Below are 41,760 nucleotides of genomic sequence, written 5' to 3'. Positions count from 1 at the left end.
GGTGCCGCTGCGCAAGCGACGAAGGAGCAAGCAGCGGTACCCGAACGACGAGCCTCAGGCGCCGCAAACCCGCGGCGGCGAAGCCGCCGCCAAAATATACAGCCCGGTGCCCGACGATCAGTCTCTGCAAGTCGTTGTCGCACAACTGGATCGCATCGAATCGGAGATCGGATGACCACGGTGGACACCAACCACACCCCGACCGCCGAGGACGCCCATCGGGCATTCGGCGCGTTACGCGCCGAGATCGGCAAGGCCGTCGTCGGTAACGACCAGGCCATCATGTTTCTGGTACTGGCGCTGCTGTGCCGCGGGCATGTGCTGCTGGAAGGTGTTCCGGGCGTGGCGAAGACGCTGCTGGTGCGCGCGCTGGCGATGGCGCTGGACCTCGAGCACGCTCGCGTCCAGTTCACCCCGGATCTCATGCCCGGCGATGTGACCGGTTCGCAGATCTACGATCCGCATTCGGGGGAGTTCACCTTCCGCCGCGGACCGGTGTTCACGAATCTGCTGCTGGCCGACGAGATCAACCGCACTCCCCCGAAAACCCAATCCGCGCTGCTGGAATCGATGGAGGAGCGGCAGGTGTCGGTCGACGGCAAACCGCGGCCGCTGCCCGAACCGTTCGTGGTCGTGGCCACCCAGAATCCGATCGAACAGGAGGGCACCTATCCGCTGCCGGAGGCGCAGCTGGACCGGTTCCTGTTCAAGGTCGACATCCGGCTGCCCGGCCGCGATGACGAATTCCGCGTCCTGCAGCGGCATGCCGCCGGATTCGATCCGCGCGATCTGACCGCGGCGGGCCTGCGCCCGGTGGCCGGACCCGCGCATATCGCGGCCGCCCGCACCGCGGTCGCGGAGGTGACGATCGCCCCCGAGGTGCTCGCCTACATCGTCGATCTGTGCCGGGCCACCCGCAGCTCCCCGGCCGTGCAGCACGGCGCGTCCACCCGCGGCGCCACCGCGCTGATGGCGGCCGCGCGGGCGCTGGCCTGGCTGGGCGGGCGCGGATTCGTCTCCCCCGACGACGTGAAACACGTTGCGGTGGCGGTACTTCGGCATCGGCTGCAGCTGCGTCCCGAGGCGGAGCTGGACGGGGCGACGGCAGAGGGCGTGATGTCCTCGCTGCTGCTGTCGGTTCCGGTTCCGGTGTAGCCATGGTGGTCACCGGGCGGCTGGCGGCCATCGCCGCGGGGGCGGGTCTGGTCGTGATGTTCGCGCTGCCGTCGTGGCTGGGCGTCGTCGCGGCGACCGGTCTGCTGGCGGTGCTCATCGCGATCGATACGACGTTGGCGGGCAAGGGAATCGGGCTCGAGCTGTCGCGAGCGGCGCTGACCACGGTGCGATCGGGGCGCACGACCGAGGTGGAGCTGACGGTGCTCAACGCCGGTACCCGCACGATCCGCGGCATGCTGTGGGACGACTGGCCCGACAGCGCGCGGGCCGATCACGACAGCCACCACCTGCTACTCGCGCCGAATACCAAGACCCACCTGCGCACCACGCTGCGACCGGACTATCGCGGCGACCGCGTGGCCGGACCGGTGACCGTGCGCCTGCTGGGGCCGCTCGGGCTGGCCGGTCGGCAGATTCGCCGCGACGTGCCCGCCCGCCTGCGGGCGCTGCCGCCGTTTCGCAGCGAGAAGGTGCTGGCCGCGAAGGTGCGGCAGCTGCAGCATCTGGAGGGCCGCACGGTGACGAACACCCGCGGCCAGGGTTCGGAATTCGATTCGTTCCGTGAGTACGTGGCCGGTGACGATGTCCGCGCGATCGATTGGCGCGCGACCGCCCGCGCGACCGATGTCCTGGTGCGCACCTGGCGCCCCGAACGCAACCGCCACGTACTGATGCTGCTGGACACCGGCCGCACGGCCGCGGCCAGGATCGGCGAGGGCACTCGCCTCGATGTCGCCATCGAGGCCGCGCTGCTGCTCGGCGGCCTGGCCGCCGCGGCGGGCGATACCGCCGATCTGCTCGCCTACGACCGCACGATCCGCGCCGAGGTCCGCGGCATCGGCGGAAAGTCCCTGCAGCCCAAGCTGATGCACGCCTTATCCGCGGTGGTGCCCGCCCTGGTCGACACCGACACCCCCGGTCTGGTCCGCGCCGCACTGCGACACGCCCGCCGCCGCAGCCTGATCGTCTGGTTCACCAGCCTCGACGGCGCACTGGTCGAGGAGAACCTCACCCCCGTCCTCCCGGTCCTCGCCCACCGCCACCGCGTCCTGCTGGTCTCGGTCACCGACCCCGACGTCGCCGCCGCCGCCACCCACCGCACCACGATCCCCGACATCTACGCCGCCGCCACCGCCGAATCCCTCCTCGCCGAACGCGCCCTCGTCCAGGAATCCCTGCGCCGCAAGGGCATCGGCGTCGTAGCCACCTCCCCCACCCGCCTCCCCGAGGCCCTGGCCGACGAATACCTGGAACTGAAACGCTCCGGAGCCATGTGACCACCCGCCGCCCGTACACGGCGACTCAACTCCTCCTCCGCCGCTCCATTCAGCGCCAGGTCATATCGAAAGGCATTGGTGCCGGGCGGGATTGGGTGAGGGTGCGGCGTTGGCGTTCGGAGATGAGGGCGCCGAGGATGTGCAGGGGTGGGTAGTTGGGGGGTGGGGGGACGCCGAGGCGGGTGCAGGCAGTGGTGACGAGGGTGTGGCCGAGGGCGGCCTGGATTTCGGGGGTGAGAGTGCGGTAGCGGGTGAGGTATCGGCGGATGGGGAGGGCCAGGTCTTCGGTGAGGGCGGACAGGTCCAGGTGTTGGGACCAGGACTGGAGCCAGGGCGGGGCGGCGGCCAAGGCGGGCAACGGGATTCGGGTGCGGTCGTGGACCACCACCGTGCCGGCGAGGATGTCGCCGATCCGGCGGGCGCGCGGGGAGCACAGTGAGGTCACCACCGCGACGGCGCCGAATCCGCCGAGGGCCCAGAAGTCGACGATGGCGCCGGCGAGGCCGCGGGTCAGGGCGTGGCGGAAGTCGATCGGTCCGCCGTCGGCCCGGACCACGCGCAGCCCCAGCATCAGCTTGCCGACCGTGCGCCCGCGCAACAGCGTCTCGCAGGTGACCGGATATCCGGCCAATACGGTCACGAAGATCACCAGCACCGCGGTGTCGAGCCAGGCGATATCCGGATCGAACCGCACCAGCAGCATCACCACGGCCGCGAACAGCAGCCACGCCAGCACGAACTGCAGCACCACATCGATGAGGAAGGCCGCGGCCCGCGTGGGTATCCGCGCGATCGGCAGTTCGAGGGCGACGGCCTCGCCGGTGGTGAAGACGGCCATGATTCCTCCAGCCTAGGGCCTGGCCGACCGACTAGCCTCGGTCACGAACAACGAGCAGGGGAGGCCACCGATGGACGTGGACGCCTACGCCTATACGCACCGGCCGTCCTGGGACCGGCTCGATCGCCTGAGCCGGCAGCGCCGCCTGTCCGGCGCGGAGGCCGACGAACTGGTGGCGCTGTATCGCCGCACCTCCCAACAGCTCGCGCGGCTGCAATCGCACTCTCCCGATCCAGAACTGATCGCCGGGCTCAGCGCCCTGCTGATCCGGGCCCGCGCCCGGGTGCTGGGCACCCGCGGCGAGGTATTGCGAGAAGTAGGCCGGTTCTTCACCCATCGGTTCCCCGCCGCGGTGTATCGGGCCGCGCCGTGGTGGGCCGGGGTGGCCGCGGCTTTCCTCGCCGTCTCGGCGGGGCTGGCCGTGTGGGTGTCCGGATCGGGCACGGCCCGAAAGCGGTTGGGGCTGCCCGCCGATACCGGCGATCTCACCGGCCCCGGCGGCAGATTCGAGACCTACTACTCCGACCACCCGCATGACGCCTTCGCCGCGCAGGTGTGGACCAATAACGCCTGGGTCGCGGCGGTCGCGCTGTTCACCGGAATCGTGATTCTGCCCGCGGTCTACGTGCTGTACATGAACGCGCTCAATCTGGGCGTCTCGGCGGGCCTGATGGCCGGCGCGGGGCGGCTGGACGCCTTCTTCGGTTTCCTCCTGCCGCACGGAATGCTGGAGCTCACAGCGGTTTTCGTGGCCGGGGGCGCGGGTTTGAAGCTGGGCTGGACGCTGATCGATCCGGGTCGCCTCAGCCGGGCCCGGGCGCTGGCCCGGCAGGGCCGGGCGACCGCGACCGTCGCGCTGGGGCTGGTGGCGGTGCTGCTGATTTCGGGTCTGATCGAGGGCTTCGTGACGCCGAGCGGATGGCCCGCCCCCGTGCGCGTCGGCATCGGCCTACTGGCCGAACTGGGCTTCCTCGCCTACGTCTTCGTGATCGGGCGGCGTGCCGCGGCAGAGCCGGTAGCTACCGACCCGCTCATCTCCGGCTAACCGAGCGCACGCCGCTGCGAAGACTGCTGAGGCTGAGGGATTTCGAACCGGGTCGGACATCCCGGATTTGAGGACCACTGGCCGCAGCGAGTCCAGCTCAGCTGCGGCCAGCGTTGCTTACAACTCTACACAATCGTTATTCCGATGCAACCTCCCACACTGCGCTCGGGCGTATACGTGACCTGGCCGAAACCGACGCTCGGACAGGGTTGTTGGCAGTGGCGCGCAAATTCGTAGCGTCCCTTGTGCGGGGTGTCGATGCGCCCCCGCGCAACATCCCGTCCGGTCGCTCCCGTTCATCCGATTTCGAACCCGAAGAACGATCGAGAGATCGTCATTTCGCATTTGCCGATTCCGACCGAAGATACGATCAACCCCGCAGTCCACCCATTCCCAACTGGCCGTTTACCAAGCGAATAGGAAATGACCACAGGGTTGCCAGGCAGAAAACAGACCCAGAGTTTGTTATCTGCCGTCAATACGGGACGCATACCGGGCTATACAGATCCCGCCGCTGATGTCCACTCTATTTATCTGCGCTTAATAACGATCGCCATGCGCATAACCCTCGCCCGCAACCCTTCCGAGGCAGGCGCCCCGCCGACCAAGGTGCGACGAAGATCACACCCCACCGTCAGCCGATCCGCAGTATTCCGGTGATCGTCCCCTGCAGTAGGTGGCCGTCCCGCGTGATCAGCGGGGCGGTCTGCAGCGGATCCTCCAGCAGGGTGCCCGGCAGCGGACTGCGCGCCGCGACCGCACCGGTCCCGGGATCGATGGCCGTGAACTCGAACCCGTCCAGCGGCGTGGTGTGTTCCGGCCCGACCCGGGCCACGGTGTAGACCAGGCCGTCGGCGGCCGACAGGATCGGCACCGCGGAACTGCGCACGGCGTTGTCCCAGACGGTGTGACAGCCCGTGCCGTCCACATCCACCCGGGTCATGCCGCCGACGAACGGAGCCGTCGACGGCGAGGCGGGTCCCGCACCCTCCGGCACGGCCGGATAGGGATAGCCGTAGGTGCTCGCGACCATCACCGTGCTGCCCAGCCCGATCGGCGCGTTCTCACTGCCCGGCCCGCCGTGGGTGAGCACCGGCTGCGTGCAGACGAGTTCGCCCGTGCCGGACCGGAATACCAGCAGCCGCACCGGCCCCGCCGCATTGTCGACGATCGTGACGTACTCCGCTCCGGTCGCGGGCCCGAAGTACACCGGCGTGGACCCGGTGCCCCAGCTCAGCTGGCCCGGCTTACGCGCCGGGCCGCGATCGTAGGGCGCGCGCCAGCGGATATGCGGCCTGCCCGCCTCGGTATCGAATTCGTAGAGCGCGAATGTCGTTGCGACCGCGACCCTTCCGTTCGGCGTGGACGAAATGCTGTTGGCCACCTGCTCACCCGCGGGCAGCGCCACGCTCGTCACCGCCCCCGACGGATCGGCCCGTCCGACCACCGCACGCGCGGTCGCGAACCACACCGCCCCGCCCGAATCCGGAACCAACCCCACCACACTGTCGCCGTCGGGCACCACACCGGACAGATCGATCGACTCATCGATCCGCAACCGCCATGCCCCGCCGCCGTCGCGATCGTGCCCGATGCGCAGCAGCTGCCGCCGGCCGTCCACGACCACCAGCCGATCGTGCTGATCCAGATAGGCGTACACACCGCCGAGCAGCCCGCCCTTGGTCAATGGCAGTGTGGCCAACGGCGCCTCGACCCTCGCGGGATCGATCAGCGCAACGGTCGGGACCTGCCCGGCGATCGCGGTGCACAGCGCCACCACCAATCCGTCCGAACCCTGCAGCAGCGTCGGACAGGCCGAGGCCAGCGGAGCGATCGTCGCCGAGACCGGCCGGGCCCCGGGCCCGGCCAGCGGCGTGGCATCGGAACTGCCCGCATCGCCGTGCATGGTGGCCGAACCCGGCGGCCCCAGAAAGGGATTGGGCGCGGCGAACGGCCCCCGGGGCTGCACCGCACCGACCCCCGGAATCGACCAGAATGCGCAGGTCACGGCGATCGAGCCCGCGACGAACGCCCGGCGGAGATGGAATTGGACAGCTGATCGAGAACGCATCTCGCGATCCTGCCCGGTCCAATACGAATGCGCATCAGTGCTATTCGGTATTCCGAAACCCGCACAGCCCGGCGGGCGAAAGGCGAAGATAGCCGCGTGCGGACGAAGTTCTCCTCCGAACTCGCGGCCCTGACCCGGGAACTGGGCCGCTTGGCGGGCCTGGCGCACGAGGCCGCCGAACGCGTGGCGCTCGCGGTGACCGAGACCGATCTCACCGCCGCCTACGAGGTCTTCGCCCTCGACGAGAAACTGCAGGAGAAGTACGGCGCCTGCGAGAACCGCGCCGTAATCCTGCTCGCCCTCGAGGCCCCCGTCGCCCGCGATCTACGACATGTGGTGAGCGCCATCCAGATTGCCGATGATCTCTCCCAGCTGGGCTGGCTCACCAGCAGCATCGCCGACAGCGTGGTGCGCCGCTATCCCCATCCGGTCGCGCCGCCGGAGATCATCACCCCGCTCGCCGAGATCGGACGGCTCACCACCATCCTCGCCGCCCGGGTCGTCGACGTCATCGTCGCCACCGGCCATCCGATCCCGGATGCCGAACTGGTGGTGCCCGATCCGGCGCTGGCCCACACCTGCCAGCGCGTGCTGCAGCTGCTGGCATCGCCGGAGTGGCCGCACCACAGCGCGATGGCCGTCGATCTGGCCCTGCTGGTCCACCATTACGAGCGCTGCGCCGAACACTGTGTCCGCATCGGCCGCCTGATCCGCTTCTTCCACACCGGAATTCCGCTGTCCGCGCAGGCGAGCGCCGAATCACCCCCGGCCTAACCGCGCATTGGTCACCCGCAGTTGCCGGGCCGTCCCGGCGGCCAGATCCCGGACCTGCGCGGGACTGAGCAGACCGCATAACCGATCCCAGTGCAGCGCGACCGCCCGGCCGGGGTACAGATCGGGCGGCGCGGCATCGTCGTGGATGCGGCGCAGGCCCGGCGCGGACAGACCGAGCCGATAACCGTCCCAGCGCAACCGACGGCACCACACCGTGATCTCGCCGTCGTGGCGGGCGAGCACCGTCGCCCAGGTGATCCGGCAGCTGTCGAGGATGCGCACCGGTTCGGGCCCCTTGCCGAGCAGTCGCGTCCACGGGTACACGCCGAAGACGTGGAAGTGGTGATTGGCCGCGGCCTCATTCGCCAGCTCCGGGGTCAGATGCGTCCAGTAGTGCCCGGCGAGCGGACCGATCCGGGCCAGCAGCGCGCCGGTGAATTCGACCGGATCCAGCACGGCCCCGACTCCCCCACCGAGCCAATAGGATTCGACCAGCCGCCCATCCAGCGGATCCGCGATACCGGTCAGCGCCGACATCGCGCACAGATACGGCCAGGCGCCGGAGAATCGGCGCGCGACCGCCCGCACCTCGTCGGCCGTCCCGCCGCGCAGCGCCTCGGCGTCGGGCGGGCCGCAGTAACCCAGGGCATTGGGCGCGTAGGCGTAGCGGGCGAACATCTCCACGCCCGCCACCTCGGTTGCCGTGATATCGCCACCTCCTCGAAAGCCGCGGCCACTCAACAGATTCGGGGCAGCTGCTCCCCAGCGGGCAGGTCCACCACCCGGGTGCCGCCGAGGGCCGTGCGGGCCACCACCATGCCCGGATGTTCGGGCACGCAGACCCCGATCGCCTCGGCGTGTGCGCCCAGCGGATGGTCGCGCATGGCCGCGAGCACTCGATCGGCGTCCGCGGCGGCCACGAACGCGACCAGCTTGCCCTCGTTGGCGACATACATCGGATCGAGTCCGAGCAGCCCGCACGCGTCGCGCACCGCCTGCGGGATCGGGATCGCGCGTTCGTCCAGTGCCACACCGACCTTCGCGGCCCGCGCGATCTCGTTCAATGCCGAGGCCATTCCGCCCCGCGTCGGATCGCGCAGCACATGGACGTCGGCGCCCGTGGCCAGCATGGCCGCGACCAGACCGTGCAGCGGCGCGGTATCGCTGCACACCGAGGTCGCGAATTCCAGCCCCGCGCGGCAGCTGAGCACCGCCACCCCGTGCATTCCGATCTCACCGCTGACGATCACCACATCCCCGGCCCGGGCCCGCTGCGGGCGAATGTCGACACCCGCCCCGATCAGGCCGATACCCGAGGTGTTCACGTAGATCCCGTCGCCGTGTCCGGCATCGACCACCTTGGTATCGCCGGTGACCAGCTTGACGCCCGCGCCGAGCGCGGCGGTCCCCATGGCCTCGGCGATCCGCGCGATCTCGGCCAGCGGCGTGCCCTCCTCCAGGATGAAGGCGGTGGCCAGCGCGATGGGATGGGCACCGGACATGGCCAGATCGTTGACCGTGCCGTTGATCGCGAGCTCACCGATCGACCCGCCCGGGAATCGCAGCGGCTTGACCACGAACGAATCGGTGGTGAACGCCAGCCGCGCGCCGCCGATGGTCACGACCGCCGAATCGCCCATCCCGGCCTCGGCCGCGGAACCGAAGGCGGGCAGGAACAGATGCTCGATCAGCTCACCCGACATGGCGCCGCCGCCACCGTGGCCCATCACGATATTCGGGGCATCGCGCAGCGGCAGCGGGCAGACCCAGCTCTCCATATCGATGGCCGCGGGGGCATCCTCAGGCATGAGCGGCCTCCGCCGGGAGATCCAGGCGCCGGTACAGGTAGTAGGCCGCGCAGGCGCCCTCGGAGGAGACCATGGTGGCGCCCAACGGATTTCGCGGCGTGCACTGCTTACCGAAGGCGGCGCATTCATGCGGTTTGATCAGGCCCTGCAGCACCTCGCCCGATCGGCAGATCGAGGATTCGGCCGTATGCAGATCGCCCACCGAGAACCGTTGCTCGGCATCGAATTCGCGGTAACGCTCCGACAGTCGCCAGCCGCTGCGCGGAATCACACCGATACCACGCCAGGCCCGGTCGGTGATGTCGAAGACGTCTTCCAGCATGGCCTTGGCCGCCGGATTCCCGCCCTCGGCCACCGCGCGCCGATAGGCGTTCTCGACCTCGTGCCGCCCGGACTCGAGCTGAATCACGGTGCGGCGGATACCCTCCAGAATATCGAGCGGTTCGAAGCCGGTGACCACGATCGGGATCCGGTACTTGTCGGTGAGCGGCGGATACTCGCCGATCCCCATGACCGTGCACACATGTCCGGCGGCCAGGAACGCCTGCACCCGGCAGCTCGGCGATTCCATGATCGCCGAAATGGCCGGCGGCACCAGCACATGCGAGACCAGCAGCGAGAAGTTGCGCACACCAAGCCTTTTCGCCTGATATACCGTCATGGCGTTGGCGGGTGCGGTCGTTTCGAAGCCGATCCCGAAGAACACCACCTCGCGATCGGGATTGGCACGGGCCAGCTCGAGCGCGTCCAGCGGCGAATAGACCACGCGCACATCGCCGCCCTCGCTCTTGATGCGGAACAGGTCGCGGCTGCTGCCGGGCACGCGCAGCATGTCACCGAACGAGCAGAAGATCACATCGGGCCGCGACGCGATCTCGAGCGCCTTATCGATGATCTCGAGCGGGGTCACGCAGACCGGGCAGCCGGGTCCGTGGATCATCTCGATGGTGTCGGGCAGCAGCTGATCGATGCCGTGGCGGATGATCGAATGCGTCTGCCCGCCACACACTTCCATGATCGACCAGCGCCGGGTGGTAAGGGCGCGGATGCGATCGAGCAGGCGCCCGGCCAGCTCCGGATCGCTGAATTCGTCGAGATACTTCACGACGTCACCTCCGGGTTCTCTCGCGATGGGGCGGCCTCGGGGTTGTCGAGACCGGCCTGGGCGGCGGCGATGGCGAAGCCGTCACCGAACTCCTCGTTCAGCACGCCCAGGCGCGCGAATTCGTCGAGGGTGGCCAGCGCGGAGGCCTCGTCCAGGCGCTGGAGGGCGAATCCGACGTGCACGATGACGTAGTCGCCGATCGTGGCATCGGGGATGTACTGCAGACAGACGTCCTTGTGCACGCCGCCGAAGTCGACGATCGACATCAGCGTGCCGTCGCGCTCGTGCAGGCTCAGGACCTTTCCGGGCACCGCCAGACACATCGGCGCACTCCTTCCGCTCAACTCGCCCCGACGGCGAGTAGTTGTCCGAATGCGAGGCCGCCGTCGTTGGGCGGTAGCCGATGATGGGTGAGCACGTGGAATCCGTTGTCTCGCAGCAGTGTCCGAGCCGACGACAACAGCAGGGCATTCTGGAAGACACCGCCGGACAGGGCGATCGGGTTCGATCGGCCGAAGCGCAGGGCCAGCCGCAGCACCAACCGCGCGACGGCGGCATGGAATCGCGCACCGATCACCGGAATCGGCGTACCCGCCCGCACATCAGCGACCACCGCGGCGATCGCCGGCGCCGCATCGATCGATATCGGTTCGGCCGCGCCGTCACCCTCGGCGAGCCCGAACCGATACACCGCATCGACCTCGACGCCGCGGGACAGTCCCTCCAGCTCGATGGCGGCCTGCGCCTCGTAGTCGACGACCTGCCGCACTCCCGCCAGCGCGGCCACCGCATCGAACAACCGGCCCATGCTCGAGGTCGGCACGCAGCCGAAACCGGTATCCAATTGGTGGGCAAGGACGCTGCGCTCCTCCGGTGGACAGGCCCGCACCGCCGGAATGTCGTCATCCCAGGCGATACCCGCCGTGCGCAGATGCGCGAGCGCCATCCGATAGGGCCGCCGCACACTCACATCGCCGCCCGCCAGCGGCACATAGCGCAGATGTGCGAGCCGCCGGAAGCCCTTGTATCCCGCCAGGAGCACCTCGCCACCCCAGATCGCGCCGTCGGGTCCGAATCCCGTGCCGTCGAAGGCGATTCCGAGCACCGTCTCGGCCGGATCGAGGCCGTGCTCGCCCATGACCGCCGCGATATGGGCGTGATGATGCTGCACCGATCGCACCGGCCGCTCGCCCGCATGCTGATGCGCCCAGGCCGTGGACCGGTAGCGCGGATGCGCGTCGGCGGCGAGTTGTTCCGGACGCACCCCGGTCAGTTCCTCCAGATGCCGTTCGGCGTCGGTGAACGCGGTGAGGGTGGCCAGATCGTCCATATCGCCGATGTGCTGGCTCAACCAGGCGTATCGGTCCTCGCCGACCGCGCACGTGTTCTTGAGATCCGCACCCACGGCCAGGGTCGGCGGGATCGGCATCGGCAGCGCCAGCGGCAGCGGCGCATGGCCGCGCGACCGCCGCACCGGCAGTTCCAGCCCGTCCACGAGCCGCACCACGGAGTCGTCACACGGCACCAGGATGCGGCGATCATGCGATAACCAGGCATCGGCCAGCCCGGCGAGCCTGATCCGCGCATCGGCGTCGTCGTAGCAGATCGGTTCTCCGCCAAGGTTTCCCGAGGTCATCACCAGGGCCTGCGGGCCCGGCGGATCCTCGGGCAATCCGAACAGCAGCAGATGCAGCGGCGTATACGCGATCAGTACACCGAGATCCGGATTGCCCGGCGCTACCTCCGCCACGGCGAGTTCCGCATGCCCGTGCGCGAATCCGGCTGCGCCCGCGTTCATCCCGTCACCGGCGGCATCGTGTGCGAGTCCGGTCGTGGCCGACTGGGTCCCGGTGTGCACGCCCCGAGACCGGCGGCGCGGGAGTAGCACGATGGGGCGCGCCGGGCTTGTCAACAGGGCGGCCGCTGCCTCGTCGACCTCGACGAGAATGCGAGCGGTCGCCAGGTCGGGGACCATCACGGCGAAGGGTTTGTCGCCGCGGCGTTTACGGCGGCGCAGCTCGGTGACCGCGGCGGGATCGGCCGCATCGCAGGCGAGATGGTAGCCACCGATGCCCTTGACGGCGAGGATTCCGCCCGCACGCAACAACTCCCGGGCCGCGGCGAGGGGGTCGCCCGGGTTCGAGCGGCCCTGCGGCGGACGGTGAATGGGGTCGGCTGGGCTCGAATAGCTCAGCGTGGGACCGCATTCGGGGCAGGCGATGGGCTGGGCGTGGAAGCGGCGGTCGGCGGGGTCGGCGTATTCGCGGGCGCAGGCATCGCACAGGGGGAATTCGGCCATCGAGGTGCGCTCGCGGTCGTAGGGCAGTGCGGCGATGATGGTGAACCGGGGCCCGCAATTGGTGCAGTTGACGAAGGGGTGCCGGTAGCGCCGATCGGCCGGATCGCGCAGTTCGGCGGCGCAGTCGGCGCAGATCGCGACGTCGGGCGAGGCCAGTGTGCGGCCGCCGGTGGCGCGGGTGGTGTCGGCGATGTGGAAGCCGGTGCCGCCGCGCACCTCGAGCTCGCACTGTTCGACGGATTCGACGACCGCCAAGGGCGGCGGCCGGTCCCTGATCCGGCGGATGAATTCATCGAGATCGGCCGGGGCGCCCTCGATGTCGATGAGTACGCCCGAGCTGTCGTTGGATACCCGTCCGGACAGCGACAGTTCCGCGGCGGTGGCGTAGACGAACGGCCGGAAGCCCACGCCCTGCACCACCCCCCGCACGACGATCCCGCGCCGCGCCCGCCCGCCGGTCACGGCTGTTCACCGCTGCCGAGCAATCGCAGGCCGTCCAGCGCCGCGGCCGCGCCCGCCGCATCGGTGCGCTCCACCGCGAGACCCATATGGATGATGACCCAATCGCCGGCGCGCGGCGGATCCTCCTCCAGCAGACCGATATTCACCTTCCGGTGCTCGCCGGAGACATCGACGAGCGCGATCTGACCGTGATAGCCGTCGACGATCTCGACGACCCGGCCGGGTATGCCCAGGCACATCGTTCACACCTCCTGCCGTGTGCGCAGATTCGCGAGCACCGCCTCGACCGCGGCCGCGGCGGCGGGCACCGCCGCGGCGACCGGTTCGGACAGCCCGATGCCCTCCTCGACCGATGCCACCTGAGCGCCGACCACCACCGTGGGCGGCACCCGCCCGCCGAGCGCCCGGACCGCCGCGAACACGGCCTCCGGATTCATGGCGTGCGCATCGAGTCGCGCTGTGGCCGTGGACTGTTCGGCGCGCAGCACCTCGATCCGGCCGGGCTCGCCGCGATCGGGCAGGGCATCGACGAGGATCAGCGCATCCCAGCCGTCGAGCAGGTCGTAGGCCAGATGCATGCCGCGGATGCCGTAATCGGCGACGCGCACACCGGTTTCGCGGTCACCGCTCAAACGCCGCAGGACCGCGGGCCCGAATCCGTCGTCGCCGAGGAAGATGTTGCCGATCCCGGCGACCAGCACGGTCGTCACCACCTCGCTCGCTACATATGCCGGATGCGCAGATAGCGCCGAAGATCGGGGACGGATCGCACCCCGAGCCAGGCCAGCGACACCACGATCAGCGCGACGATGACGGTCGCGATCACTCCTACCGTTTCCATGGCCGTTTCGGTCCTTTCATATCGAATCCGGTTCGGGCACTTGATCGATCGGTTCCAGTTCATCGGGCGCGAAGTAGAGGTAGCGGCCGTACCATTCGTGCAGATCCGCCGCCGGATCGTCCTCCACGACGACCGCGACATGCACCCGATCCTCGACATCGGAATGCACCGCGACCACACGCGCCAGCCGCCCGTCGTAGAACAGGTCGTGGGCATCGGCCCGCCGCGAGGGATGCAGCCGGACCCGGCTGCCCTTACGCACCAGCGTTCCCGCCACGACGATCGCATCCGATTCCGGTCGCACCGCACCGTCCACCGACGGATCCCACCAGTCGATGCCCTCGCCGAGCGCGGGCAGGATCTGCGGCTCGCCGCGCCCGGACGGATCGCGCAGCGCGCCGTGCAGTTGCCGCCAGGCGTCCGGCGTCATGGTCTCGCAGCGGTCGATGATCTCCGCCGCGCGCGGATCGGTGGCCCGGGCCTGCCGTTTCTCCTCGTCGGTCAGGGTCATGATGCGCAGCATCAGGATCTCGTCGATCTCGGTCGAATCGAACAGGGGCAGTGCGCTTTCGGGGGCGATCTCCGGATGGTCGTAGAGGATGATCGGCGAGATCAGCAGCAGGGAGTGATCGCCGGGCGGTCCGGCCAGCACGGGGAAGCAGCGCTGCTGGGTGCACCGGGCGACGGCCGCGACGGCCCGTTCGGGCGGTTCGAGCAACGAGACGAAGCCGCCGCGGGCGACCCCGGCGATGAGATGCGCGCCGATCAGCGATCGGGCCAGGGCGTCGGTGCGTTCGGTCGCGGGCGCGCCGATATTGCGCACCACGATCGAGAGGCGGTGGAAGTCGCCGTCACGCGTCGCGGTCACGGCGAGTTCGGCCTCGATCGGCCTGCGGCCACGGACCAGGCTTCCGGCGGGCGTATCGCCTTCGCGGATCTGCTCGACCTCGGTGGCCGGATCCACCCGCACGCGGAACACGCTGTCCGCCAGAGATATCGGCCCGAATATCGATTCCTTCTCGACGGCCTCGTCCCAGGCGATCCAGGACCGCTGGCCCGCCCGGAGTTCCGTGACCCGATGATCGTCGGCGTCGTACACATCGCGGCGCTGCGACTGCAGGAACCGCAGCGTCAGTGTCACGGTGACGTCCGCATCGCCCTCGATCAGGCATTGCGCCGACATCCGATCCGATTCGCCGAGTCCGGCCTCGGCCGCACCGGGCGGACCCAGCACCCCGAACTGCCAGCGGGACTGGTTCTTTCGCGCGGTCGCGCGATAGGGATAGAGCAGATATCCCTCGTAGAGCACCGCATCGGCCACGGCGCGGGCCCGGGCCGCGGTCACGATCGCTCTTTCAGTAGCTCGCCGACCGCGTCGTCGTATCCGAGCAGTCCGCGCCGAGACTTGTAGGCCGATAAGGCATCCAGCGTCTCCCGCGACAGCCGCACCCAGCCCGAATTCGGGAAATGCGCGGCCATGAGATCGCGCCATACCGAGACGGGCATCGCGAATCGGTCGTCGCGGTCCCAGGGCACCTGATGGATGGCGAAACCGCTGTCGCCCTTGACGAATACCGTGCCGTTGAACAGGAACAGCAGCGGCACCGTACCGCCGCGCAGGGCCTGCAGATACTTCGATCCGGCGACCTCGAGGTCGTAGGTGCACTGCAGCGGCAGATCCGCCTCACAGCCGCCGCTGAAGCCGGGGATCATGGTGGCGCAGTGCATCCACAGGAATGAGCGCTGGGTGTCCTGCCACCGCGACCGCGGACCGAACAGATCCTCGAGGCCCGCACCCTCCTCCTCGGAATAGCCCCGGCGCTGCGGTTCGATGCGGATCTGCGCCCGTAATGCGATGGCGTGCCCCGGCTCACCGATCGGCGCGGTCACGGCGATCCGCGCCGAGAGGATGGGCGCGGCGGCATAGGGCTCGGGCTCGATGCCCAGCACCGTGAAGCCGATCTCCTCGCCCGAACTCATCGCACACCGCCCCGGGCCCGCGCCGCCATGGCCGCGAAGAAGTCATCGATATAGCGCCGGGCCTCCTGACCGCCGTCGAATCCCTTCCACAGCATCCGCATTCGGCCGACGAACTCGTAACACACATCGATCGGCACCAGCATGACCTCACCCGTTCCCCCGCGCGGTGGCATGCGCACCAGCAGCGCCTCCACATCGTCGGCGAGCACATCGAGCTCGGGGTGGCGCTCCGCGATCGCCTGCCACTGTGCCAGCGGCAGTTCGGATTCGGTCGCCCCGGCGGGTCCGGGATAGAAGGCCACGGTCCGCCCGAGCGCGGAGTTGCGGAACAGGAAGGCCAGCCCCACCGGAATCTCCAGCGCATCCCATTCGGCCTGCCCTATCTCGGCCTGCGGAAAGTACAGATAGCGATCGGGCACCGAACGATATCGCCTGCTGTCCTTATACGCCCGGCCATCCCCTGTCCCCGGCACGCGGCCATCCCCTGTCCCCGGCATGCTCTTCGCCGGGGTGAACAGCAGGTAACAGCCGCGGCAGACGCACATCAGTTGGCGCGCTTCGACATTCACGACATGCGGATGCGTCTCCTCGATGGCATCCGCGCACATCTCGCAGCGCTCCCCGGCAGGTGTGGGCGCGGGCCGCGCGGTGGCCAGCCGACGCAGCACCCCGAACGACGGATTCACCCGGCCACCTCCGCCGGGACCGCCACCGACAGCTCACCGGACCGGATGAGCACCGGCAGCGGATCCAGATGTCCGTCCCCGTCGAGCCGGGTCCCGGCGTGCACCGGATCGTAATGCGCGCGACAGGTCGGGCAGCGCAGCACGACCGAACCCGGCGGCGCGCCCATGAGCCGATGCAGCGCGGCGCCGGCCATCGATCGATCGCAGGCCGGACAGTGATCGCGATATACGTAGAGCTCGTCGTCGATCCGGCAGGCCAGCACCGCCTGCCCGGCGACGGCGAATCCGCCCACCTCACCGGGCCGCAATTCGCCGAGCTCGGGCGCCACGGTCCAGCCACCGGGCCGATGACCGTCGGTACGCACCCGGGCGAACAGCGATTCGGCCGGAATCACCGTCCCGGAATCGGCCTGGGCGGCAACGACTTCGATGCCCTCGATCTCGGGCGCCGCGGCGCGCACGGCATCCTCCACGGCCAGTTCGAGCGTGACCGAGGAGGACGGACAGCTCTTACAGCTCCCGTCGAGTTCGAGCCGCACCACCGGACCGTCCACATCGACCAACCGCACATCCCCGCCGTGTGAACCCAGATACGGGCGCACGCTGTCCAGCGCGGTCCGCACCCGGGTGGGCACATCGTGCGGATGCAGGCCGTGCACCAGCAGCAGGCTCGCGATCAACTCGTCGCGGGCCAGCCGCTCGATCGCCGCGGCGTCGAGCAGATCCAGCATCCGGTGCAGTCCGGCCCCGTACAGGTCGACGACCTCGGCCACCAGCAGTTCGGCACGGTCGCGGGCCGCGGCCCCGCCCGTGCCGCTGGCCGCGAGGAGGGTGTCGATTCGTTCGCCCGCCCCGCGCCAGCGATCGGTCGCCATGGCGCTACTCGCCGGTGAGCGTCTGGGTGGGAGAGTGCAGCTTCTCCAACGTCTTTCCGTTGCCCAGGTACATATGCACACCGCAGGGCAGACAGGGATCGAAGCTGCGGACCGTGCGCATGATGTCGATGCCCTTGAAATGCTCCCGATCGTTCTCCTCGAAGATCGGCTGTCCCTGCACCGCATCCTCGTACGGCCCCGGCGTGCCATAGGTATCGCGTGGATTGGCATTCCACGGTGTCGGCGGATACGGATGGTAGTTGGCGATCTTGCCGTCGCGGATCACCATGTGATGCGACAGCACACCGCGCACGGCCTCGGTGAAGCCGCAGCCGATGCCCTCATCGGGCACCTCGAACTTCTCCCAGGTCTTGGTATGCCCGGCCCGGATCTCCGCCAGCGCCTGCTCCGCGAAGTGCAGCGCGCAGGCCGCGGCATAGGCCTGGAAGTAGGTGCGAGCCCGGTTGCGCTCGATCGTATTGCTGCCGTAGGCCGGGATCTTCCACTCGAACTCCACCGGACCCTTCAGCGCGGTCTTGGGCAGATTGATCTGCACGCTGCGCCCGGTCGATTTCACGTATCCGATATCGACCAGCCCGGCCAGCGCCGTCGACCACAGCCGCGCGAGCGGTCCGCCGCCGGTGTCCAGGGCGAGATGATCCTTACCGTCGAACCAGCGCGGCGACATCACCCAGCTGTACTTGTCCTCCAGATCGCGCTTCTGCGGTTTGGGGTTGGTGTGCTGATTCCAGGGATGGCGGCGGTCCACCGGATTGCCCAGCGGATCGGTCTTCACGAACATCTCCTGATCGGTCCAGTCGTCGTAATACGAACTGCCCAACAGGATTCGGATGCCGAGGTTGATATCGACCAGCGACGTGGTGACCAGCTTGCCGTCCACCACCACACCCGGGGTCACGAACATCTTGCGGCCCCACTGCGCCATATCCTTGTAGGCGAAGTTGCACACCTCGGGATCCTGGAACGAGCCCCAGCAGCCGAGCAGCGTGCGCCGCAGCCCGACCTGTTCGTATCCGGGCAGCGCCTCGTAGAAGAAGTCGAACAGATCGTCGTGCATCGGCACGACCTTCTTCATGAACTCCACATACCGCATCAGCCGCGACATGTAGTCGGTCATCAGCTGAATCGTGGCCACCGTGCCCACGCCGCCGGGGTACAGCGTCGAGGGGTGCACATGGCGGCCCTCCATGAGGCAGAACATCTCTCGCGTATAGCGGCTGGTCTGCAGCGCCTCACGATAGAACTCGCCCGTGAACGGATTCAGCGCCTCCATGATGTCGGCGATGGTCCGATAGCCGTGCGCCGATGCGTGCGGCGCGTCGGTCTTGCGCGCGAGCGCGAGCACGCTCGGATTGGTCTCGGCGACCATCTTCTCGCAGAAGTCCACGCCGACCAGATTCTCCTGGAAGATGTTGTGGTCGAACATGTATTCGGCGGCCTCACCGAGGTTGACGATCCACTCGCCCAGATTCGGCGGCTTGACCCCGTAGGCCATGTTCTGGCAGTAGCAGGAGCAGGTGGCGTGGTTATCGCCGCAGATGCCGCAGATGCGGCTGGTGATGAAGTGCGCGTCGCGCGGATCCTTACCGCGCATGAAGATCGAATAGCCGCGGAAGATCGAGGAGGTGCTCTTGCACTCCACCACCTCACGATTGGCGAAATCGATCTTGGTGTAGATACCGAGGCTGCCGACGATTCGAGTGATCGGATCCCACGCCATCTCGACGAGGGCATCGGGTTCGATCTTGCGGTGCGACGGCTCGGGGATGATCTTGGTCATCGTTCCGGTTCTCCTACCAGGTGCGCGTCGCGCCCGTTGTCAGCTTCTCGCCCTTGTGCCGCCAGCGCGGCTCCTTGTCCAGCGTGCGGCCGGTGATGCCGCGCAGGCTGCGAATCACCGAGCCGTACAGTCCCGAGGCCGTCGAGGACAGCTTTCCGCCGGGCGGTTCGTCCATGAACGGCATGAACTTGTCCGGGAATCCGGGCATTGTGCAACCGATACATATGCCGCCCACATTCGGGCAGCCGCCGATGCCGTTTATCCAACCGCGCTTGGGCACATTGCATTTCACGACCGGACCCCAGCAGCCCAGTTTCACGATGCATTTCGGCGAACCATATTCGGTGGCGAAATCACCCTGTTCGTAATAGCCGGCGCGATCGCAGCCCTCGTGCACGGTGTTGCCGAACAACCACTTCGGCCGCAGCGCATCGTCGAGCGGGATCATGGGCGCCTGACCGGTTGCCATATAGAGCAGATAGGTCAGCGTCTCGGACAGGTTGTCCGGATGGATCGGGCAACCCGGAACGCAGACGATCGGAATGCCCGCCTTACTCTTCCAGTCCCAGCCCAGATAGTCCGGAACACCCATGGCGCCCGTGGGATTTCCGGCCATCGCGTGGATACCGCCGTAGGTGGCACAGGTGCCGACGGCGACCACGGCCGTCGCCTTCGGGGCGAGCCGGTCCAGCCATTCGCTGGTGGTCATGGGCTGGCCGGTGGCGGGATCGTTGCCGAATCCGCACCAGTAGCCCTCGGAGTGCAACTGCTCGTTGGGAATCGAGCCCTCCACGACCAGCACGAACGGCTCCAGCTCACCGCGGTCGGCCTTGAAGAACCATTCGAGGAAGTCATCGGCTCCCCCGTTCGGGCCACATTCGAAATCTATGAGTGGCCAGTGGACAGCGACTTTGGGCAGTCCGGGGAGGGATCCGAGAGCGATCTCCTCGACACTGGGCTGGGTGGCGGCAGTCAACGCCACCGAGTCGCCATCACAACTGAGGCCCGCGTTGATCCACAGCACGTGGATCAAGGCCTGTTCGGCTTGGACTGCTTCCTGAGTTGGCATGGGCTGTTGCCTTCCGAAAGCATGCACGTCACCCGGACCGGCTCTCACCTTCATTGAAGAACTCGGCCCGAAATGTGACCCTGATCACGTTATCTTAGGCTCGTCCGGAAGCATCCTCAAGGGTGCTGGATGAACTGTGTTTTCTGTTCCAAAATCCAGTCGTACCAACGGTTTACGCCCTCGCCGGTGGTCGCGGAGAGCGGAAGAATCCGGATACCCGGGTTGACGGATCGTGCATATTCTCGGCATCGATCGAGATCGAATTCGACATACGGCAACAGGTCGATCTTGTTGATCAGAACCAGTCCGGCGGCGGCGAACATATGCGGATACTTCAGCGGTTTGTCGGTGCCCTCGGTCACCGAGATCACCACCACCTTGGCGTGCTCGCCCAGGTCGAACAGCGCGGGGCACACCAGATTTCCGACGTTCTCCACGAACAACAGGCTGTCGGGGGCCGGGCCGAGGGCATCCAGTGCGTGCCGCATCATCTCCGCGTCGAGATGACAGCCCGCGCCCGTATTGACCTGGACGACACGGCATCCCGTGGCCTTGATCCGATCGGCGTCCAGCAGCGTCTCCTGATCGCCCTCGATCACCGCGATGGGCTGATCGCCCAGCTCACGAATCGTGCGTTCCAACAGCGTGGTCTTGCCCGAACCCGGCGAACTGGTCAGATTCAAGGTCAGAATGGCGTTGTCCCGCAGGCGCTTTCGGATGCGCTGGGCGAGCAGATCATTCTTGGCGAGCACCTTCTGTTCCAGGGTGATCGTCTTGGTGATCGGCACGTGCACATGCTCGCCGGGCCCGTGACCGTGTTCGTGGGGATGTTCGTGTTCGTGGGGATGGGGATGGGGATGATCGTGCGGGACCGTGATCACGGCCGCCGCCTCGTCACCGCATCCGCAGGTTGCGCACATGCCTCGCTCACTTCCATCGACCGGATCAACAGCTCTCGCCCCGATCGCAATTCGACGTCGGCGCTGCCGCACCGGCACAGCAGGATCGGATCGGAGACGGTGAATTCGGCACCGCAGGCGCGGCAGTACGCCACGCCCGGCACGGTGCGGATCTCGAGATTCGCCCCCTCGGCGACGGTGCCCTCGGCCACGAGCTCGAAGCAGAACGACATCGCCTCGGGCACAACGGCACACAGCACACCGACCTCGAGTGTGATGCCGTGCACCCGCCGCCCGGCCGCATGCTCGCATACGGCGTCGATGACGCTGCGGGTTATCGCCATTTCGTGCATCGCGAATCCGGATCGGTCCGAAAGGGTGCTTCGAGATTACTCCCGCGCGGACCGCGGCGGCGGCGAATCCGTCGGTCTCGGGCGTGCGCCACCGCGCGATCGGTCAGCGCCCGGCGCGGCGGGCGAATTCGACATACCGCAGCGCGCCTTTTGCCCGAAATTAGCCAGAAGGTTGCTAACATGCACAGGCTCTGCCGAATGCCACGCGGTTCCCTCAATCGGTCGGGAGGACATATGCGAGTCGGGACCTTGCCGATACTGCTCCTGGCGACCGTCGCATTCGGCGCGTCGGCCTGCGGCAGCTCCGCCCACAATCCCCTCGGCCTGACCCCGACCCCCGCGACCACCTCCGCCGGGGCCCAGGAGAACACCGCGACACCCGCCGGACGTACCGACTGCGGCCGCGACGACACCGGCTACCAGTTCTACGCACTGTCCGGCCGCGGCACCGCGGCCTGCGGCTATACCCGCGCGGCCTTGGACGCTCTCGACGCCGGCCTGCGCCGCGGCGGCGACCAGCCCGCCGACCTCCTGGTCACGATCGACACCATCCCCTGGACCTGCCGCTCCTACGAGAACGAGGTCCCCCCGTACCGCGAATGTGTGAACCAGCAGAACCCCTTCGAGAAGGCCCAGCGCCGCCTCGCCCGCACCCCGATCGGCATCCCCGCCCCCGGCGAACCCCAGATCGTCGCCATCACCTGCGGCCCCGCCGACAACGGCCTGGCCGTCACCGCGTTCACCACCTATGACGACACGGCCTGCGCCACGGCCGTCCCCGTCGCCAACACCTATCTGCACCGGGCCGAGCGCGAACGCGATCCGATCATCACCGTCCGGGTCAACGGCGTGAACTGGGATTGCCAAGAGCGCCAAGGGAATCCGAATCCGGTGCGGGAATGCGTGAACGGTGCGACACCGACCGAACGGATGCGCCTGAGCTCCTGACGGCCCGGATAAACAACGAAGCGCCCCAGATCCCCAAAGATCTGCGGCGCTTCGACTACTGTGGGCGAAGGGGGACTTGAACCCCCACGTCCCGAAGGACACTGGCACCTGAAGCCAGCGCGTCTGCCATTCCGCCACTCGCCCGAGCGACTGGAAGACCGTATCACGCGGGCGATGTCGAACAGAAATCGGCTGCTCGAGCGGCCGATTGGTGGAAAGGAACTCGCCAAGGCTGTCGCGAGTTACAGGTGTGGAGGATCGTGGATATCATGCAATCATCGTGTCCCTTCGACGACACGCCCATTTGGCGTGTCGCGGAATGGTGACAGTCGAGGTACGCGCAGCGAAGGGAGGCCGAGATGGGCATCGTGTCGCGCTTCGAACGCCGCCTGCAGGGTGCCGTCGGTGATGCCTTCGCCCGCGTATTCGGTGGCAGCGTGGTCCCCCAGGAGGTAGAGGCGGCGCTGCAACGCGAGGCGACCGATCAGGTCGCCGAACTCGACGGTGGACATCTGCTGGCTCCCAACAGCTACGTGATCACCATCAACCCCTCGGACCTGCAGCAACTCGAGGCAGATCACGAACTCACCACCCGGGCCTTCGCCAAACACCTACAGGACTACATCCACGATCAGGGATGGCAGACCTACGGCGAAGTACACGTCGAATTCGAGGCATCCCCTACGCTGCACACCGGACAGTTCAGGACGCGCGGCCGGGTTGACCCGGACGTGGGCCGCGCGAACACCGGACAACCCCGACAACGAACCGCACACCCGCAACCAGGAGCTGGCCCCATGACGCAGAACTCAGGCTACGACCCCAGCCGTGAGCCCGCGGAGTCCGATCCACGCAATCGCGGGTACGCACCACCGCCCGCGGGCCGTGCTCCGCAGGGCGGCTATCGCGACGAATACGGCCGCGGTGGGCAGTACCCGGGTGCCGCGGACTATGCCGCGCCGGATTCGCAGCAGGGCTACGAATACCAGAACGGCTACGAGCAGCAGGGCTATGCCCAGCAGGGTGGTGCGGCGTACGGCCAGCCGGGGTACGACCAGCAGGCCTATGGCCAACAGGGTTATGCCGAACAGGGTTACGCCCAGCAGGGCGGCGCACATCAGGGCGGCCAGCAGGGCTACGCCGAACAGCCGGGCGCCGGCCAGCAGGGCTACGCGGAACAGGGCTATGCCGAACAAGGCGGCTACGGCCAGCAGGCCTACGCCGATCCCGGCTATGCCGATCAGGGGTACGGCCAGCAGGGCTACGCCGAACAGGGCTATGCCGACCAGGGATACGGCCAGCAGGCCGGTTACGCCCAGGCCCCCGGCGGTTACGAACAGCAGGGCTACCAGGGCCAGGGCTATCAGGCGCCCGCCGGCTACGAGCAGGGCTACGCCCAGCAGGGCTACGCCGAGCAGCAGGGTTATGCCGCCGAACAGCAGGGCTACGCCCAGCAGGCCGGTTACCCCCAGGCGCAGCAGCCCGCAGCCCGCAGCGGATCCGGCTACTCGGCCACCCTGCAGCTCGACGACGGCAGCGGTCGCACCTATCAGCTCCGCGAGGGCAGCAACATCATCGGCCGCGGCCAGGACGCACACTTCCGGCTGCCCGATACAGGCGTGTCCCGCCGCCATATCGAGGTGCGCTGGGACGGTCAGGTCGCGATGCTGTCCGATCTCGGATCGACCAACGGAACGCTGGTCAACGGCTCACCGGTACAGGATTGGCAGCTCGCCGACGGCGATGTCATCCGCGCCGGACATTCTGAGATCCTGATCCGGATCGTCTGATCCCGTAAGCTCGCGCGTGCAGGTCACGGGACGGCCCGACGGTTTCGTCGGCCGTATCGTGCTCACAACCGGTCCTCGGTCCTATGATGCTGCCAATATCGCTCGGCAGCCGGGCCGTGCTGACCAGCACGCCGGTTGCGGGTCGAACCGTACCTACGGCACCGGTCGAACAGGAGGTGGAACACCGTGCAGGGACTCATCCTGCAATTGACCCGTGCGGGGTTCCTGCTGCTGTTGTGGCTGTTCGTATGGGCGGTGCTCCGCACCCTGCGAAGCGACATCTACGCGGCATCCGGCATTCGGATCCAGCCCCGGGCCGCGCGCGGTTCCGCGGTGCTGCCATCCTTCAGCCGTGGCCAGAAGGGCGCCAAATATCTAGTGGTGACTCAGGGTTCACTTGCCGGCACTCGTATCACGCTCGGCACTCAGCCGGTGCTCATCGGGCGTGCTGACGACTCCACGCTGGTGCTCACCGATGACTATGCCTCGACCCGGCACGCACGGTTGTCGCCGCGCGGTGACGATTGGTACGTCGAGGATCTAGGCTCCACCAACGGGACCTATCTCGATCGAGTGAAGGTCACCACCCCGGTCCGAGTTCCGCTCGGTACCGCTGTCCGTGTCGGCAAGACAGTGATCGAGCTGCGATCGTGACACTTGTTCTCCGCTACGCAGCGCGCAGCGACCGCGGTCTCGTCCGGGCCAACAACGAGGACTCCGTCTATGCCGGCGCGCGCCTGCTCGCGCTCGCCGACGGTATGGGCGGCCATGCCGCGGGCGAGGTGGCGTCCCAGTTGATGATCGCCGCGCTCGCCCATCTCGACGACGACGAGCCCGGCGACGATCTGCTCGGCAAGCTGGATCGCGCGGTGCGCGAAGGTAATGCGGCCATCGCCGATCAGGTCGAGGAGGAGCCCGAGCTCGACGGCATGGGCACCACGCTGACCACGATCCTGTTCGCGGGTAAGAAACTCGGCCTCGCCCATATCGGCGACTCGCGCGCGTATCTGCTGCGCGACGCCGAGCTGGCCCAGATCACCCGCGACGATACCTTCGTGCAGTCGCTGGTCGACGAGGGCCGCATCACACCCGAACAGGCCCATACCCATCCGCAACGCTCGCTGATCATGCGGGCGTTGACCGGCAACGAGATCGAGCCCACGCTCATCGTGCGGGAGGCCCGCGCGGGCGACCGCTATCTGCTGTGCTCGGACGGTCTGTCCGATGTGGTGAGCGATGAGACGATCGCGAACACGTTGCGCGAGGGCACTACCGACGAGTCTGCCGATCGGCTCATCGAGCTCGCGCTGCGCAGCGGCGGTCCGGACAACGTCACCGTCGTCGTCGCCGATGTCATCGATCTGGATTACGGCCAGAGCCATCCGATCGTGGCAGGCGCCGCCTCCGGTGAGGACGAGGACACCCCGCCGCCCAATACCGCCGCCGGTCGGGCCGCGGCCATGCGCCCGCCGCGCGCGGCGCCGCGCCGCGCGCCGGTCACCCCGGAGCCGCCCGAACCCCGCAAGAGCCATAAGCTGCGCTGGATCTCGTTATCGCTGGCCCTGATCGCGGCCGTCGCGGTCGGACTCGTGGTCGGCTACAAGATGATTCGCAACAACTACTACGTCGGCGCCGACAACGGCAATGTGGTGATCATGCGCGGGCTGCCCGGATCGGTGCTGGGCTATGCGATTCGCGATGTGGATCAGCTGGCGTGTGTGACCCGTGAGAATCACCTCACCCTCATGCGGCCGGCCGCGGGCTTCCCCACCGGCTGTAAGCAGTTGCGGGTCACCGACCTGCGGCAGACCGGACGCGATAAGGTCGAAAGTGGTCTGCCCCCGGGCGGTTTCGACGATGCGCGCCGTCAGCTCGAGACCCTGACCAACACCGAACTGCTGCCCGTCTGCACCCCGCCCGCCCCACCGGTGGTGACTCCGCCGATCATCCCGCCGGTCGACAATCCGTCCGGTGCGACGCCGACCCCCACGCCGAACCCGGCACCCCCGACGAACAACACCGCCCAGCAACCGGTTCCGTCGACCTCACCGTCGCCGGCTCCTCAGACTCCGGGGGAGAACTGCAGGAAGGCGGACTGATGTCCGCACCGGCACCGCCGTCCGCTGGGGCGTTCCCCAGCCCACCGGGCGGGTTCGCACCCGCGCCACCACCCTCGACCCGGCGCAACGTGGAACTGTTGCTGCTGGGGTCGGCGGTGATCATCACCACGGTCGCGCTGGTGTTGGTGGAGGCCAGTCAGGATCAGGAGATCTCCTGGGATCTGGCCAAGTTGGCGGTGACCTATCTGGCGTTGTTCGCGGTCGCGCATCTGGCGATCCGGAGGTTCGCGCCGTTCGCCGATCCGCTGCTGCTGCCGATCGTGGCCGTGCTCAACGGGCTCGGCCTGGTGCTGATCCACCGGCTGGATCTGGCCGATGAGCAGACCGCGATCTACAACTCCTGGCCGGTGCCCACCGCCGACGCCAACGATCAGGTGCTGTGGACGGCGCTGGGCATCGCCCTGTTCATCGCGGTGCTGGTGCTGCTGCGCGACTACCGCACGCTGGCCCGCTACAGCTACACCCTCGGCCTGCTCGGCCTGGTCGCCCTGCTGGTGCCCGCCCTGCTGCCCTCGGCGTATTCGGAGACCAACGGCGCCAAGATCTGGATCCGATTACCCGGATTCAGCGTGCAGCCGGGCGAATTCGCCAAGATCCTGTTGATCGTGTTCTTCGCGGCGGTGCTGGTGTCCAAGCGGGATCTGTTCACCGCGGCCGGTAAGCATGTCTTCGGGCTGGAGCTGCCGCGCGCCCGGGATCTCGGTCCGATCCTGCTGGTGTGGGTCGTCTGCATCGGCGTACTGGTGTTCGAGAAGGATCTGGGCACCTCGCTGCTGATCTTCGCGACCGTGCTGGCGCTGCTCTACATCGCGACCGAGCGGGTGGGCTGGCTGGTGGTCGGCGGCGTACTGCTGGCCATCGGATTCGTCTTCGCCTACAACGCCTTCGGCCATGTGCGGGTGCGGGTGTCGACCTGGTTGCATCCGTTCGCCGACTACAACAACACCGGCTATCAGATCTCGCAGTCGCTGTTCGGGCTGGCCACCGGCGGGTTGGCGGGTACCGGACTCGGTAGCGGGCGCCCCTCCCAGGTGCCGTTCGCCAAGACCGATTTCATCATCGCCACCATCGGCGAGGAGCTCGGGCTGATCGGGCTCGCGGCGGTGCTGATGCTGTTCACGATGTTCGTGGCGCGCGGGGTGCGCACCGCGCTGGCGGTGCGCGACAGCTTCGGCAAGTTGCTCGCCGCCGGTTTGTCGTTCACGCTGGCCATTCAGGTCTTCGTGGTCGTCGGCGGCGTCACCAAGCTGATTCCGCTGACCGGCCTGACCACACCGTTCGTTTCCTATGGAGGCTCGTCGCTACTGGCCAACTACGCACTGCTGGCATTGCTGGTCAAGATCTCCGATGCGGCCCGCGCCCCGGCGCCGGTCCGTAGGCGCGAGCCACCCATCGCGGACGCCCCGACCGAGTTGCTCCGCCCGGCTAAGGGGGAAACGGCATGAATACACCGCTACGCCGCGTCGCCATGGCCGTCATGCTCATGATCGTCGCACTGCTGCTCAACGCCACCTACGTGCAAGTGATCAAGGCCGACAGCCTGCGCAACGATCCGCGCAACTCGCGCGTACTGCTCGATGAATACTCCCGGCAGCGCGGCCAGATCTCCGCGGGCGGAACGGTGCTGGCCTCCTCGATCGCCACCGACGACCGCTACAAGTATCTGCGCGCCTATCCGACCGATCCGGCGGCCTACGCACCGGTGACGGGGTTCTACTCGATGCAGTACGGCAGCACGGGTTTGGAGCGGGCCGAGGATTCGGTGCTCAACGGCTCCGACAGTCAGCTGTTCGGCCGTCGGCTGATCGATCTGGTGTCCGGGCGCGATCCGCGCGGCGGGAATGTGGTCACCACCATCAACCCGATCATGCAGAAGGTCGCCTACGACCAGTTGACCAGCAAGGGTTACACCGGTTCGGTGGTTGCCATCGAGCCGAGCACCGGCCGCATCCTGACCATGGTGTCCACCCCGAGCTACGACCCCAACCGACTGTCCGGCCACGACGGCGCCAAGGGCACCCAGGCCTGGGAGCAGCTCAGCGCCGACACCCATCAGCCGATGCTCAATCGTGCCGTCTCGCAGACCTATCCGCCCGGCTCGACCTTCAAGGTCGTGGTGGCAGCGGCCGCATTGGCCCAGGGCATCAAGACCGACGATCAGTTCACCGCCGCGCCGAACATCACGCTGCCGGGCACGAGCACCACCCTGGAGAACTACGACGGCACGCCCTGCGGCAGCGGCCAGACCGCGAGCATGCTCGACGCGTTCCGGCTGTCCTGCAATACCGCGTTCGCGGAGATCGGCATGAAGGTCGGCGCCGCCAAACTCAAGGACCAGGCCGCCCAATTCGGTATCGGCACCCATAACAACATCCCGATTCCCGTGGCGGACAGCACCGTCGGGACCATCCCGGATACCGCGGCGCTGGCGCAGAGCAGCATCGGTCAGCGCGATGTCGCACTGACCCCGCTCGACGACGCGGTCATCGCCGCCACGGTCGCCAACGGCGGCGTGCGCATGGAACCGCATCTGATCGACCAGCTGCAGGGCCCCGATCTGAGCGAACTGTCGCGGACCAAGCCGGTGTCGGTCGGCCAGGCCGTCAGTGCCCCGATCGCCTCGCAGCTGACCGCGATGATGATCGAATCCGAGAAGCATACGGTCGGCGGCACCGACGCCCGGTCGTATCAGATCGCCTCGAAGACCGGCACCGCCGAACACGGCGACAATCCGCGTAACACTCCGCCGCATGGCTGGTATATCGCCTTCGCACCGGCACAGAACCCGAGGATCGCGATCGCGGTCATCGTGGAGAACGGCGGCGACCGCGGCACGGCGGCCACGGGCGCCTCGGTGGCCGCGCCCATCGCGCGGTCGGTGCTCGACGCCGGAATGCAGGGGGGCTGACCAGATGAACTCGCTGAAAACCCTACGGGGGCTGCAATGCTGAACAACGGTGCGTTGATCGCGGACCGATATCGACTGCGGCGTCTGATCGCCACCGGCGGTATGGGTCAGGTGTGGGAGGCACTCGACACGCGGCTGGATCGGCGCGTGGCGGTGAAGGTGCTCAAGGCCGAGTTCTCGGCGGATCCGACGTTCCGCCATCGCTTCCGCACCGAGGCCAAGACGACCGCGCAGCTGAATCATCCCGGTATCGCCGGCATCTACGACTACGGCGAGACCATGGACCCCCAGGGCGGCGAGACCGCCTATCTGGTCATGGAATTGGTGCAGGGCGAACCGCTCAACGCGGTCCTCAACCGGCTCGGCCGACTATCGGTCGCACAGGGCCTGGACATGCTGGAGCAGACCGGCCGCGCGCTCGAGGTGGCCCATGCCGCGGGCGTCGTGCACCGAGATGTGAAGCCGGGCAACATCCTGGTGACGCCGACCGGTCAGGTGAAGATCACCGACTTCGGCATCGCCAAGGCGGTCGACGCCTCTCCGGTCACCAAGACCGGCATGGTGATGGGCACCGCCCAGTACATCGCGCCCGAACAGGCCACCGGCGAGGATGCCACCTCGGCCAGTGATGTGTACTCCCTCGGCGTGGTCGGCTACGAGGCGCTGGCCGGACAGCGTCCGTTCACCGGCGACGGCGCGCTGACCGTGGCGATGAAGCATGTCCGCGAGGCGCCGCCGCCGATGCCGGCCGATCTGCCGCCGAATGTGCGCGAGCTCATCGAGATCACGATGACCAAGGATCCGACCCGTCGATACCACAGCGGTGGCGAATTCGCCGATGCGGTGGTCGCCGTGCGCTCGGGTCGCCGACCGCCGCCGCCGCGCGGCGGAGCCATGCCCACCACCGGGGCCGCGCGGGTGCTACCGCCTGCGGCCGGTCCGACCACCGTGCTGCCGCGCGGTGAATACGACCGCTACGCCACCCCGAATCTCGGTGGGCCCCAGACGCAGTCGGCCGGTGCGACCACGGTCATGCCCGGCGGACCCCGCACCACGCCGCCGCGCGGCGAGGAAGGGGGCAGCAATGTGCGCAAGGCCCTGGCCGGACTCGGCGTGGGCGCGGTCGTGCTCGGCGGCCTGGCCGCCTGGGTGCTGCTGAGCGGCAACCCACCGCCGTCGACGCCGACGCCGCCGGTGAAGTCGCCGGCCGCGGTCACCACCACGGTCACGACGACCGTGCCGCCGACGACGATCACCACGACCGAAGCGCCCACGTACACGACCCGCCCGGTGCCCCCGCCGGTGGCCACGACCACGGAGCCGCCCGCCACCACCACCGTCCCGACGACCACCGCATCGCCGACGACCACCACAACCGAACCGCCGACGACCACACAGACCAGGACCCGCACCCCGGCGACGACCACCCGCACCCCGATCATCCCGACGATTCCCGGCCTCGGCGGCGTCCACGGTAACTTCTACGACGGCGACAGCGGCAGCGATTACGGCAGTACTCCTTCCACCACAGCACAAGGACTGCAATGACGACCCCGAAGAATCTGTCTTCTCGCTACGAGTTGGGCGAGATCATCGGATTCGGCGGCATGTCCGAGGTGCACAGGGCCCGGGATCTACGACTGGGCCGGGATGTGGCGATCAAGGTGCTGCGCGCGGATCTGGCCCGCGACCCGACCTTCTATCTGCGGTTCAAGCGGGAGGCCCAGAACGCGGCCGCGCTGAATCATCCGGCCATCGTGGCGGTCTACGACACCGGCGAGGCGGAGGTCGACGGCGGCCCGCTGCCCTACATCGTGATGGAGTACGTCGACGGCGATACGCTGCGCGATCTCGTGCGCGGCAAGGGTCCGCTGCCGCCGCGGCGCGCGATGGAGATCATCGCCGATGTCTGCGCGGCACTGGACTTCAGCCATAAGAACGGCATCGTGCATCGGGACATGAAGCCGGCCAACATCATGATCAACCGGCAGGGCGCGGTGAAGGTCATGGACTTCGGCATCGCCCGCGCGATCGCCGACAGCTCCAATCCGATGACCCAGACCGCCGCGGTGATCGGTACGGCACAGTACCTTTCGCCGGAGCAGGCCCGCGGCGAACAGGTCGACGCGCGCTCGGATGTCTACTCGGTCGGCTGCGTGCTCTACGAAATCCTCACCGGTGAACCGCCTTTCACGGGAGATTCACCGATCGCGGTGGCCTATCAGCACGTCCGCGAGGATCCGCAGCTGCCCTCGCATGTACATCCGGGCGTTCCGCGCGAACTGGATTCGGTCATCCTCAAGGCGATGAGCAAGAATCCGGCCAACCGGTATCAGACCGCGGCCGAGATGCGCGCCGATCTGATCCGGGTGCTCGGCGGGCAGAAACCGCAGGCGCCCATGGTGATGACGGAGGAGGATCGCACCACGATCCTCGGCAGCATGGACGCGCCGCCACGCAGCTACCGCACGGTCGAGCGCGGCGACGACACCACCGAACAGGTTCAGGTCGAGCCCGGTGGTCGGCGGCGCCCGGTGCTGCTGGGCGTCGCCACGGCGGTCGTGCTCGCGGTGGCGGTCGGGCTGATCTGGGTGTTCGGTCCCGGGCGTAACGCCGATCAGATCGCGATCCCGGATCTGGCGAACAAGCCCGCGGCACAGGCACAGGAGGAACTGCAGAAGGCCGGTTTCGCCGTCGCCATCCAGCAGAAGCCCGACGGCAAGGTGGCCAACGGCAACGTCATCTCCACCTCACCGCTCGGTGGCTCGAGCGCCCCGAAGGGCAGCACGGTGACCGTGCAGGTGTCGACCGGTCCGGCCCTGGTGCCCGTGCCGCAGCTGGCGCAGCTCACCCAGGATCAGGCCGATCAGATCCTGAAAGCCGCCGGCCTGCAGCTGGATCCGCAGGTGCAGCAGAACTGGTCGAGTGTCCAGGACAAGAACAAGGTGATCGCCCAGACCCCGTTGCCCACGGCGCGGATCGACGCGGGCAGCAAGGTCACCATCACCCTCGGCAAGGGTCCCGAGCAGGTCCGCGTGCCCGATGTGGTCGGCCAGCAGATCGATGTGGCCCAGCCGAATCTGGAGCAGACCGCCGGATTCAAGGTCGTCGTCCAGAAGGTTCCGTCCCAGCGCCCCGCGGGCGAGGTGCTGTCCACCGATCCGGCGGGCGGCTCCAACGCCGACAAGGGCGCCACGATCACCGTCCAGGTCGCGACCAGCGATCAGTTCACCATGCCCGATCTGCGCGGCATGACCGCCTCCCAGGCGGTCGACGCCCTGCGCGCCAAGGGATGGTCCGGCGGCCTCGCCCAGATCGTCCAGAACAACCAGGCCACCTTCGACGCGAGCAGCGTCGGCAAGATCATGAACCAGCAGCCCGCACCCGGTAGCCAGGCACCCAAGAGCGGCTCGGTGGCCATCTGGGTCGGCGTGCTGCCGCTCGGACCGCCGTGATCGCCCGGACCTAAAGCCGCAGATGGCGGTTCATGGACATGGCCTCCTCGGCCAGGTCCGCCAGTTCGATCACCTCGAGGCCGTGCTCGCGCAGTTTCTCCACGCCCACGCAGTTCTCGACGAAGGTGGCGGGCTCTCGCCAGGCGAGGACGATCCTGGGGACACCGGCCGCGAGGATGCGGTCGGTGCAGGGACGGCGGTCACGCGAGGCGCGCTGGGAGCACGGTTCGAGGGTGGTGTAGAGGGTGACGCTGGTCAGCCGGGGATCCTCACCGAGTTTGTTCAGCGCCGATTCCTCGGCGTGGACCTTATCGTCCGTCTCACGGGAGAAGCCGTGGGCCAGTTCGACATTGTCCGGCCCGACCACCACCGCGCCGACCGAGAACGCGGTGGCGCTCGGCGGGCACAGCCGGGCCAGGCCGATGGCATGGTGCATCCAGTACCGATCCTTGAAATGTCCGGTCACCGTGGGACTTCCATTCCTCGCCACCCGTCCCCGGGCCCGGCGTCCGATGCGGTCAGATAGCGCAGCAACGCGATATCACCGAGGCGCGTCACATCCGCCAATCTCATTCTGCGCCGGGATCCGCCGGGAAAGGCGGCGGGATGCAGGAATCGGGGCGCGGCCGGATCACCGACCAGCACCGGCGCGACGGCCATGAGCAGCTCATCGGCCAGGCCCGCGGACAGGAATTCGGTATGGACTCTCCCGCCGCCCTCCACCATCAGCCGCCGCACGCCACGCCCGCCGAGATCATCGAGCAGCGCGGCGAAATCCAGTGCGGTGCCCAGGGATACGACCTCGGCCAGCCCATCCAGCCGGGCGCCGAGCCGCCGCGCCCCGATATCGGTGGTGTACACCAGCTTCGCGTCGCCGTACTGCCAGAACCGTAGCGCGGGATCGAGATCGCCGGTCGCGGTGACGGTCACCTTCAGCGGATACTCCGGCCGCCCGGCCGCCACCCGCCGGGCCCGCCGCGTCGCGCTGTTCACCAGCAGCCGCGGATTGTCGCTGCGCAGAGTTCCGGCGCCGATCAGGATCGCATCGGATTCGGCGCGCACCTCGTCCACGCGATCGAAATCGTCCGCATTGGACAGCAGCAGTCGCTCGGGCGAGGCATCGTCGAGATATCCGTCGACACTGACCGCCACCGACAGCAGCACATACGGTCGCCGGCTCGTTGATTCACTCGGGAGCTCGCTCACGAGGTGATCACACCACGACGGTCCTCAGACCAGCGCCGCGACCTCCGCCTCGAGCCGTCGCACCAGCCCCTCGGCCGGACGCTCGCCGCACACCTCGAGCCAGTTGGCGAGCATGCGATGCCCGCCCTGGGTGAGCACCGACTCCGGATGGAACTGCACGCCGTGAATGGGCAGTTCGCGATGCCGCATCGCCATCACGATGCCGCTGTCGGTGCGCCCGGTCACCTCGAGTTCGGCGGGCAGCGTCTCCTCCAGCACGGTCAGCGAGTGATACCGGGTGGCGGTGAACGGATCGGGCAGGCCCGCAAGCACACCCACGCCGGTATGCGATACCGAGCTGGTCTTGCCGTGCAGCAGTTCGGGCGCGCGAGTCACGGTGGCGCCGAAGGCCTCGCCGATCGCCTGATGGCCCAGGCACACCCCGAGCAATGGGATCCGGTGGCGGGCACAGGCGCGCACCAGCTCGATACTCGCGCCCGCGCGATCGGGGGTTCCGGGTCCGGGACTGATCAACACGCCGTCGAACGCGGTCACGGCCCGGTCCACATCCGCGAGGTTGGGATCGTCGTTACGCCATACGGTCGCCTCGACATCGAGCTGGCCCAGGTACTGCACCAGGTTGAATACGAAGCTGTCGTAGTTGTCGACGACCAGAACACGCATGGTTCGAGAGTACGTGGCGACCCGACACGCCGTCGCGGGGAATACCTCACGGCCCCGATGACAACGATCCCGGCCCCCTCCGTCTACGCAGCTGGGATAGCCTTTACACAAACCGGCCCGCGCCCGCCGGTACGACCTGTACGCCTAATACGAGGACGTCATGCCCAAGTCGAAGGTCCGCAAGAAGACCGATTACACGATCAACCCGGCCAGCCGTATTCCCGTGAAGGTAAAGGGCGGCCCGTCGCCGATCTGGTACGTCGCCATCATGCTCGGCTTCATGCTGGCCGGGCTGGCCTGGCTGCTGGTGTATTACCTGGGCGCCGACCACATCCAGTGGATGAGCGACCTCAATGCCTGGAACTTCCTCATCGGCTTCGGCCTGATGGTCATCGGCCTGATCATGACCATGCGGTGGCGTTGATCCGAAGATGACACGGGTGTCATTCATGCACACCTGTGGATGGTTCTGTGGACAACTCGAGGAGTGATTGGGGACCGTGACGGCAGCCGAACCGGAATCCCGGCTCGAATGGTCCACCCCACCGACCGCGCTGGCCGCGGCGGTGGTGGGTGGTATCGCCCTGGCCGGGGCCGCGGCGCTGGCCGCCGACGGGCCCAGCCGACTGCTCGTCGGACTCGCGGCGGCGATGCTGCTCGGGCTGGCCGTGCTCGGGCTGCGCCAGCGCCCACGGCTGACCATCGTGCCCGGCGATCGGCCGCGCCTGATCGTGCGCGGTCTGTTCGGCCCGGCCGAGTATCCGGCGGAGCGGATCCTGCGCGCCCGCGTGGTGGATTTCCGCCGACTGGGCCGCCGGGTGCCCAATCTGGAGCTCGACGTCGAACAGCACGGCGACGAGCGGCTGCTCATCTTCGGCCGCTGGGATCTGGGCACGCATCCGGAGGATGTGCTCGACGCCATGCGGGCCCACGGCCTCGTGCCGGACTGACCGCGCGCGCGAAAGCTACAGCGCCCGCTGCACTCCGGCGGCGACGATGATCACGAGCACCACCACCGCGACCGCGCCGATCGCCAACCAGCCGATCGTGCGGGCGGATTCGCGCGTCTTCGCCCGTAACCACTCCGGTACGAACAGGATTCCCGCGGTCGCGATCGTTCCGGTCGCGAGTCCGCCGAGATGCCCCCACAGCGAGATACCCGGCAGCGACACGCTGATCAGCAGATTGACCGCGATGAGTACGAGCATCTGCACCGGACTCTGCCGCAGCCGCAACAGGATCACGGTCATCGCGCCGAACAGGCCGTAGATCGCGCCGGAGGCGCCCGCGGTCGAACTCAGCGCGGGCGCCAGCGCCAGCGCTGCGGCCGATCCACCCAGCAGCGACACCAGATACACCGCGACATACCGTGCCCGGCCCAGCACCATCTCGGTATCGCGGCCGAGGATGTACAGCGCGAACATGTTGATCGCCAGATGCAGCGGACCGAAATGCAGGAAGCCCGCACCCAGCACGCGAATCCATTCGCCGTGCCCCACCAGCGGCGGCACCAGATCCCAGTCCCGGAACAGCCGCGACCGGTCATTATCGGCGATGCTGCCCGCCTGCGCCGCGGTGATCGCGTAGACGGCCACGTTCAGGGCGATCAGCGCATAGGTCACGAAAGGCGTTGGGCGCGTGGGCGCCACGGCCCCGGCCGCCGTGCGCACCGGCCGCACATCGGCGTCGGCCTGCTGCACGCAGTCCACACAGTGCTGGCCGACCACTGCCGGGCGCAGGCATTCCGGACAGGACGGACGTCCGCACCGGGTGCACCCCAGTCCGGTGACGCGGTCGGGATGGCGATAGCAGGTCGGTGCGGGCGGCTGCGGATTCACAGGTGGGTCTCGACTCAGTTGATCGTGACTGCGGAGATGACGACCGGCTCCTTGGGCCGATCGTTGCGATCGGTCGGCGTAGTGGCGATGGCGTCGACCACCTTGCGCGAATCCGGATCCACCACCTCGCCGAAGATGGTGTGCCGCCGGTTCAGATGCGGCTGCGGGCCGACGGTGATGAAGAACTGCGATCCGTTGGTGCCCGGCCCGGCATTGGCCATACCCAGCAGATAGGACCGATCGAAACGCAGCTCCGGATGGAACTCGTCGCCGAATTCGTATCCGGGCCCGCCACGACCGGTGCCGGTCGGATCGCCGGTCTGAATCATGAAACCATCGATCACGCGATGGAAGGTGACGCCGTCGAAGTACGGACCCGCACTGCCACCGGCCGCGTTCTGCGTGGTGTACGGCGCGGAACCGTCGGCTAGGCCGATGAAGTTACGCACCGTTTTCGGGGCGTGGTTACCGAAGAGCGAGATCTTGATGTCGCCATGGTTGGTGTGCAGTATCGCCACGGCGGTCTGATTCGGTGAGGTCACCGCAATATCGTGCCACGTGCCCCGATGGGCCCCGCGCTACGGCACCTGCACCGCGCCCTGCGGCGCCGAACCGTTGGTGGAGTAACCCAGCCGCGGCGGCTCGGCGGCCGGTCGCGGCAGCTGCGGGCGGCGGTTGACCGCCAACCAGGCGACACCACCCGCGAGCACGGCGAGAACGGCGACGATGAGCCGGTTGCGCAACCGACCGGATTCCCGGGAACTCCCCAACAGCATGCGACCACTCTGACACAGCATCCCGATTCGCGCAGTAGCCACTGGTCCGCCCAACCCCACGGGCCCCCACCCGGAACAGCGGGAGGCCGCATCCCGGGGATCCGGCGGTGCTCGGGGGTGCCGGCGGGATGCGGCCGATTAGATAATGACCCCTCGACCCGGCCTCGATCCCGAGTAGCGCGCTACCTGTCTGCCACGCCCCTATCTACTCGCCCCCTCGGCCCGGTGTACCCCTCCCTCGCGCGCACGCACCAATCGACCGCGCCTCACGCGGTCCCATCACCCCGTATCCATACGGTGGTCTCCCCTACGCACACCACGCGGTCTCATCACCCCGACACTGACGCCATCCATACGGTCGTCTCCCCCACGCACCCCACGCGGTCTCATCACCCCGACACCGACGCATCCCACACAGTCATCTCCCCGACGCGCCCCGCGCGGTCATGCCCCCGACACCTCTCGCGGACGTGTCACCCCGGCACATCGCATGGTCGGCCACCCTCGCGCAAACCCTGCGCACTGCCGTCATCCCCGCACGCCAGGCCCCAAACGACACGCCCGGGAATCCGGCGGAAGCGGAGCGTCTCGACCGATCCGCATCGGCCCGGCGATCGTCGCGCGGACGCCCGGATCACGCCGAGCGCACACATACCCGCCACGATCGAGCCTCGAAAAACCTTGCCGCCCAAGACCGTTGACGGTCGAATCGCGAGGTAGACGGGCGTCGACACCCCGGTCACACAGGGGTCGCCGGACGCTCGCCGGAAAAAACTTCGGAAAGTGGCGTCCCTCATACACACACAACGACCGATCGTCGCGTAGGATCATTCACGTCGGCCCCTCCCCCCCGGGCCGACCTTACGCGGGCCTCGGCTAACTCCCCCCCTTCGCCGAGGCCCGCTCCTAATTTCCGGGGTAGGTTCTCCGGTCAGCGCCCGGCGCGGCGCAACACATGCGAACGCAATCGGGTGAATCCCCGCACGCGCACGCTCCGCAGATGGCGCAGCGCGAATTCCGGTTCGCCAGCCAGCCGCGCGGCCGCGTGATCGTCGATCAGCACCGTGCCGGGCCGGGCCACACCGGTCAGCCGCGCGGCCATATTCACCACCGAGCCATACAGATCGCCGAAGCGCACCAACACATCCCCGTACGCGAGCCCGACCCGGAGCTCCGGCGTGGTACCCGCATCGGAGGTCGCCTCCTGGATCGCCAGCGCGATCCGCGCACCCTCGACCGCGGTCTCCGCCGCGAACATCACCTCATCGCCGACGTTCTTGATCACCCAGCCGCCATTGCCGGTGATCGCCTCGGTGGTGATGGTCTCGAAGGCCTCCAGCAGTTCCGACAGTTCCTCTGGATCGAGATGTCGGGTCAGTCGCGTGTACCCGACCATATCCGCGAAGCCCACGGCCAATTCTCGGACGGTGTCGCCCGTCTCGCCGGTGGCCGCTCCGCCGTCCAGTGATCGGGTCAGCGCGGCGGCCAGATGCCGCCGCCAGGCATAGGTCTGCAATTCCTGCAGCGTCGTGACCACCTCCTCGGTGGCGGTCCGGGCGATCTCGTCGGCATCGGCATCCGGATCGGCGGCCGTCATGGACCTGATCCGATCCGCGATCTCCTCGGCCACCAGATCGACCTGCCACTCCGCCAATCGGGCCATGGACTGTCCGAGGGTGCGCGCGGCCGCATGCTGGCGCCGCGGATCGGCCGAGGCCAGTACGCCGAGGCTCTCGAAGTTGCGCACCGCCGTCACATCGGCATCGGTGTACTCGAGGGCCGTATCGTCCGGATTGGCCGCGAAACCGAGCGAAACCCACAGTCGCCGAGACAGTTCCGATGGCACCCCCGACTGCCGCGCCACCTGGTCCCGGTCGTAGCGACGCGGCCCGTCAAGCAGATACGGCTCCACCACCGACTGGACATGCTTCGACATCTCCGGGGAGGCCATGCCACGACCTTACGGGCACGTTCGCGGGCGAACCGGCGGGTGGTGATTTGTCACAGCCGTGTCAGACCGAATGGTTTCATAAGAGGAGAGATCGTCGGCCAGGAGTCGGCCGTGGCGCCACCGAGCCTGACGCTGCTGCTGTCCCCAGCCTTCGCGATAAGCATCGCTTATCGCTACGCGGACGAACCCGGCCCTTGGTCGCCTCTCGATCGATGTGAACTGTTCACAGGCCACGGAGAACTCGGAGAGAGAGTCAAAAAGGCCTGAACACCAACCCCTTTCGGAGGAGAACAGTCCTGCCCATCGTCACCGCGCAGCAGGGATCCCGCCGACAGCTGGGCCGCTGCGATCCGGTTGATCGCGGACCGGCAGTAGCTGTGCGAGCTGGAAGGCCTTACCGCATACGGACTTCCGGCAGACGAGATCGGCCTGCTCGACTACCTCTTCGGCACTGTCCTGGACGGCCGCAACGCGCGCTCGGCCACAAGTCCCGCGATTTCGGCGAATACGCACGGGATATGGCCACAACGGCGCCCGGCCGACACCGGACTGGCCGTCGAGAATAACGGGCAATTCAGTAGATTCCGGTCATACACCGGAGGCAGCGCGAACCTCGTCGCACCCCGCGAACACCAGAACCGGTGTACTCCGGGCAATTCGGCTCGGCGTGGCGCGCCGAGCCACGCCGTGCAGAATGAAGTACCCGATTACATTTGCCATTTGATAACCACTACAGTGACAATGCACCTCCTGGTATACATCTGAGCGGTTACTGACTCTGACATTCGTTCTACCGACTACACGAAGGGTGAATTCATGAGGATGACCCATGCCCGGGCCGCCATAACCACGCTCGCGATCGGTGCATTCACTACGGGTGCCGCACTGTTCGGCTCGGGAATCGCCACCGCCGATCTGATCGACGACAGCCAGTCGCTGCTGACCTCGACCTGCTCGTTCGCACAGGTCGATGCCGCGCTGCACGATGTCGCACCGGAATCGGCCAAGCGGCTCGATGCAGCTCCGGTGTACAAGTCCATGCTGCAAGTGGCCCTGAACCAGCCGTCGGATCTGCGCCAGAAGGCATTTCAGCAGTTGGCCGGACAAAAGAAGCTCATGGGCGAACTGCTCGATGTCAGCACCGCCAAGCCCGAACTCGGCCCGACAATGCGTTCGGCCGCCGCGGTGTGCCACGAGTACCCCAACTCGACGTCCGACATGCAGGAGCGTTGAACCGTAATCCTGCCCGATCGGGCGCTTGGTTAGAAACCGGAAGACCGCTCGGTACCTATGTTTTCCGTACGTATGCTGCGGCCGTAGTGGCCAAGTTTCCGACACGCCGCGACGGTTCAACGCGAACATCGCCTTAGTTGGCATGATCACTGCTGCTAGTCGAACACCAACGTCTGACAATCAGGAAGGAAGAATCAATGCTTCTGCCCGGTATTGGAAGTCTTCTCGGTGTTGCCGTCGCCGCTCTGGTGGCGTTCGTCGGCCTGCTGCTCGGCAGCATCGTCGCGATCCTCTGAGCATTTCCACGACGGGGTGCAGGTCGTACATCCGCAGGAGGGGTGTTCGCCCCGCATTACTGGCAATGCAGTATTAACCACGCCCCACGAACAGCTCATTGTTCGTGAAGCTGAGATTGGCACGGTAGTGACACCATCTGGTGCTCACTCAACTGACGAGGAAGGAAGAATCATGCTTCTGCCCGGCGTTGGAAGTCTTCTCGGTTTGGCCGTCGTTGCTCTGGTGGCGTTCGTCGGCTTGCTGCTCGGCGCGATCGTCGCGATCCTCTGATACAACGACGGAATTCGGGTCGGACGCTTTCGGCGTCCGGCCCGAATTGCGTGGTGAGACACAAACTCACACATCCGACGAAATAGACAGAAGGACAATCACATGCTGCTCCCCGGTATCGGTAGTCTGCTCGGCGTCGCTGTCATCGCCCTGGTCGCGTTCGTGGGCCTGCTTCTCGGCAGCATCGTCGCGGTCGTCTGATCCGGTCCGACGTTTACCTCCCACCCAATCCCACAGGAAGAAGGACAATCACATGCTGCTCCCCCTGGTAGGTAGTATTCTCGGCGTCGCTGTCGCCGCCCTGGTCGCGTTCGTCGGCGTGCTGCTCGGCCTGATCGTCGCCATCCTCTGACGTTCCCGATTTGCGATTCCCGGCATCCTTATCGAACAACACCTAATGCATGTTGTGACTTGCAGGTGTGTCAACGAAGTTGCCCGGTTCCATCGCATGTCGCACCACCACAATCGACCGAACAATAAAAGGAGAACTTCACATGCTGCTCCCCCTCGTAGGTAGTCTGCTCGGTGTCGCTGTCGCCGCCCTGGTCGCGTTCGTGGGCCTGCTGCTGGGTCTGATCGTCGCCATCCTCTGACGAAACAGCAGATCTGACGAAACGGCAGAGACGGGTCGGGCGCCATTCGGCGTCCGACCCGGAATGCACAGTCACCACTCGCTTCGATTGATCCGCAAAGGACTACGCATAATGGTTCTGCCAATTATCGGAAGCATCGTCGGGGTTGCCGTCGCCGCAGCAGGCACCTTCCTCAGCGTGCTGCTGGGCGCCCTTATCGCCGTAATCTGACGTTCCAACGACAAGCGGGGGGGGGGGGGGGGGGGGGGGGGGGGGCGCCGGGGGGGGGGGTGGGGGGGGTGGGGTTTAATATCGATATAAGAAAGACGGCGCCCCCGCCCCCCCCCCCCCCCCACCCGCCAGAGAGGGGAGAC

The 41,760-nt window shown here is 67.6% G+C and carries 40 protein-coding genes and 1 tRNA gene; 15 read left to right on the top strand and 26 right to left on the bottom strand.

Going from position 1 to position 41,760, the window contains the following annotated elements:
• The first annotated feature begins 171 nt into the window (after positions 1 to 171).
• Both ACIA76_RS15180 and ACIA76_RS15175 read left to right on the top strand, forming a co-directional pair.
• On the top strand, positions 172 to 1,155 hold the full coding sequence (locus ACIA76_RS15180) for an AAA family ATPase (protein ID WP_397152375.1): 984 nt from the start codon (positions 172 to 174) through the stop codon (positions 1,153 to 1,155).
• Positions 1,156 to 1,157: 2 nt separating this feature from the next.
• Positions 1,158 to 2,453, top strand: coding sequence for a DUF58 domain-containing protein (locus ACIA76_RS15175; RefSeq protein ID WP_397152374.1), 1,296 nt, complete (start codon positions 1,158 to 1,160; stop codon positions 2,451 to 2,453).
• A gap of 49 nt (positions 2,454 to 2,502) precedes the next feature.
• Here the strand turns inward: ACIA76_RS15175 and ACIA76_RS15170 are convergent, their stop codons facing one another.
• Positions 2,503 to 3,291, bottom strand: coding sequence for an RDD family protein (locus tag ACIA76_RS15170; protein WP_397152373.1), 789 nt, complete (start codon positions 3,289 to 3,291; stop codon positions 2,503 to 2,505).
• Between the two features lie 70 nt (positions 3,292 to 3,361).
• Between ACIA76_RS15170 and ACIA76_RS15165 the strand changes: the two genes are divergently transcribed.
• Positions 3,362 to 4,336, top strand: coding sequence for a stage II sporulation protein M (locus ACIA76_RS15165; protein ID WP_397152372.1), 975 nt, complete (start codon positions 3,362 to 3,364; stop codon positions 4,334 to 4,336).
• A gap of 634 nt (positions 4,337 to 4,970) precedes the next feature.
• Here the strand turns inward: ACIA76_RS15165 and ACIA76_RS15160 are convergent.
• On the bottom strand, positions 4,971 to 6,407 hold the full coding sequence (locus ACIA76_RS15160) for a hypothetical protein (protein ID WP_397152371.1): 1,437 nt from the start codon (positions 6,405 to 6,407) through the stop codon (positions 4,971 to 4,973).
• A gap of 96 nt (positions 6,408 to 6,503) precedes the next feature.
• Here ACIA76_RS15160 and ACIA76_RS15155 point away from each other — a divergent pair, with 96 nt between their 5' ends.
• Entirely contained in the window at positions 6,504 to 7,181 is a 678-nt protein-coding gene (locus ACIA76_RS15155) for a phosphate signaling complex PhoU family protein (protein ID WP_397152370.1), read from the top strand.
• Here ACIA76_RS15155 and ACIA76_RS15150 read toward each other — a convergent pair.
• From ACIA76_RS15150 to ACIA76_RS15075, 16 genes are all read right to left on the bottom strand, one after another.
• On the bottom strand, positions 7,167 to 7,859 hold the full coding sequence (locus ACIA76_RS15150) for a DUF6390 family protein (protein WP_397152583.1): 693 nt from the start codon (positions 7,857 to 7,859) through the stop codon (positions 7,167 to 7,169). The two genes, ACIA76_RS15155 and ACIA76_RS15150, sit on opposite strands and share 15 nt — an antisense overlap.
• Before the next feature lie 59 nt (positions 7,860 to 7,918).
• The gene (hypE, locus tag ACIA76_RS15145) at positions 7,919 to 8,989 is read right to left on the bottom strand and encodes a hydrogenase expression/formation protein HypE (RefSeq protein ID WP_397152369.1); all 1,071 of its coding nucleotides are present in this window, start codon (positions 8,987 to 8,989) and stop codon (positions 7,919 to 7,921) included.
• Positions 8,982 to 10,094, bottom strand: a complete 1,113-nt coding sequence (gene hypD, locus ACIA76_RS15140) for a hydrogenase formation protein HypD (RefSeq protein ID WP_397152368.1) — start codon at positions 10,092 to 10,094, stop codon at positions 8,982 to 8,984. The genes hypE and hypD overlap by 8 nt, the downstream gene beginning before the upstream one ends.
• Positions 10,091 to 10,417, bottom strand: a complete 327-nt coding sequence (locus ACIA76_RS15135; protein WP_397152367.1) for a HypC/HybG/HupF family hydrogenase formation chaperone — start codon at positions 10,415 to 10,417, stop codon at positions 10,091 to 10,093. The genes hypD and ACIA76_RS15135 overlap by 4 nt, the downstream gene beginning before the upstream one ends.
• A 17-nt stretch (positions 10,418 to 10,434) precedes the next feature.
• On the bottom strand, positions 10,435 to 12,855 hold the full coding sequence (locus tag ACIA76_RS15130) for a carbamoyltransferase HypF (RefSeq protein ID WP_397152366.1): 2,421 nt from the start codon (positions 12,853 to 12,855) through the stop codon (positions 10,435 to 10,437).
• A complete protein-coding gene (locus ACIA76_RS15125; protein ID WP_397152365.1) occupies positions 12,852 to 13,094 on the bottom strand; it encodes a HypC/HybG/HupF family hydrogenase formation chaperone in 243 nt (80 codons plus the stop codon). Before ACIA76_RS15125 ends, ACIA76_RS15130 begins: the two co-directional genes overlap by 4 nt.
• Positions 13,095 to 13,097: 3 nt before the next feature.
• Positions 13,098 to 13,568 carry a hydrogenase maturation protease gene (locus ACIA76_RS15120; RefSeq protein WP_397152364.1) on the bottom strand — a complete coding sequence of 157 codons (471 nt, stop codon included), beginning with the start codon at positions 13,566 to 13,568 and terminating at the stop codon, positions 13,098 to 13,100.
• A gap of 8 nt (positions 13,569 to 13,576) precedes the next feature.
• A complete protein-coding gene (locus ACIA76_RS15115) occupies positions 13,577 to 13,696 on the bottom strand; it encodes a DUF6893 family small protein (protein ID WP_397152363.1) in 120 nt (39 codons plus the stop codon).
• A 16-nt stretch (positions 13,697 to 13,712) separates the two neighbouring features.
• Entirely contained in the window at positions 13,713 to 15,041 is a 1,329-nt protein-coding gene (locus tag ACIA76_RS15110; protein WP_397152362.1) for a hypothetical protein, read from the bottom strand.
• Positions 15,038 to 15,676 (bottom strand): DUF6084 family protein, encoded by a 639-nt coding sequence (locus tag ACIA76_RS15105; RefSeq protein ID WP_397152361.1) that lies wholly within the window; start codon positions 15,674 to 15,676, stop codon positions 15,038 to 15,040. The genes ACIA76_RS15110 and ACIA76_RS15105 overlap by 4 nt, the downstream gene beginning before the upstream one ends.
• A complete protein-coding gene (locus tag ACIA76_RS15100) occupies positions 15,673 to 16,362 on the bottom strand; it encodes a DUF5947 family protein (RefSeq protein ID WP_397152360.1) in 690 nt (229 codons plus the stop codon). The genes ACIA76_RS15105 and ACIA76_RS15100 overlap by 4 nt, the downstream gene beginning before the upstream one ends.
• Positions 16,359 to 17,237, bottom strand: a complete 879-nt coding sequence (locus ACIA76_RS15095) for a NifU family protein (protein ID WP_397152359.1) — start codon at positions 17,235 to 17,237, stop codon at positions 16,359 to 16,361. Before ACIA76_RS15095 ends, ACIA76_RS15100 begins: the two co-directional genes overlap by 4 nt.
• Positions 17,238 to 17,241: 4 nt before the next feature.
• Entirely contained in the window at positions 17,242 to 19,038 is a 1,797-nt protein-coding gene (locus ACIA76_RS15090; protein ID WP_397152358.1) for a nickel-dependent hydrogenase large subunit, read from the bottom strand.
• A gap of 13 nt (positions 19,039 to 19,051) precedes the next feature.
• A complete protein-coding gene (locus ACIA76_RS15085; protein ID WP_397152357.1) occupies positions 19,052 to 20,107 on the bottom strand; it encodes a hydrogenase expression protein HypE in 1,056 nt (351 codons plus the stop codon).
• Positions 20,108 to 20,223: 116 nt separating this feature from the next.
• On the bottom strand, positions 20,224 to 21,027 hold the full coding sequence (gene hypB, locus ACIA76_RS15080; RefSeq protein ID WP_397152356.1) for a hydrogenase nickel incorporation protein HypB: 804 nt from the start codon (positions 21,025 to 21,027) through the stop codon (positions 20,224 to 20,226).
• Positions 20,985 to 21,359, bottom strand: coding sequence for a hydrogenase maturation nickel metallochaperone HypA (locus ACIA76_RS15075; RefSeq protein ID WP_397152355.1), 375 nt, complete (start codon positions 21,357 to 21,359; stop codon positions 20,985 to 20,987). Before ACIA76_RS15075 ends, hypB begins: the two co-directional genes overlap by 43 nt.
• Before the next feature lie 234 nt (positions 21,360 to 21,593).
• On the opposite strand from ACIA76_RS15075, the gene ACIA76_RS15070 reads away from it, so the two are divergent.
• The gene (locus tag ACIA76_RS15070) at positions 21,594 to 22,307 is read left to right on the top strand and encodes a hypothetical protein (RefSeq protein ID WP_397152354.1); all 714 of its coding nucleotides are present in this window, start codon (positions 21,594 to 21,596) and stop codon (positions 22,305 to 22,307) included.
• A 61-nt stretch (positions 22,308 to 22,368) separates the two neighbouring features.
• On the opposite strand, the gene ACIA76_RS15065 is transcribed toward ACIA76_RS15070, so the two are convergent.
• Positions 22,369 to 22,451, bottom strand: a tRNA-Leu gene (locus ACIA76_RS15065).
• 215 nt (positions 22,452 to 22,666) lie between these two features.
• On the opposite strand from ACIA76_RS15065, the gene ACIA76_RS15060 reads away from it, so the two are divergent.
• From ACIA76_RS15060 to pknB, 7 genes are all read left to right on the top strand, one after another.
• Positions 22,667 to 24,097 carry an FhaA domain-containing protein gene (locus ACIA76_RS15060; RefSeq protein ID WP_397152353.1) on the top strand — a complete coding sequence of 477 codons (1,431 nt, stop codon included), beginning with the start codon at positions 22,667 to 22,669 and terminating at the stop codon, positions 24,095 to 24,097.
• Between the two features lie 186 nt (positions 24,098 to 24,283).
• Positions 24,284 to 24,751, top strand: coding sequence for an FHA domain-containing protein (locus tag ACIA76_RS15055; protein WP_062503046.1), 468 nt, complete (start codon positions 24,284 to 24,286; stop codon positions 24,749 to 24,751).
• A complete protein-coding gene (locus ACIA76_RS15050) occupies positions 24,748 to 26,196 on the top strand; it encodes a PP2C family protein-serine/threonine phosphatase (protein ID WP_397152352.1) in 1,449 nt (482 codons plus the stop codon). The genes ACIA76_RS15055 and ACIA76_RS15050 overlap by 4 nt, the downstream gene beginning before the upstream one ends.
• A complete protein-coding gene (locus tag ACIA76_RS15045; protein ID WP_397152351.1) occupies positions 26,196 to 27,662 on the top strand; it encodes an FtsW/RodA/SpoVE family cell cycle protein in 1,467 nt (488 codons plus the stop codon). The genes ACIA76_RS15050 and ACIA76_RS15045 overlap by 1 nt, the downstream gene beginning before the upstream one ends.
• Positions 27,659 to 29,125 carry a peptidoglycan D,D-transpeptidase FtsI family protein gene (locus ACIA76_RS15040; protein WP_397152350.1) on the top strand — a complete coding sequence of 489 codons (1,467 nt, stop codon included), beginning with the start codon at positions 27,659 to 27,661 and terminating at the stop codon, positions 29,123 to 29,125. The genes ACIA76_RS15045 and ACIA76_RS15040 overlap by 4 nt, the downstream gene beginning before the upstream one ends.
• A 36-nt stretch (positions 29,126 to 29,161) precedes the next feature.
• Positions 29,162 to 30,673 carry a protein kinase gene (locus ACIA76_RS15035; RefSeq protein ID WP_397152349.1) on the top strand — a complete coding sequence of 504 codons (1,512 nt, stop codon included), beginning with the start codon at positions 29,162 to 29,164 and terminating at the stop codon, positions 30,671 to 30,673.
• Entirely contained in the window at positions 30,670 to 32,580 is a 1,911-nt protein-coding gene (pknB, locus tag ACIA76_RS15030) for a Stk1 family PASTA domain-containing Ser/Thr kinase (protein WP_397152348.1), read from the top strand. Before ACIA76_RS15035 ends, pknB begins: the two co-directional genes overlap by 4 nt.
• 10 nt (positions 32,581 to 32,590) lie before the next feature.
• Here pknB and ACIA76_RS15025 read toward each other — a convergent pair whose 3' ends face one another.
• From ACIA76_RS15025 to ACIA76_RS15015, 3 genes are read right to left on the bottom strand one after another with little or no spacing between them, the layout of a single operon-like run.
• Positions 32,591 to 33,046: a dCMP deaminase gene (locus ACIA76_RS15025; protein WP_397152347.1), complete on the bottom strand. Its 456-nt coding sequence runs from the start codon at positions 33,044 to 33,046 to the stop codon at positions 32,591 to 32,593.
• The gene (locus ACIA76_RS15020) at positions 33,043 to 33,786 is read right to left on the bottom strand and encodes a RibD family protein (RefSeq protein WP_397152346.1); all 744 of its coding nucleotides are present in this window, start codon (positions 33,784 to 33,786) and stop codon (positions 33,043 to 33,045) included. The genes ACIA76_RS15025 and ACIA76_RS15020 overlap by 4 nt, the downstream gene beginning before the upstream one ends.
• A gap of 24 nt (positions 33,787 to 33,810) precedes the next feature.
• Positions 33,811 to 34,449 carry an aminodeoxychorismate/anthranilate synthase component II gene (locus tag ACIA76_RS15015; protein ID WP_397152345.1) on the bottom strand — a complete coding sequence of 213 codons (639 nt, stop codon included), beginning with the start codon at positions 34,447 to 34,449 and terminating at the stop codon, positions 33,811 to 33,813.
• 160 nt (positions 34,450 to 34,609) lie between these two features.
• Here ACIA76_RS15015 and crgA point away from each other — a divergent pair, with 160 nt between their 5' ends.
• On the top strand, positions 34,610 to 34,873 hold the full coding sequence (gene crgA / locus ACIA76_RS15010) for a cell division protein CrgA (RefSeq protein ID WP_397152344.1): 264 nt from the start codon (positions 34,610 to 34,612) through the stop codon (positions 34,871 to 34,873).
• Between the two features lie 67 nt (positions 34,874 to 34,940).
• Complete coding sequence (locus ACIA76_RS15005; protein ID WP_397152343.1) at positions 34,941 to 35,399, top strand: PH domain-containing protein; 459 nt, start codon at positions 34,941 to 34,943, stop codon at positions 35,397 to 35,399.
• 15 nt (positions 35,400 to 35,414) lie between these two features.
• Here ACIA76_RS15005 and ACIA76_RS15000 read toward each other — a convergent pair whose 3' ends face one another.
• The 4 genes from ACIA76_RS15000 to ACIA76_RS14985 all read right to left on the bottom strand — a co-directional run bounded on the left by ACIA76_RS15000 (position 35,415) and on the right by ACIA76_RS14985 (position 39,014).
• Entirely contained in the window at positions 35,415 to 36,287 is an 873-nt protein-coding gene (locus ACIA76_RS15000) for a rhomboid family intramembrane serine protease (protein ID WP_397152342.1), read from the bottom strand.
• A 14-nt stretch (positions 36,288 to 36,301) separates the two neighbouring features.
• Entirely contained in the window at positions 36,302 to 36,829 is a 528-nt protein-coding gene (locus ACIA76_RS14995) for a peptidylprolyl isomerase (protein ID WP_397152341.1), read from the bottom strand.
• 36 nt (positions 36,830 to 36,865) lie between these two features.
• On the bottom strand, positions 36,866 to 37,063 hold the full coding sequence (locus ACIA76_RS14990; protein ID WP_397152340.1) for a hypothetical protein: 198 nt from the start codon (positions 37,061 to 37,063) through the stop codon (positions 36,866 to 36,868).
• A 931-nt stretch (positions 37,064 to 37,994) separates the two neighbouring features.
• Positions 37,995 to 39,014 (bottom strand): adenylate/guanylate cyclase domain-containing protein, encoded by a 1,020-nt coding sequence (locus tag ACIA76_RS14985; RefSeq protein ID WP_397152339.1) that lies wholly within the window; start codon positions 39,012 to 39,014, stop codon positions 37,995 to 37,997.
• Between the two features lie 816 nt (positions 39,015 to 39,830).
• On the opposite strand from ACIA76_RS14985, the gene ACIA76_RS14980 reads away from it, so the two are divergent.
• Positions 39,831 to 40,247 (top strand): hemophore-related protein, encoded by a 417-nt coding sequence (locus ACIA76_RS14980; RefSeq protein ID WP_397152338.1) that lies wholly within the window; start codon positions 39,831 to 39,833, stop codon positions 40,245 to 40,247.
• Positions 40,248 to 41,760 lie beyond the last annotated feature (1,513 nt).

Source organism: Nocardia sp. NPDC051570 (genome assembly GCF_044454005.1).
GTDB lineage: Bacteria > Actinomycetota > Actinomycetes > Mycobacteriales > Mycobacteriaceae > Nocardia.
This window is presented reverse-complemented; position numbering and strand designations above follow the sequence as displayed.

Bases quoted from the DNA above. Each gene is read 5' to 3' on its own strand.
- ACIA76_RS15150 (WP_397152583.1), bottom strand. From the start codon at position 7,859: ATGTTCGCCCGCTACGCCTACGCGCCCAATGCCCTGGGTTACTGCGGC.
- ACIA76_RS15070 (WP_397152354.1), top strand. From the start codon at position 21,594: ATGCGAGTCGGGACCTTGCCGATACTGCTCCTGGCGACCGTCGCATTC.
- ACIA76_RS15085 (WP_397152357.1), bottom strand. From the start codon at position 20,107: ATGCCAACTCAGGAAGCAGTCCAAGCCGAACAGGCCTTGATCCACGTG.
- ACIA76_RS15125 (WP_397152365.1), bottom strand. From the start codon at position 13,094: ATGTGCCTGGGCATACCCGGCCGGGTCGTCGAGATCGTCGACGGCTAT.
- ACIA76_RS15075 (WP_397152355.1), bottom strand. From the start codon at position 21,359: ATGCACGAAATGGCGATAACCCGCAGCGTCATCGACGCCGTATGCGAG.
- pknB (WP_397152348.1), top strand. From the start codon at position 30,670: ATGACGACCCCGAAGAATCTGTCTTCTCGCTACGAGTTGGGCGAGATC.
- ACIA76_RS15105 (WP_397152361.1), bottom strand. From the start codon at position 15,676: ATGAGTTCGGGCGAGGAGATCGGCTTCACGGTGCTGGGCATCGAGCCC.
- ACIA76_RS14985 (WP_397152339.1), bottom strand. From the start codon at position 39,014: ATGGCCTCCCCGGAGATGTCGAAGCATGTCCAGTCGGTGGTGGAGCCG.
- ACIA76_RS15175 (WP_397152374.1), top strand. From the start codon at position 1,158: ATGGTGGTCACCGGGCGGCTGGCGGCCATCGCCGCGGGGGCGGGTCTG.
- ACIA76_RS14990 (WP_397152340.1), bottom strand. From the start codon at position 37,063: ATGCTGTTGGGGAGTTCCCGGGAATCCGGTCGGTTGCGCAACCGGCTC.
- ACIA76_RS15090 (WP_397152358.1), bottom strand. From the start codon at position 19,038: ATGACCAAGATCATCCCCGAGCCGTCGCACCGCAAGATCGAACCCGAT.
- hypE (WP_397152369.1), bottom strand. From the start codon at position 8,989: ATGCCTGAGGATGCCCCCGCGGCCATCGATATGGAGAGCTGGGTCTGC.
- ACIA76_RS15045 (WP_397152351.1), top strand. From the start codon at position 26,196: ATGTCCGCACCGGCACCGCCGTCCGCTGGGGCGTTCCCCAGCCCACCG.
- ACIA76_RS15160 (WP_397152371.1), bottom strand. From the start codon at position 6,407: ATGCGTTCTCGATCAGCTGTCCAATTCCATCTCCGCCGGGCGTTCGTC.
- ACIA76_RS15015 (WP_397152345.1), bottom strand. From the start codon at position 34,449: ATGCGTGTTCTGGTCGTCGACAACTACGACAGCTTCGTATTCAACCTG.
- hypB (WP_397152356.1), bottom strand. From the start codon at position 21,027: ATGTGCGCAACCTGCGGATGCGGTGACGAGGCGGCGGCCGTGATCACG.
- ACIA76_RS14980 (WP_397152338.1), top strand. From the start codon at position 39,831: ATGAGGATGACCCATGCCCGGGCCGCCATAACCACGCTCGCGATCGGT.
- ACIA76_RS15040 (WP_397152350.1), top strand. From the start codon at position 27,659: ATGAATACACCGCTACGCCGCGTCGCCATGGCCGTCATGCTCATGATC.
- ACIA76_RS15180 (WP_397152375.1), top strand. From the start codon at position 172: ATGACCACGGTGGACACCAACCACACCCCGACCGCCGAGGACGCCCAT.
- ACIA76_RS15165 (WP_397152372.1), top strand. From the start codon at position 3,362: ATGGACGTGGACGCCTACGCCTATACGCACCGGCCGTCCTGGGACCGG.
- ACIA76_RS15060 (WP_397152353.1), top strand. From the start codon at position 22,667: ATGGGCATCGTGTCGCGCTTCGAACGCCGCCTGCAGGGTGCCGTCGGT.
- crgA (WP_397152344.1), top strand. From the start codon at position 34,610: ATGCCCAAGTCGAAGGTCCGCAAGAAGACCGATTACACGATCAACCCG.
- ACIA76_RS15095 (WP_397152359.1), bottom strand. From the start codon at position 17,237: ATGGCGACCGATCGCTGGCGCGGGGCGGGCGAACGAATCGACACCCTC.
- ACIA76_RS15135 (WP_397152367.1), bottom strand. From the start codon at position 10,417: ATGTGTCTGGCGGTGCCCGGAAAGGTCCTGAGCCTGCACGAGCGCGAC.
- ACIA76_RS15115 (WP_397152363.1), bottom strand. From the start codon at position 13,696: ATGGAAACGGTAGGAGTGATCGCGACCGTCATCGTCGCGCTGATCGTG.
- ACIA76_RS15035 (WP_397152349.1), top strand. From the start codon at position 29,162: ATGCTGAACAACGGTGCGTTGATCGCGGACCGATATCGACTGCGGCGT.
- ACIA76_RS15170 (WP_397152373.1), bottom strand. From the start codon at position 3,291: ATGGCCGTCTTCACCACCGGCGAGGCCGTCGCCCTCGAACTGCCGATC.